The 56,732-nt window shown below is 31.8% G+C and carries 53 protein-coding genes, 34 tRNA genes, 1 rRNA gene and 1 riboswitch; of the genes, 18 read left to right on the top strand and 70 right to left on the bottom strand.

The features are described 5' to 3' along the window. Positions 1 to 104: 104 nt before the first annotated feature. Together sagB and KA883_RS07575 are read right to left on the bottom strand one after the other, a co-directional pair. Positions 105 to 959: a peptidoglycan release complex glucosaminidase SagB gene (gene sagB / locus KA883_RS07580; protein ID WP_046207596.1), complete on the bottom strand. Its 855-nt coding sequence runs from the start codon at positions 957 to 959 to the stop codon at positions 105 to 107. Between the two features lie 164 nt (positions 960 to 1,123). Beyond that, positions 1,124 to 1,348 (bottom strand): hypothetical protein, encoded by a 225-nt coding sequence (locus KA883_RS07575; RefSeq protein ID WP_019468074.1) that lies wholly within the window; start codon positions 1,346 to 1,348, stop codon positions 1,124 to 1,126. Between the two features lie 221 nt (positions 1,349 to 1,569). On the opposite strand from KA883_RS07575, the gene KA883_RS07570 reads away from it, so the two are divergent. Beyond that, positions 1,570 to 2,049 (top strand): sigma-70 family RNA polymerase sigma factor, encoded by a 480-nt coding sequence (locus KA883_RS07570; protein ID WP_046207597.1) that lies wholly within the window; start codon positions 1,570 to 1,572, stop codon positions 2,047 to 2,049. Between the two features lie 10 nt (positions 2,050 to 2,059). Beyond that, on the top strand, positions 2,060 to 2,482 hold the full coding sequence (locus KA883_RS07565; protein ID WP_210139935.1) for a competence protein ComK: 423 nt from the start codon (positions 2,060 to 2,062) through the stop codon (positions 2,480 to 2,482). 4 nt (positions 2,483 to 2,486) lie between these two features. Here the strand turns inward: KA883_RS07565 and KA883_RS07560 are convergent, their stop codons facing one another. Continuing rightward, entirely contained in the window at positions 2,487 to 2,936 is a 450-nt protein-coding gene (locus KA883_RS07560) for a hypothetical protein (protein WP_046207599.1), read from the bottom strand. A 499-nt stretch (positions 2,937 to 3,435) separates the two neighbouring features. After that, complete coding sequence (locus KA883_RS07555) at positions 3,436 to 4,149, bottom strand: transaldolase (RefSeq protein ID WP_046207600.1); 714 nt, start codon at positions 4,147 to 4,149, stop codon at positions 3,436 to 3,438. Positions 4,150 to 4,434: 285 nt separating this feature from the next. Between KA883_RS07555 and KA883_RS07550 the strand changes: the two genes are divergently transcribed. The 3 genes from KA883_RS07550 to KA883_RS07540 are packed head-to-tail and all read left to right on the top strand — an operon-like array spanning position 4,435 to position 5,519. Next, positions 4,435 to 4,740 (top strand): hypothetical protein, encoded by a 306-nt coding sequence (locus KA883_RS07550; RefSeq protein WP_046207601.1) that lies wholly within the window; start codon positions 4,435 to 4,437, stop codon positions 4,738 to 4,740. 60 nt (positions 4,741 to 4,800) lie between these two features. Next, positions 4,801 to 5,166: a fluoride efflux transporter CrcB gene (crcB, locus tag KA883_RS07545; RefSeq protein WP_046207602.1), complete on the top strand. Its 366-nt coding sequence runs from the start codon at positions 4,801 to 4,803 to the stop codon at positions 5,164 to 5,166. Next, positions 5,163 to 5,519: a fluoride efflux transporter FluC gene (locus KA883_RS07540; RefSeq protein WP_046207603.1), complete on the top strand. Its 357-nt coding sequence runs from the start codon at positions 5,163 to 5,165 to the stop codon at positions 5,517 to 5,519. The genes crcB and KA883_RS07540 overlap by 4 nt, the downstream gene beginning before the upstream one ends. 78 nt (positions 5,520 to 5,597) lie before the next feature. Here the strand turns inward: KA883_RS07540 and KA883_RS07535 are convergent, their stop codons facing one another. The 3 genes from KA883_RS07535 to metK all read right to left on the bottom strand — a co-directional run bounded on the left by KA883_RS07535 (position 5,598) and on the right by metK (position 9,087). Continuing rightward, a complete protein-coding gene (locus tag KA883_RS07535) occupies positions 5,598 to 6,434 on the bottom strand; it encodes an aldo/keto reductase (RefSeq protein WP_046207604.1) in 837 nt (278 codons plus the stop codon). A gap of 452 nt (positions 6,435 to 6,886) precedes the next feature. Next, entirely contained in the window at positions 6,887 to 7,795 is a 909-nt protein-coding gene (locus KA883_RS07530) for a nuclease-related domain-containing protein (RefSeq protein ID WP_046207605.1), read from the bottom strand. A gap of 95 nt (positions 7,796 to 7,890) precedes the next feature. Beyond that, positions 7,891 to 9,087, bottom strand: a complete 1,197-nt coding sequence (gene metK, locus KA883_RS07525; protein ID WP_046207606.1) for a methionine adenosyltransferase — start codon at positions 9,085 to 9,087, stop codon at positions 7,891 to 7,893. Between the two features lie 111 nt (positions 9,088 to 9,198). Further along, positions 9,199 to 9,311: riboswitch (SAM riboswitch) on the bottom strand. A gap of 156 nt (positions 9,312 to 9,467) precedes the next feature. Between metK and pckA the strand changes: the two genes are divergently transcribed. Next, positions 9,468 to 11,057, top strand: coding sequence for a phosphoenolpyruvate carboxykinase (ATP) (gene pckA, locus KA883_RS07520; RefSeq protein WP_070658751.1), 1,590 nt, complete (start codon positions 9,468 to 9,470; stop codon positions 11,055 to 11,057). 26 nt (positions 11,058 to 11,083) lie between these two features. Here the strand turns inward: pckA and KA883_RS07515 are convergent, their stop codons facing one another. Both KA883_RS07515 and ytkD read right to left on the bottom strand, forming a co-directional pair. Then, entirely contained in the window at positions 11,084 to 11,887 is an 804-nt protein-coding gene (locus KA883_RS07515; protein WP_196296354.1) for an alpha/beta hydrolase family protein, read from the bottom strand. After that, positions 11,844 to 12,353: an RNA deprotection pyrophosphohydrolase gene (gene ytkD, locus KA883_RS07510; protein ID WP_046207608.1), complete on the bottom strand. Its 510-nt coding sequence runs from the start codon at positions 12,351 to 12,353 to the stop codon at positions 11,844 to 11,846. The genes KA883_RS07515 and ytkD overlap by 44 nt, the downstream gene beginning before the upstream one ends. A 61-nt stretch (positions 12,354 to 12,414) precedes the next feature. Here ytkD and yidD point away from each other — a divergent pair, with 61 nt between their 5' ends. Next, positions 12,415 to 12,651 (top strand): membrane protein insertion efficiency factor YidD, encoded by a 237-nt coding sequence (yidD, locus tag KA883_RS07505; protein WP_064208800.1) that lies wholly within the window; start codon positions 12,415 to 12,417, stop codon positions 12,649 to 12,651. Here the strand turns inward: yidD and menC are convergent. Both menC and menE read right to left on the bottom strand, forming a co-directional pair. Continuing rightward, the gene (gene menC, locus KA883_RS07500) at positions 12,648 to 13,652 is read right to left on the bottom strand and encodes an o-succinylbenzoate synthase (RefSeq protein ID WP_046207610.1); all 1,005 of its coding nucleotides are present in this window, start codon (positions 13,650 to 13,652) and stop codon (positions 12,648 to 12,650) included. The genes yidD and menC overlap by 4 nt on opposite strands. A gap of 12 nt (positions 13,653 to 13,664) precedes the next feature. Then, positions 13,665 to 15,053: an o-succinylbenzoate--CoA ligase gene (gene menE, locus KA883_RS07495; protein ID WP_046207611.1), complete on the bottom strand. Its 1,389-nt coding sequence runs from the start codon at positions 15,051 to 15,053 to the stop codon at positions 13,665 to 13,667. 370 nt (positions 15,054 to 15,423) lie between these two features. Here menE and KA883_RS07490 point away from each other — a divergent pair, with 370 nt between their 5' ends. Beyond that, entirely contained in the window at positions 15,424 to 15,594 is a 171-nt protein-coding gene (locus KA883_RS07490) for a hypothetical protein (RefSeq protein ID WP_164987238.1), read from the top strand. 262 nt (positions 15,595 to 15,856) lie between these two features. On the opposite strand, the gene KA883_RS07485 is transcribed toward KA883_RS07490, so the two are convergent. The 12 genes from KA883_RS07485 to hemE all read right to left on the bottom strand — a co-directional run bounded on the left by KA883_RS07485 (position 15,857) and on the right by hemE (position 21,128). Next, a tRNA-Ser gene (locus tag KA883_RS07485) sits at positions 15,857 to 15,945 on the bottom strand. 46 nt (positions 15,946 to 15,991) lie between these two features. Then, positions 15,992 to 16,063, bottom strand: a tRNA-Glu gene (locus KA883_RS07480). 1 nt (position 16,064) lies between these two features. Next, a tRNA-Asn gene (locus tag KA883_RS07475) sits at positions 16,065 to 16,139 on the bottom strand. Between the two features lie 10 nt (positions 16,140 to 16,149). Next, positions 16,150 to 16,223 (bottom strand) — tRNA-Gly (locus KA883_RS07470). Positions 16,224 to 16,236: 13 nt separating this feature from the next. Continuing rightward, positions 16,237 to 16,312: transfer RNA gene (locus KA883_RS07465), tRNA-His, on the bottom strand. 11 nt (positions 16,313 to 16,323) lie between these two features. Further along, positions 16,324 to 16,396 (bottom strand) — tRNA-Phe (locus KA883_RS07460). 18 nt (positions 16,397 to 16,414) lie between these two features. Continuing rightward, positions 16,415 to 16,490, bottom strand: a tRNA-Asp gene (locus tag KA883_RS07455). Positions 16,491 to 16,501: 11 nt separating this feature from the next. Continuing rightward, positions 16,502 to 16,575 (bottom strand) — tRNA-Met (locus KA883_RS07450). 399 nt (positions 16,576 to 16,974) lie between these two features. Continuing rightward, on the bottom strand, positions 16,975 to 17,532 hold the full coding sequence (locus tag KA883_RS07445; RefSeq protein ID WP_046207612.1) for an alpha/beta hydrolase: 558 nt from the start codon (positions 17,530 to 17,532) through the stop codon (positions 16,975 to 16,977). Between the two features lie 142 nt (positions 17,533 to 17,674). After that, a complete protein-coding gene (gene hemY, locus KA883_RS07440; RefSeq protein ID WP_046207613.1) occupies positions 17,675 to 19,069 on the bottom strand; it encodes a protoporphyrinogen oxidase in 1,395 nt (464 codons plus the stop codon). A 17-nt stretch (positions 19,070 to 19,086) separates the two neighbouring features. Continuing rightward, positions 19,087 to 20,010 (bottom strand): ferrochelatase, encoded by a 924-nt coding sequence (hemH, locus tag KA883_RS07435; RefSeq protein ID WP_046207614.1) that lies wholly within the window; start codon positions 20,008 to 20,010, stop codon positions 19,087 to 19,089. Positions 20,011 to 20,093: 83 nt separating this feature from the next. Further along, positions 20,094 to 21,128 carry a uroporphyrinogen decarboxylase gene (hemE, locus tag KA883_RS07430; RefSeq protein WP_046207615.1) on the bottom strand — a complete coding sequence of 345 codons (1,035 nt, stop codon included), beginning with the start codon at positions 21,126 to 21,128 and terminating at the stop codon, positions 20,094 to 20,096. A gap of 260 nt (positions 21,129 to 21,388) precedes the next feature. Here hemE and KA883_RS07425 point away from each other — a divergent pair, with 260 nt between their 5' ends. After that, entirely contained in the window at positions 21,389 to 21,892 is a 504-nt protein-coding gene (locus KA883_RS07425; protein WP_046207616.1) for a hypothetical protein, read from the top strand. A 53-nt stretch (positions 21,893 to 21,945) separates the two neighbouring features. On the opposite strand, the gene ecsB is transcribed toward KA883_RS07425, so the two are convergent. Both ecsB and ecsA read right to left on the bottom strand, forming a co-directional pair. Then, complete coding sequence (ecsB, locus tag KA883_RS07420; RefSeq protein ID WP_046207617.1) at positions 21,946 to 23,169, bottom strand: ABC transporter permease EcsB; 1,224 nt, start codon at positions 23,167 to 23,169, stop codon at positions 21,946 to 21,948. Next, positions 23,166 to 23,903, bottom strand: a complete 738-nt coding sequence (gene ecsA, locus KA883_RS07415) for an ABC transporter ATP-binding protein EcsA (RefSeq protein WP_046207618.1) — start codon at positions 23,901 to 23,903, stop codon at positions 23,166 to 23,168. The genes ecsB and ecsA overlap by 4 nt, the downstream gene beginning before the upstream one ends. A gap of 127 nt (positions 23,904 to 24,030) precedes the next feature. On the opposite strand from ecsA, the gene KA883_RS07410 reads away from it, so the two are divergent. From KA883_RS07410 to prsA, 4 genes are all read left to right on the top strand, one after another. Then, complete coding sequence (locus KA883_RS07410; protein ID WP_046207619.1) at positions 24,031 to 24,456, top strand: HIT family protein; 426 nt, start codon at positions 24,031 to 24,033, stop codon at positions 24,454 to 24,456. Positions 24,457 to 24,533: 77 nt separating this feature from the next. After that, positions 24,534 to 24,905 (top strand): YtxH domain-containing protein, encoded by a 372-nt coding sequence (locus KA883_RS07405; protein WP_046207620.1) that lies wholly within the window; start codon positions 24,534 to 24,536, stop codon positions 24,903 to 24,905. A 283-nt stretch (positions 24,906 to 25,188) separates the two neighbouring features. Next, positions 25,189 to 25,755 carry a DUF3267 domain-containing protein gene (locus KA883_RS07400; RefSeq protein WP_046207621.1) on the top strand — a complete coding sequence of 189 codons (567 nt, stop codon included), beginning with the start codon at positions 25,189 to 25,191 and terminating at the stop codon, positions 25,753 to 25,755. Positions 25,756 to 25,901: 146 nt separating this feature from the next. Beyond that, positions 25,902 to 26,894 (top strand): peptidylprolyl isomerase PrsA, encoded by a 993-nt coding sequence (prsA, locus tag KA883_RS07395; protein WP_046207622.1) that lies wholly within the window; start codon positions 25,902 to 25,904, stop codon positions 26,892 to 26,894. Between the two features lie 453 nt (positions 26,895 to 27,347). On the opposite strand, the gene yhaM is transcribed toward prsA, so the two are convergent. The 6 genes from yhaM to xdrA form a co-directional block, all read right to left on the bottom strand. Beyond that, positions 27,348 to 28,289: a 3'-5' exoribonuclease YhaM gene (gene yhaM / locus KA883_RS07390; RefSeq protein ID WP_046207623.1), complete on the bottom strand. Its 942-nt coding sequence runs from the start codon at positions 28,287 to 28,289 to the stop codon at positions 27,348 to 27,350. Further along, complete coding sequence (locus KA883_RS07385; RefSeq protein ID WP_046207624.1) at positions 28,289 to 31,222, bottom strand: ATP-binding protein; 2,934 nt, start codon at positions 31,220 to 31,222, stop codon at positions 28,289 to 28,291. Before KA883_RS07385 ends, yhaM begins: the two co-directional genes overlap by 1 nt. A gap of 1 nt (position 31,223) precedes the next feature. Continuing rightward, positions 31,224 to 32,408 (bottom strand): metallophosphoesterase family protein, encoded by a 1,185-nt coding sequence (locus KA883_RS07380; RefSeq protein WP_046207625.1) that lies wholly within the window; start codon positions 32,406 to 32,408, stop codon positions 31,224 to 31,226. A 463-nt stretch (positions 32,409 to 32,871) separates the two neighbouring features. Beyond that, complete coding sequence (locus KA883_RS07375; RefSeq protein WP_019468127.1) at positions 32,872 to 33,216, bottom strand: YlbF/YmcA family competence regulator; 345 nt, start codon at positions 33,214 to 33,216, stop codon at positions 32,872 to 32,874. A gap of 69 nt (positions 33,217 to 33,285) precedes the next feature. Then, positions 33,286 to 34,416: a DUF445 domain-containing protein gene (locus tag KA883_RS07370; RefSeq protein WP_046207626.1), complete on the bottom strand. Its 1,131-nt coding sequence runs from the start codon at positions 34,414 to 34,416 to the stop codon at positions 33,286 to 33,288. A 413-nt stretch (positions 34,417 to 34,829) separates the two neighbouring features. Then, a complete protein-coding gene (gene xdrA, locus KA883_RS07365; RefSeq protein WP_019468125.1) occupies positions 34,830 to 35,294 on the bottom strand; it encodes an XRE family transcriptional regulator XdrA in 465 nt (154 codons plus the stop codon). Positions 35,295 to 35,708: 414 nt separating this feature from the next. On the opposite strand from xdrA, the gene purU reads away from it, so the two are divergent. The 4 genes from purU to KA883_RS07345 all read left to right on the top strand — a co-directional run bounded on the left by purU (position 35,709) and on the right by KA883_RS07345 (position 40,578). Next, the gene (purU, locus tag KA883_RS07360) at positions 35,709 to 36,560 is read left to right on the top strand and encodes a formyltetrahydrofolate deformylase (protein ID WP_046207627.1); all 852 of its coding nucleotides are present in this window, start codon (positions 35,709 to 35,711) and stop codon (positions 36,558 to 36,560) included. A gap of 498 nt (positions 36,561 to 37,058) precedes the next feature. Further along, a complete protein-coding gene (gene pflB, locus KA883_RS07355; RefSeq protein WP_210139934.1) occupies positions 37,059 to 39,308 on the top strand; it encodes a formate C-acetyltransferase in 2,250 nt (749 codons plus the stop codon). A 23-nt stretch (positions 39,309 to 39,331) separates the two neighbouring features. Continuing rightward, a complete protein-coding gene (pflA, locus tag KA883_RS07350) occupies positions 39,332 to 40,081 on the top strand; it encodes a pyruvate formate-lyase-activating protein (RefSeq protein WP_046207629.1) in 750 nt (249 codons plus the stop codon). A gap of 185 nt (positions 40,082 to 40,266) precedes the next feature. Beyond that, positions 40,267 to 40,578 (top strand): hypothetical protein, encoded by a 312-nt coding sequence (locus tag KA883_RS07345; protein WP_225309945.1) that lies wholly within the window; start codon positions 40,267 to 40,269, stop codon positions 40,576 to 40,578. 191 nt (positions 40,579 to 40,769) lie between these two features. On the opposite strand, the gene KA883_RS07340 is transcribed toward KA883_RS07345, so the two are convergent. The 3 genes from KA883_RS07340 to KA883_RS07330 all read right to left on the bottom strand — a co-directional run bounded on the left by KA883_RS07340 (position 40,770) and on the right by KA883_RS07330 (position 43,930). Beyond that, positions 40,770 to 42,053: a dicarboxylate/amino acid:cation symporter gene (locus KA883_RS07340; protein ID WP_046207630.1), complete on the bottom strand. Its 1,284-nt coding sequence runs from the start codon at positions 42,051 to 42,053 to the stop codon at positions 40,770 to 40,772. A gap of 122 nt (positions 42,054 to 42,175) precedes the next feature. Then, positions 42,176 to 42,799, bottom strand: coding sequence for a response regulator (locus tag KA883_RS07335; protein ID WP_046207631.1), 624 nt, complete (start codon positions 42,797 to 42,799; stop codon positions 42,176 to 42,178). 21 nt (positions 42,800 to 42,820) lie between these two features. Further along, positions 42,821 to 43,930, bottom strand: coding sequence for a GAF domain-containing sensor histidine kinase (locus KA883_RS07330; RefSeq protein ID WP_046207632.1), 1,110 nt, complete (start codon positions 43,928 to 43,930; stop codon positions 42,821 to 42,823). 191 nt (positions 43,931 to 44,121) lie between these two features. On the opposite strand from KA883_RS07330, the gene KA883_RS07325 reads away from it, so the two are divergent. Further along, a complete protein-coding gene (locus KA883_RS07325) occupies positions 44,122 to 44,949 on the top strand; it encodes an RluA family pseudouridine synthase (RefSeq protein ID WP_046207633.1) in 828 nt (275 codons plus the stop codon). A gap of 387 nt (positions 44,950 to 45,336) precedes the next feature. Here the strand turns inward: KA883_RS07325 and fumC are convergent, their stop codons facing one another. From fumC to rrf, 36 genes are all read right to left on the bottom strand, one after another. Then, a complete protein-coding gene (gene fumC, locus KA883_RS07320; RefSeq protein WP_046207634.1) occupies positions 45,337 to 46,722 on the bottom strand; it encodes a class II fumarate hydratase in 1,386 nt (461 codons plus the stop codon). 203 nt (positions 46,723 to 46,925) lie between these two features. Beyond that, positions 46,926 to 47,336, bottom strand: coding sequence for a hypothetical protein (locus KA883_RS07315; RefSeq protein ID WP_046207635.1), 411 nt, complete (start codon positions 47,334 to 47,336; stop codon positions 46,926 to 46,928). 291 nt (positions 47,337 to 47,627) lie between these two features. Next, positions 47,628 to 47,813 (bottom strand): SAS053 family DNA gyrase inhibitor, encoded by a 186-nt coding sequence (locus KA883_RS07310; protein ID WP_046207636.1) that lies wholly within the window; start codon positions 47,811 to 47,813, stop codon positions 47,628 to 47,630. A gap of 24 nt (positions 47,814 to 47,837) precedes the next feature. Next, a complete protein-coding gene (locus KA883_RS07305) occupies positions 47,838 to 48,437 on the bottom strand; it encodes a sugar phosphate isomerase family (protein WP_046207637.1) in 600 nt (199 codons plus the stop codon). 180 nt (positions 48,438 to 48,617) lie between these two features. Then, positions 48,618 to 49,088: a tRNA (uridine(34)/cytosine(34)/5-carboxymethylaminomethyluridine(34)-2'-O)-methyltransferase TrmL gene (gene trmL, locus KA883_RS07300; protein WP_046207638.1), complete on the bottom strand. Its 471-nt coding sequence runs from the start codon at positions 49,086 to 49,088 to the stop codon at positions 48,618 to 48,620. A 5-nt stretch (positions 49,089 to 49,093) separates the two neighbouring features. After that, positions 49,094 to 50,221: a tRNA epoxyqueuosine(34) reductase QueG gene (queG, locus tag KA883_RS07295; RefSeq protein ID WP_046207639.1), complete on the bottom strand. Its 1,128-nt coding sequence runs from the start codon at positions 50,219 to 50,221 to the stop codon at positions 49,094 to 49,096. A 155-nt stretch (positions 50,222 to 50,376) separates the two neighbouring features. Then, complete coding sequence (locus KA883_RS07290) at positions 50,377 to 51,099, bottom strand: amino acid ABC transporter ATP-binding protein (protein WP_046207640.1); 723 nt, start codon at positions 51,097 to 51,099, stop codon at positions 50,377 to 50,379. Then, positions 51,092 to 52,555, bottom strand: a complete 1,464-nt coding sequence (locus KA883_RS07285) for an ABC transporter substrate-binding protein/permease (protein WP_046207641.1) — start codon at positions 52,553 to 52,555, stop codon at positions 51,092 to 51,094. The genes KA883_RS07290 and KA883_RS07285 overlap by 8 nt, the downstream gene beginning before the upstream one ends. Positions 52,556 to 52,877: 322 nt before the next feature. Continuing rightward, entirely contained in the window at positions 52,878 to 53,945 is a 1,068-nt protein-coding gene (locus KA883_RS07280) for a PTS sugar transporter subunit IIC (RefSeq protein ID WP_046207642.1), read from the bottom strand. Positions 53,946 to 54,169: 224 nt separating this feature from the next. Continuing rightward, positions 54,170 to 54,252 (bottom strand) — tRNA-Leu (locus KA883_RS07275). A 41-nt stretch (positions 54,253 to 54,293) separates the two neighbouring features. After that, positions 54,294 to 54,368: transfer RNA gene (locus KA883_RS07270), tRNA-Gly, on the bottom strand. A 15-nt stretch (positions 54,369 to 54,383) separates the two neighbouring features. After that, positions 54,384 to 54,458, bottom strand: a tRNA-Gly gene (locus KA883_RS07265). Positions 54,459 to 54,474: 16 nt separating this feature from the next. Beyond that, a tRNA-Gly gene (locus tag KA883_RS07260) sits at positions 54,475 to 54,549 on the bottom strand. 8 nt (positions 54,550 to 54,557) lie between these two features. Then, a tRNA-Cys gene (locus tag KA883_RS07255) sits at positions 54,558 to 54,631 on the bottom strand. A gap of 7 nt (positions 54,632 to 54,638) precedes the next feature. After that, a tRNA-Gln gene (locus KA883_RS07250) sits at positions 54,639 to 54,710 on the bottom strand. 12 nt (positions 54,711 to 54,722) lie between these two features. Then, positions 54,723 to 54,795 (bottom strand) — tRNA-His (locus tag KA883_RS07245). Positions 54,796 to 54,797: 2 nt separating this feature from the next. Next, a tRNA-Trp gene (locus tag KA883_RS07240) sits at positions 54,798 to 54,871 on the bottom strand. 11 nt (positions 54,872 to 54,882) lie between these two features. Next, positions 54,883 to 54,966: transfer RNA gene (locus KA883_RS07235), tRNA-Tyr, on the bottom strand. 7 nt (positions 54,967 to 54,973) lie between these two features. After that, positions 54,974 to 55,049: transfer RNA gene (locus KA883_RS07230), tRNA-Thr, on the bottom strand. A 10-nt stretch (positions 55,050 to 55,059) separates the two neighbouring features. Continuing rightward, positions 55,060 to 55,132 (bottom strand) — tRNA-Phe (locus KA883_RS07225). 16 nt (positions 55,133 to 55,148) lie between these two features. After that, positions 55,149 to 55,224: transfer RNA gene (locus tag KA883_RS07220), tRNA-Asp, on the bottom strand. Positions 55,225 to 55,235: 11 nt separating this feature from the next. Continuing rightward, positions 55,236 to 55,309 (bottom strand) — tRNA-Met (locus KA883_RS07215). A gap of 13 nt (positions 55,310 to 55,322) precedes the next feature. Next, positions 55,323 to 55,415 (bottom strand) — tRNA-Ser (locus KA883_RS07210). A gap of 39 nt (positions 55,416 to 55,454) precedes the next feature. Then, a tRNA-Ser gene (locus tag KA883_RS07205) sits at positions 55,455 to 55,547 on the bottom strand. Positions 55,548 to 55,556: 9 nt separating this feature from the next. Further along, positions 55,557 to 55,630, bottom strand: a tRNA-Ile gene (locus KA883_RS07200). Positions 55,631 to 55,656: 26 nt separating this feature from the next. After that, a tRNA-Met gene (locus KA883_RS07195) sits at positions 55,657 to 55,730 on the bottom strand. A 28-nt stretch (positions 55,731 to 55,758) separates the two neighbouring features. Next, positions 55,759 to 55,834: transfer RNA gene (locus KA883_RS07190), tRNA-Ala, on the bottom strand. Positions 55,835 to 55,861: 27 nt separating this feature from the next. Further along, a tRNA-Pro gene (locus KA883_RS07185) sits at positions 55,862 to 55,935 on the bottom strand. 29 nt (positions 55,936 to 55,964) lie between these two features. Next, a tRNA-Arg gene (locus KA883_RS07180) sits at positions 55,965 to 56,038 on the bottom strand. 12 nt (positions 56,039 to 56,050) lie between these two features. Then, positions 56,051 to 56,139: transfer RNA gene (locus KA883_RS07175), tRNA-Leu, on the bottom strand. Between the two features lie 7 nt (positions 56,140 to 56,146). Beyond that, positions 56,147 to 56,221: transfer RNA gene (locus KA883_RS07170), tRNA-Gly, on the bottom strand. Between the two features lie 3 nt (positions 56,222 to 56,224). Continuing rightward, positions 56,225 to 56,306, bottom strand: a tRNA-Leu gene (locus tag KA883_RS07165). Positions 56,307 to 56,319: 13 nt separating this feature from the next. Continuing rightward, positions 56,320 to 56,395: transfer RNA gene (locus KA883_RS07160), tRNA-Lys, on the bottom strand. 6 nt (positions 56,396 to 56,401) lie between these two features. Further along, a tRNA-Thr gene (locus KA883_RS07155) sits at positions 56,402 to 56,477 on the bottom strand. A gap of 9 nt (positions 56,478 to 56,486) precedes the next feature. Continuing rightward, positions 56,487 to 56,562, bottom strand: a tRNA-Val gene (locus KA883_RS07150). Positions 56,563 to 56,572: 10 nt separating this feature from the next. Beyond that, positions 56,573 to 56,687: ribosomal RNA gene (gene rrf / locus KA883_RS07145) — 5S ribosomal RNA — on the bottom strand. Between the last annotated feature and the right edge of the window lie 45 nt (positions 56,688 to 56,732).

The raw sequence follows: 56,732 nt of genomic DNA, 5'->3' as shown, positions 1-56,732 counted from the left end.
TACTTGACAGGGTGCAGTTCACCTACGGATTAGTCCTTCTTTAATTCGTATAACAAACTCAATCATTTTCATTTGTTATAATTAATTATATTTAAAATCATAGATCATTCTTTTTTATGTTTATTATCATCTTTATATACAAAATATTTATAATATTTGCCTTCTGTTTTCATATCTTTATAAAAATTTGACATTAGGCTTGCGTTACTTTCAGCCCATTTAATATCTGTAGCATATTGATGTTCACCAGGGTTTTTAGGATTCCAGCGCATGCTATACAATGTGTTTTGATCTTTATTTGATAAAAAGTGTTCATGTATAAAATTAGCACCACCAGTAATTGCTTTTTCTGGTGTATCCCAACCGTGTTTTTTAGCATATTCAGCACCAGTTTTCACTGGATCTTCATCAAGTGCACCGACCCCAAAAAAGTTATAATATTTCTTGCCATCAATTTCAACACCACTCGATAATTCACTTTTAGCTGATCCTGTTTCAAGCAATGCATGTGATATTAAGTATACTTCATTTACATGTTTTTCTTTTGCTGCTTTTATGAAATCGTCTGAATGTTCTAATAGTACTGGATTATCGATTAACATTCTTTTTATTCTATTTTCATCAATTCCTTGATATTTATCTAATTCTAAAAATTGATATTTTTGAGTTTCACTTTCAATAAATTTATTACTATCCATTGCTGCTTTAATCTCAGTTGAAGACGCATCTCTCCATGAATCATTATTTTTATTTGAAATTTGTTGGCTAGTATAATTATCGATTTGTTTTTTTGATGCTTTATCTAAAGTAATATTGAGCTGTTCTACTTTTTCTTGTTGGTTAACCTTTTTAAAAAAGATTTGATCTGAAATCATTGAAAATACAACGACAACAGCTATCACTAACACTACCAATAAGCCAATAATTGATAGTATTGAGCCTTTCTTATGCTTCGTCATGTCCACACCTCATAGGTAATAATAAGAATATTAAGTCCTCTCTTTATAAAAATATACTTTAAGAGACTATCTAAATTTAAATTCTAACACTAAATAGTTGAACGTACAATTTAATATGTTTGTTGTTACATATTCATAAAAAAAGTAATGAAATTTTAATTTCATTACTCTTGACTTTTATTATATTCCATCATAACAAAGCTTACTGCTTGGGATCTGTTTTTATAATAATAACGATTTAAATCAATTGTTCCTTCAATTTCACCATCGCGGTACATCATTTCTTTTGTTAGATTATTTATCATAACAAAGTCTGATTTATCTTTAATCATATCTAAATCATCATGTCTCGCAAAAAAATGTTCTAAATTTAAATGTGCGTAATCCATATAAACCTCCTGATTTGTTGTCCGAAGATAATACTAAAACTCTAAAGTGTTATATCTTTAAGTTGAATACGCGTTGATGTTATAAAACTTAAATTTTATCTATCTTATTAACTCTATTTAACACCTATTATCATTATTTAGCAAATGAAAATTACTAAATTTTAAAATAAAATGATTGCATCCGGAAATAAAAGTTATATATATAACATTGGAGTTACAGCATGTCCTTCGAACAAATATATTTTCAATTCAAATTTATTATTTTTGTGTTATTAAACAAATACCGTATTAAGTATAATCGAGAAGAATATACTCAATTACTCACTATCAAAATGTGGGAACTAACACAGAAGTATTCTCCCCATCATTCTGTTTCATTACAACAATTTTTATATTTTCGTTTGAATTACTATTTGATTGATTTGTTTCGCAGTCAGAAACAATTAGAAATTACAATAAATTCTCCAGATTTAAAAGAACGAGAAAATATCCTGTTTGATCAAATGAATCATCAAATTATATACCAACAGTTTTTGCAACTATTAACTACTAATGAAAAAAATTGGCTTAACTTAAAATTGCTAGGCTATAAACAATTTGAGATTGCATCAATGTTGAACTGCTCTGTTTCTACAATAAAAAATTATCGGAAAAAGGTGCAAATAAAATACATTAAATATTACGGAATAAATCAAAAATAGGAGTTGGCAAATGACAAAGTTTACAAAATTATTATACCTCAAATCCGTTGTTGGAAATGAAATCATAACAGTCGGGCAATATACCACGCATCAATTTCACTATCCTACTTCAATCATGCCTACACTTACTTACCTTCTAGAAACCTATGGTTTATCACTATCTTATCAAACAAAACAAGCTAAACAAGTTTTAAAAATCAGAAAAATGGTCCCTATATTTATTAATCCAGATATTACTTTATTTCCGCTTAAAGCGAGACGCGCACCCTTGCAATATTATATCAATGCAAATGCGATTGTTGGGATTAAATCAAATAATGAACAAACAACAATTTATTTTGAAAATGCTACATTCATCATTGTAGATGCACCCTACACTTTTGTATATAAAAAATGCCAAGAAAGCATCACACTTTCTCACCTTTTAATTTAACGCATCATAGCGCTCTATTATGCTTATATTCTAATAGCTTCTTCGTAAAATAACCTGTTGCGACCTTAATTAAGTATAGACTAATCACCAATAATAGTAGCGCACCTATGAGTGTCAATACAACGATAATACTAGATAAATCAACTTCTGGTTTAATAAAAAATTGGACTGACGACAAACTTGTCAATAAAGCAAATAAGAATAATCCTAATAAAATAATATATGTAATTAAAATACCAATTAATAACATGAAGAAATAAGCTGATGAAACTACCTTTTCTTCAAAGATATAATTTTTCAAAAATTGATTGGAAAACGCAATCGGTCGATTGAGTTCTTCCTCATGGTTTTTATCCAAGACTTTCGATAACACTTGATCTAGTTGTTGTTTTTCTTTTTTATTTAAAAACCATAAATGCTTTTTAACTTTCTGTTTAAAAATATTTGCTTTCATTAAAGTTTCTCCTTAAAAGTATCACACTTATACTATCAATATACAGGATAAGTTATTTATCTTATGGTTTCAATAATATTATAAAAAATTTTGCAATCAAATTATATTTCCTTTGCTTATCCATGCTATTCTATAGTTTTTTATTTCAATCAAGTAACCACATAAATTCAATTTATTCAATCCTACTTTAATCAACGCCAACAATGAATTGAAATACAACTTTCCATCGCTTACCCAATAGTAAATGATTTCGCTTCTATAATCGCTCATTATTTAATCGTTTCATTCATTATTAATTCATAATATTATAACTTTAGTTAATTGCTTAATAATAAAATAACTTTTACTTCAGTAACTATACTTTAACTTTGAGTGTGTATAAGCAAGGTAGATGATAATAAAAACACTTTCATAAGAATTCATTTTATGATGAATTCAATGAAAGTGTTTTTTCCATCATTTGGGAGTAGCTACAGAAATGAACTAACTGCGTTTACGACTATAAAATAGACAGACCAGAACTTTGGATATCTTTTGCAAAGCCTTTAACTGTATCAACAGATAATTCGTTTATATCGCGTCCTAAATTATTATTCACTTTTTTAACTACATCTGCCGGACATGTAATAATATCCGCGCCAACTTCATCAGCTTGGATGACATTGATGACTTCGCGACAGCTTGCCCATAATAATTTCACACCTTTTTTACTGTGTGTAACATCAGCCGCTTCTTTCATCAATGGAATTGGATCTACTCCTGTATCTGCAATGCGTCCAGCAAATACAGATACATATGTTGGAACACCTTCTGTTACAGCATTAGTAATTTCTTTAACTTGATCTAAAGTATAAACAGCAGTAATGTTTAAACGAACATTGTTTGCTGATAATTTTTTAATTAGAGAAATAGTTGATTCACCTTTTGTGTTTACAATTGGAATCTTAACAAAAACATTATCGCCATATTGTTTTAAAATTTCCGCTTCTTTTTCCATAGTTTCTAAATCATCTGCGAATACTTCAAATGAAATAGAAGCGTCAGGAATTTCGCGCACAGCTTCTTCGGCAAATGCTTTATAATCTGTTACACCTGCTTTTGCCATTAAACTTGGGTTTGTGGTAAAACCATCTACTTGTTTATTTTTATAAGCTGCTTTCATTTCTTCAATATCTGCACCATCTGCAAACACTTCAACATTTAAATTTGCCATTACTAATTCCTCCTGACTAAAATAAATAATTCTATAAAGAATTATTTTTATAACGGTTTAAACCATACACTTTATTTATACCACCTTTATTTCATAAATTCTATTTTTCTGCTTATAAATGATTAATTTCTGAAAATAATAGTATCAGTAACAGATCTAATATCACTAAAAACAAGCTTTATAATCTATATTGTTATTAACTAAAAACTTTTCTTATTGTAAATTTAGTTAACTTTAAGTTAATTTATGGTATTATAACTTAATAAATTGCATTAGGAGGTTATTATGGCACGTTCAAAACTTTATTTTTATTTATCATGCATTTTAATTATAATTAGCTTTTATTTTAATACTAGAAACCCTCTATTAAATATGCACTTTAATTCAATGATTAAACTCATTTTTGTTTGTAGTATTATCAATGCTATTATTTTAATACTTGCTATTATCTTTTCTGATAAATCTATTAAAAATTTACATGAAGATTCAGATTGGATTCGTCCAGTTAGCAAAGTTTTACCTTATATAATATTAATTGTGATAGCAATTCATATCTTAGCTTCTCTCTCAACATTTGGTATTATTTTCTAAATCCTACTACAAAAGTTATACTACTTTTGTAGTTTATTTTTTTGAAAGGAAGATATCATAGTGCAATATTTGTATATTTTTGTTGGCGGTGCCATTGGCGCATTCATTCGCTATTTATTATCTGTTTTTAATAGTACTGAAGGATTTCCAACTGGCACATTTTTCGCGAATATCATAGGTGCATTTTTAATGGGCTTATTAGGGTCTTTAGCGATACAGTATTTTAGAAACAATCCACTACTCAAAAAAGGTATAACTACTGGATTACTTGGTGCACTGACTACTTTTTCAACGTTTCAATTCGAACTTGTTGGATTATTACAACAACAAGCATATGTCATGTTAGTAACCTATGCTTTACTCAGCTATATCATAGGTATATTGGTTTGTTATATTGGAGTTAGAATGGGGGCGCGTTTATCATGACTCAGTTTTTTTTAGTTATGTTAGGTGGCGGAATAGGCGCAGTTATTCGTGCATTTGTTACTAATTTCTTTAACAATAGAATTAATAGTACTTACCCGATTGCAACACTTGTCGTAAATATTTTAGGTAGTTTTTTGATTGGTCTATGCATGGGACTGACTTTAAACGTTACTTGGATTAACACATTTTTAATTGTTGGAATTCTTGGTGGACTAACTACTTTTTCAACTTTATCATCTGAATTAGTTCAAATGTTAACACCAAACAAACAGATATTTCATTTTATTATTTATTCAATTTTACAATATGTAGTAGCGTTCATTTCATGTTTATTAGGATATTTTATGATTTAACTTACATAAAAAGAAAAGACCGTAAATATAGTTTTAATCTACTATATTTACGGTCTTATTCAAAATGCAATTACTCTATTAGTGTCCACTATACTCTGATGGATTAGGACCAATTCTTTTATCTTCGTTTAAACTGTCTAAACGTTCAATGTGTTCTTTAGTTAATTCAAAATCAAATACATTTAAATTTTCTTCAATTCTAGATGGTGTGACAGATTTAGGTATCACTACAACTCCATGTTCAATATTCCATCTGATTATAACTTGTGCTGGTGTTTTATTTATTTCTGATGCTACTGACTTAACTATATCATCTTCCAAAATTTGTGCATTCATTAATGGTGACCAGGATTCTACGTGTATATTTTGAACTTCAAGATATCTTCTCAATTCTGACTGTGTGAGATAAGGATGAAATTCAACTTGGTTAATTACAGGTTTAATTGAAACTTGAGCAAGTAATGCTTCTAAATGTTCTGCATTAAAGTTACTAACCCCAATATTCTTAACTTTATCATTTTTATACAAATCTTCCATACCTTGCCAAGTATCTATCATCAATGCTTCATCTAAGCCTGGCCAATGCATTAAATATAAATCTAAATAGTCTAATCCTAGCTTACTTAAACTAGTCTCATAAGCTTCCGCCACATTGCTGCGACCATAATCATCAAGCCATAATTTGGATGTAACAAAAAGATCACTTCTATCTAATCCTGTGGATGCTAATCCTTCTGCAATGCCTTGTCCAACCATTTCCTCATTATCATATATCATTGCAGTATCAATATGTCTATACCCATTTTCAATTGCATGTTTTACTGCATCCTTACATTGATCATTATTTTCAACTCGGAAAGTACCTAAGCCTATGATTGGCATTTCATTACCATTATAAAATGTTACAAATTCCAAATTTAAACTCCCCTTTACTATTAAACTATCTATAATAATAATCAAATTTATCAAACAATTAAATTAAAATGCCTAAATTTTAAATAATTTGTCTAAATAAATTACTTATATACTTAGATATAGACTTTTAACAAATAGCTATAGTCATAACCTTCTAAAAAAAATTCGATTCTTTTCCTAAACCAAAAACACATTTGTTAAGTTATTTTAATCCTATTGTTTAATGACCTATACATATATTGGTATTATATAGAATTAGAATAACATTAATAAATAGCAATTTAGATACATATATTTTGATAGGCAAATCAAACCAGATAATTTATATTAAAGTTTGCTCGTAGAAAAGTAAGTTCACACTTATAAAATACAAGTAAAAAAGCCCATAAATAAATTTTTGAAAAAATTCATTTATGAGCTATTATAACAAGATTTATATTCTTGATACTTAATTAGTTAAATGTTTCAATTTCATCCATCACACGTTGTAAATCTTCAACATTGTACTGGATACGACCATGAAAAACAAACTTATTAAAGTATTCATCAAGTTGTTCTGGTCCAACTAGCACTTTAGAATTAGTACTTTGTGCATAATTTGAAATTGTCACAGCACCTTCATCTTTAGGATTAAAATAAAGAATTGATGTCGGTGTGAATTTCAAGTTTAATTCTGTTTGTAATTCACCAGCTAGTTTTTCAATTTCATTTAAATAATTCGTATAATTTACAAATGATAAAGAATCTTTGTCATCATTTTGGTCCATAACTAAGGTTTGTGCCGTTTGTTTGTCAAGGTTTAACGTTTCAAACACTTGCTCCATCATCGGTTGTTCTTTGAATTGGTTAGCATTAATGCCATTAAATACATGACCTTTTAACAACTGTGAATCTATGAGATAGAGTCCAGTACGTGTGAGTACTAAATGACTTATACGGCGTATATCACTAAAGTTATTTTTCGGTAAGAAAATATTTGCCATGATATGCATATCTTCTGGACGAATACGTTTTTCATTAACTAAGCGTTCACGAATACCAATTAATCTCATATCCGTTACATACTCACTTTTATTTTTAGAGAAAAGTTTTAATGCATCTATTTCTTGCTCTTTTGCATTTACTGTAGCTTCATAGTCCTCTTTTTGTTTAGTAACTTGTTTTTTATTTTCAATTCTTTCTTTTTCTAACTCTTCATCATGTTCATCGCTAAGTTTTTGTTCTCTTGTTTTATATTGCTCCTCAATGGTTTGCTGTGCTTTTTTCTTACTTTTCAAAGCAACTAAAAATAAGATCAAACAAATAACTGCTACGACAATTGCCACGATTAGTCCAATTTCCATCGGGCCAAATGAATTCATAACAACAACGCTCCTTTATGTGTTCAGTAACTTAATTATAATAGATATGAGTTCATCATTCGATAGTAAAGTTTAAAAAATTAATTACGTCACGCTTATATTTCTACGCTATCTTTTAATAAATTTACTTTATCTAATTTTTCCCAAGGTAACAGTATATCTGTTCTTCCAAAGTGACCATACGCTGCCGTTTGTTTATATATTGGATGTTTTAAATCTAACATTTTAATAATGCCTGCTGGTCTTAAATCAAAGTGAGTTCTAACTGCTTCTACTAGTTCTGTTTCACTTACTTTTCCTGTTCCAAAAGTATCTATTGCAATCGATACTGGTTCAGCCACTCCAATGGCATATGCGAGTTGAACTTCACATTTATCCGCTAAATCAGCTGCTACAATATTTTTGGCTACATAACGCGCAGCATAAGTAGCTGAACGATCTACTTTTGTAGGATCTTTACCGCTAAAGCAACCTCCTCCATGACGTGCATAACCACCGTATGTATCTACGATAATTTTACGACCAGTTAAACCAACATCACCCTGAGGCCCGCCAATTACAAATCGTCCAGTTGGATTAATATAAATTCTTGTATTATCGTCAATTAATCCTTCCGGTACTGTTGGGTATATGACATGTTCTTTGATGTCAGCTTGAATTTGTTCTAAAGTAATGTCTTCCGCATGTTGAGCTGAAACGACAATTGTATCTATACGATGTGGTTTATCTTGTTCATCATATTCCACCGTTACTTGAACTTTTCCATCTGGACGCAAGTATTTTAAAATACTATCTTTTCGCACATCTGATAATCGTTTAGCTAATTGATGAGATAAAAATATTGGTAACGGCATATAAGTATCCGTTTCGTTTGTCGCATAACCAAACATTAAACCTTGGTCACCTGCACCAGTTGCTTCAATTTCTTCTTCTGATAAATTATCACGATATTCTAATGCATTATCGACGCCTTGTGCAATATCAGGCGATTGCTCGTCAATAGCTGTTAATATTGCCATCGTTTGACTATCGTAACCATATTTAGCACGTGTATAGCCGATGTTTTTAATTGTTTCTCTTACAACTTTAGGGATATCTACATATGTAGCTGTAGAAATTTCTCCTGAAATTAATGCCATACCCGTAGTCACGGTAGTTTCACAAGCAACCCGCGCATGAGGATCATCTTTCAATATTTCGTCTAAAATTGCATCAGACACTTGGTCAGCGATTTTATCTGGGTGCCCTTCTGTAACCGATTCTGAAGTAAATAATCTTCTATTATAAGTCATAAATTAACTTGCTCCTTTGTCTTTGATTACGAAAATTCTCTTTTATTGAGCTCATTAAAAAAAGCCTTCTTCACTATATGAATAGAGAGAAGGCCCTTATACGTCCATTCGCTCTTATCGTTCAGACGCTATTTGTCCGCAAACGGTTTGGCACCTTTCTTCGTTGTAAGAAGAGGTTGCTGGGCTTCATTGGGTCCATGTCCCTCCGCCACTCAGGATAAGAGAATCCGTTAATCACTATAGTACCGAAACTAAGTACTAATGTCAATTTGATATTTATTTAAATTCCTTTAAAAATGGTGTGGACTAATCAATCATATGTGTTATACTCTGTAATTGTAAAGGCTTACATTAATTTAATAGCGTTGGAGGGATATAGTATGGCGGTAGATACATACACTTACACAAAAAAAGTTCAAAACATTTTGGACAAGAAGTCTTCATTATTTCAACAATCTACAACACAGTTGTATAAGAAAATTCTTAATAATAATGAAGGAGAACTAACCGAACTAGGTGCAATTAACGCTAAAACGGGTAAATACACTGGTCGTTCACCGAAAGATAAGTTTATTGTTAATGAACCATCATACAGAGATGATATTGATTGGGGAAATATCAATCAACCTATTGAAGAAGACACATTTTTAAAATTATATGATAAAGTATTAAATTATTTAAATGAAAAAGATGAATTATATGTATTTAAAGGCTATGCAGGTAGCGATAAAGATTCACAACTCAAACTAACGGTTGTCAACGAATTGGCTTGGCATAATCTCTTCGCACAAAATATGTTTATTCGTCCTGAAACAAAAGAAGAAGCAGAAGAAATCAAATCTGACTTTACGATTGTATCAGCACCCTATTTTAAAGCTGATCCAAATATAGATGGCACAAATTCAGAAACATTTATTATTACTTCATTTAAACATAAGGTCATTTTAATCGGCGGTACTGAATACGCTGGTGAGATGAAAAAAGGTATTTTCTCCGTAATGAACTACTTACTGCCTAAAGATAATATAATGAGTATGCACTGCTCCGCAAACGTTGGTGAAAAAGGTGATGTAGCTCTATTCTTTGGACTTTCTGGTACAGGAAAAACAACACTTTCAGCAGATTCAACTCGAAAATTAATCGGTGATGATGAACACGGTTGGAATGAAAATGGTATCTTTAATATCGAAGGTGGATGTTACGCAAAAGCAATCAACCTTTCTTACAAAAAGGAACCTCAAATATATGAAGCAATTAAATACGGTACAATTTTAGAAAATGTTGTTGTAGATGAAGAAGGCGATGTCGACTTTGATGACAACTATTACACTGAAAATACAAGAGCCGCTTATCCAATCAACCATATAGAAAATATCGTTACACCTTCCAAAGCAGCACATCCAAATACGATTATTTTCCTTACTGCTGATGCTTTTGGCGTTTTACCTCCTATCTCAAAACTTAGCAAAGATCAAGCGATGTATCACTTTTTAAGTGGATTCACAGCTAAACTTGCAGGAACAGAAAGAGGTATCACTGAACCAGAACCATCTTTCTCAACATGTTTCGGCTCACCTTTCTTACCTTTACATGCTAAAGTTTATGCAGATTTACTAGGCGACTTAATTGATAAACATGATGTGGATGTTTATTTAGTGAATACCGGTTGGACTGGTGGTAAATATGGTACAGGACGCCGTATTAGTTTAAGTTATACGAGACAAATGGTTAATCAAGCAATCACTGGACAACTAAGAGATACAGAATATATTCAAGATGATATGTTTGGATTAAATATACCAGTGGAAGTTGAAGACGTACCTCAAACACTACTAAATCCAATAAATGCTTGGAGTAAGCCAGAGGCATATAGAGAACAAGCTCAAGATTTAATCGACAGATTTAAACATAATTTCGAAAAATTTGGTGATGAAGTTTCAGATTTAGCACAAAATGGTGGCTTTAAATAAATACTTAATAAAGCACATGGACTACATTATAATTGTAGCCCATGTGCTTTATTAGTAATTCTTTTATTTTTTTCTACTTTATCCATCCATTGCTTAACTGTATATAACGCTGTTTTCATTGCAAATGGCCTTGGTACATGATCTTCATCCATTTGATAAAATGTTTGATAAGTCGAGCCAATATGTTTCAATTGTGTTTCCAAATAATAGGCTTGGTGGATCCCAACTTGTTTATCTTTACCACCATGTACAATAAGTATAGGTGGACTGTCGGCGTGTATATTAGCAATCGCATCCCTTTGCTTATATGCTGTTGCTTGTTTCTTTGGATGTCCGATCATCCTTCTCAACATACCTCTTAAATCTATTCTTTCTTCATACATGAGGTGAATATCAGACACACCACCCCAAATAATAAAACTTGTAACTGGTAAATCTTGAAATGTAAGCAGACCTTGTAATCCACCTCTGGAAAATCCTATCATATGAATATATGCATCAGGGTACATTGCATTTAATATTCGAACAGCCACGGTTACATCATTTAAATCCCTACCATAAAATTCATCTTTACCTTCACTACCATTGTTACCTCTATAATAAGGTCCAAATACAAGTGTTTGAGCATCTGAAAATTGCATTAAACGTCCTGCTCTTACTTTACCAACTTGTCCTTTACCACCTCTCAAATATATAACTATTCTTTTTACACTTTTATGTGGTTGCATTAATAAACCTCTAACATTAATCTCATCCACTTCATAAGTGACTTCATCAAAAATATGGTCAGGTACTTCTATCGGCATTCTTTTTCTGTGAATAAAATCCAAGCTCGATCACTCTCTCTAAACATTTTAAAATTGCAGCATCTTTCAATAAATAACTTTTATATGCTTCTGAAATATCTGAGATACTATTGAAAATTAATGGCCCATCAGTTTCTAAATAATCATTTTTCGTTTGTAATCGATCTACTTTAACCATGAAAACATCTTTTGTAAAAGGTATGCCATTTTGACGATTAACACAATATTGAGCAATATAATGTCTATCTTTAAAATTAATAAGCGCTCCTGTTTCTTCAAACAATTCCCTATCACACGCTTGTACACTTGATTCCCCTGCTTCTCTTTTGCCACCAGGAAATTCTATACCTCTTATTTTATGTTTGGTAAAAAGCAATTGTCCTTGATATATTGGAATAACTAAGACATGGTCTGCATCTGGTATATCATTTTCATCTTTAAACGATAAAAAAACATCATCATTTTCTTTATCTTTAAACTTCACAAACATCAATCTCCCTTTATATATGTTAAACTATCAATGCGATGTAAATTGTTGGAGGCAAAATTTTATGAAAAAAATCTTTCTAGGACTTATCTATATATATCAACATTTCATTTCTCCTATGACACCAGCTACATGTCGCTTTTACCCAACTTGTTCTGAATATACTAGAGAAGCAATAGAAGTTTTTGGCCCCTTTAAAGGTACTTGGTTAGGTGTTAAACGTATTTCAAAATGTCATCCACTCCACAAAGGTGGATTTGATCCAGTACCTTTAAAAAAAGATAAAAAGCATAAACATTAATCAATCTGCATTAAATTATCTTTGTTTACTAAAGGAGGTTCAAAATAAATTGAACCTCTTTTTAATATGCCTGAATGTGCTACAATATCATTTTCAAAATAATAACCTTGTGGTGTAATATCACTTGGATAAGTTGTATATCTTGCTAATAAAGCAGTAAAATAACGACTTAAACCATATTCATACATACCGCCAATGACAAATTTCACATCTTTTTGTTCTAATATTTCAATGATTTCCATGACTTTATCAATACCACCGAGTCTAAATGGTTTTAATATGACAACATCGATTTTATAATTTTCAATATAATATAAAATTGTTTTCAAAGATACTGCTTTCTCATCAATAGCTATAGGTGGTAATTCCGTATCTTTAAAATGATTTACTTTTTCTATATCTTTAAAAGGCTCTTCTAAATAAAGAATTTCACTGCTTGAAAGTAACATGATTTTCTCAACTTCGTTATCTCTAACAGATTCATTGGCATCAATGACAATTTGAGGTTTAAATAGCAATCTCTGCAATCGCTTAACATCTTCTAAAATCGTTTCCGACCATTTTATTTTTATGCGTTGTGGTTGTGTGACTTTTAAGTCCTTAATTTGTTTATCCGTTAGGCCGCTAACCGTGGCACCATAAGGCACATTAAACGTCTCTAATTGGAAAAAAATTTGATAACAGGCCATCACAATCATACTTCGTGTAGCTGGATATTTTTCCAAACATTGAAGCGCGTTTTGAACTTCCGAAAAGGATTCAAACTCAATATTCTTAAAAGATTCAAACCACTTTATTGTTTGGTCATAAACTACTTCTATCGTTTCATCATCATACCAGTCTGTTTCAAAAGCGTTACACTCTCCAAAATAATGTTTCTGCTTATCCGTAATAAATTCAATAATAAGTGCTTTACGCTTGTCCAATTTTACCTTAGGAGTAATAATTGAATGTTTAAAATCATTATTACAAATATAAAGTTTCATTTCGCTCAATTTCATAAATTTTCACGCCTAATTTTTTAAATGTTTTCGTTGTAGTTTACCAGTTGATGTATAAGGTAATTCTGTTACTTGTTTAAAATATTTTGGGATTTTATATTTCGCTATATGTGATTTAAAATGTTCGATTAATGTTTCATTGGATAATTTTGTTTTTGAAACATAATATAAATAAGGTACTTCCCCCCACGTGCTGTCATGCTCTCCGATACACATTGCATCAGTAATTGATTCGTGTAGTTTTGCTACAGATTCTAATTGATATGGATATATGTTTTCACCACCGCTAATGATCAAATCTTTACGTCTGTCATAAATCATTACATATCCATCGTCATCTATTTCAGCAATATCTCCCGTTTTAAAATAACCATTTTCAAACGTATCTATTAAATCTTCAGGATATAGGTATCCATTCATAACATTGTCACCTTTGATAAGTAGTTCACCATGTCCTTGGTTATTCGGTTCTTTTATTTTCACAAAAACATTTTCACTTGGTTTTCCGACGGTATCATAGCGCTCAGCTAACATACTTGGCGATGCTGTTAAAAATTGGGAACATGTTTCAGTCATTCCGAATGAATTGTAAATCGGCAATCCTAATTTCAAAGCATTTTCAATCAATGTACTAGAAAGCTTAGCCCCGCCTAATAATATCTTTTGAATATTATACGGATGAGTCAACCCTTCATCCATTAACCATTTTAAAGTTTGAGGAACCAATGATACATGCGTTGGTAATTCTTTTTCTATTATTTCAAGCATCCTATGTGAATTAAACTTCGCTGCAATACGTACTGTAAAACCTTGAATCAGCGCTCTTAATATGACACTTAATCCAGAAATATGATAAATAGGCAATACAGATAACCATTTTGTGTCTTGATTAAACCCTAGACTTTGTTTACAACCCAGTGCACTTGCATAATGGTTGCCAAATGTTTGAGGAACAGCTTTTTGTGGTCCTGTTGTTCCAGAAGTAAACATAATAGAAGCAATTTGGTCCATATTGAATATAGCTTCATAAGTATTATTAGAAACTTCACGTTTCAATACATCAAAATCAATTATGACTATATCTTGTAACGTTAAATTGGTAGTAGTAATTACTGTATCAGTTTCAATAGAATGTAACTGGTTTTGTATTTCTTCTTTGGTTAAACGCGTGTTTAACATCACGATTTCAACACCTGCTAGCCACAACGCATTAATCAAAGTAATAGATTCAATATGATTTTCTATATATATTCCTATACGCTTTTTCTTCAACTGTTTTATTTGATAAGCTAAACGGCTTGCTTCGTAATACATTGAAGCAAACGTGATTTTATTAAGACCATCATCAATAAATACTTTATTTCCATTTTGTTTTGCTTGCGTTTTCAACCAAAATTCCAATCTGTCATTCCTCCATCTCAAAGACTATTATAACGTTTTTACTTTGATTTAACAGTGTTGGTGCATTTTATTAGTTTCTTTTACCGTAAATACATATTTATACTATTTGTTTACATTTCTTTTGTAAAATAGTCAAAATTTAAGTTGTATGCGATGAATTTTGGTGATATGATAATAAAAATGACTTCGTTTCAACTAATTATAAACACATAAACAAAACATGATCTGTAGAAGGACTCTTCTTTATCATAATAGATTATTAAGGCATCAGAGGTTCGAATCCCACACTCTTCGTTTACTTACACCATATTAGATAAGAAGAAAGATAAACGTTTTTATTTATATATATGATGAAGGAGATCACAATAAAATGAAATTTATTAAATACGAAATTGAGCAAGGCTTGTACTACGACCTCATAACGATATATGCAAAAACTAACAAAAATACACCGTTCCATTTCACTTTTTCAGAAAGCCATACTCTAAAAGAAATAAGAGATAAATTAGAAGATATTGCAATTAAAATTGACAAACAATAATATTTGTTTAACGCAATCATCAAATAACGAAAAATCGTTACACTTATAATAAATAGAACGATGTCCTAAGATGGCTCATAATCCCTTAATCGCAAAATCAAATATTAGAAATTAAGACGCAGTTTGCTCCCTAAGTTATTGTATACAATAACTTAGAAAACATCAAAATTCATCTATAGTATCCAACAAAGTTATCGATAAATATAAAACCCGTTATACCAACGTTTTAAATAACGATGTATAACGGGTTTTATAGAATTAACGGAGAGTGAGGGATTCGAACCCTCGAGACGCTTGTGGCGCCTACACACTTTCCAGGCGTGCTCCTTCGGCCAACTCGGACAACTCTCCAATATAGAATTAAAAAAACAGAAGCGATATTTCACTTCTGTTTGTATGACCCCGACGGGACTCGAACCCGTGTTACCGCCGTGAAAGGGCGGTGTCTTAACCGCTTGACCACGGGGCCATGGCTCCACAGGTAGGACTCGAACCTACGACCGATCGGTTAACAGCCGATAGCTCTACCACTGAGCTACTGTGGATTAATTTGAATGGAGCGGGTGATGGGAATCGAACCCACAACATCAGCTTGGAAGGCTGAGGTTTTGCCATTAAACTACACCCGCTTGATAACGATTATGGGGCGGTTGATGGGAATCGAACCCACGAATGTCGGAACCACAATCCGATGCGTTAACCACTTCGCCACAACCGCCAAAAATAAAATGGTTCAGGACAGAGTCGAACTGCCGACACATGGAGCTTCAATCCATTGCTCTACCAACTGAGCTACTGAACCTTAATGGTAAATCAATAATGGCGGTCTCGACGGGAATCGAACCCGCGATCTCCTGCGTGACAGGCAGGCGTGTTAACCGCTACACTACGAGACCAAACTATGTAATTGCGGGAGGCGGATTCGAACCACCGACCTTCGGGTTATGAGCCCGACGAGCTACCGAACTGCTCCATCCCGCGTTAATATTATTAATGACGCCTACCTATTAAATATACCATAATGTCATTACAAAATCAACATTATTTTAAAATTAATTTACAAATAATTGATTTATAATTAAAAATTAAATGTCATAATGAGTGGTTAAGCTCCCCTCATTTCTGAATACTTATTTAGTATATTAACTTTTGTAGCTTTCGTCAATGCTTTCATTAAAGTATTTTGTGTAAAAAAGGAATATAACTATAATATTATAATTTTAGTTAAGAAATGACACATATTTGTTTATTTTTATAGCTTACCCATATTTACTTAAAATATAAGCAAGCTATAAAGACTGTTCATTTTATAATTGAAATATAAAACTTATTTCCCCGTATTGTGCTGTATAATTATAGACCGTCGTAGGTTTATTCAATCTATTTACTCATGATACCCATCATTTTACTTTGTAAATTTGTAAATGTCGTGAAACCATCATCTTCCATGAAGTGTCCTCCAAAATCAGTAATTTTACATTTGCCATTCAATTCATCCATTAAACGCTTTGTTTCTTTGTAAGAAACATGTTTATCGTCTTTTGCACACAAACCATAAAATTCATTCACTTTTTCTTTAACTTTATCATAGTTAATGATTTTATCATCTAATTTCAACGACTCATCAATCTCTTGTGCATCCTCTTTGAAACCTGAGATACTGAATAAACCTTCAATATTGTTTATGTTTTTATTTTGAATAAATTCAAGTGAAGCAATTGTACCAAAACCATGAGTTACAAAATAGGTATCCTGTTTACGTATATGGATCTGTTCATTCATAACATTGAGCCATTTACGTATATCACTATTTTGTTCTTTCGGAATGTTAAAAAGTGTAACTACGTAACCTTCTAATGTAAGGTTATTTGCTAACCATTCATACCAATGATTCGTTGAATCACCTAATTTTGAATGTACTATTACTATATCTGTCATAAATCAATCCCCCATTTACAAATATTACATTTAAAGTATCTCATATATTTCACCAGTATTGTAAGTTTCAACATAGTAAAAAAAGCCAATTCTACAATAATTAAAAATTAACAAAGTAGAAAATGACTTTTTTATTATTTATTTAGATTTCATCTAAAATCTCTTCAACCGCTTCTTTTCCTTGCTTTATGCAATCAGGTAACCCAACAGCCTCAAATGACGCACCAGTAATACGTAATCTAGGATAATTATGTCTTATATGCGATTGTATCAATTTAATTTGTTCAATATGTCCTACTTGATATTGAGGCATACTTTTAGGTAAACGATTTACAATACTAAAATCAGGCGAACCTTTAAAGCTCATCATTTTACTCAAATCATTTTTCACAATTTTCACGAGTTCTTCATCTGTATGATCGTCAACTACCGTATCACCTGGTTTACCAACATAAGCTCTAATTAACACTTTACCTTCAGGTGTTGTAAATGGCCATTTCTTACTTGTCCAAGTACAAGCCGTGATATTCGTATCGCTTGTACGAGCAATAACGAATCCTGTGCCATCATAATTGTTGATGATATTTGCCTCGTCAAATGCAAGTACGACTGTTGCTACTGTTGTAGAATCCATGTTTTTAAAATAATCAAAAGCAGGATCATTACCAAACCATTGTAAGAAATTTTGATGTGGCGTTGTAACTAAGACACTATCATAGATGCGCTTCTCATTGACTGTTTTAATTTCATATTTTTTCTGTGACGCTGTAATATCTTTAACAGCCGTTTGATATTTAATATTAACACCTTTTGCTACCAAATTGTCTCTTAAACATTCTATAAACGAACTCAATCCATGTCTAAACTGTTTAAATTGTCCCTTAGGTGCACCTGGATAAAGTTCACGTTGTTTTATTCTTTGCGCCTTCTCATATCGCATTCCTTTAATAAGGCTACCAAATTGTTCTTCTCTTTCTTTAAACTCAGGGAAAGTACTCATTAAACTAAGCTCGTCAATATTTGTGCCATAAATACCACCCATTAATGGTTCTATTAGATTTTCTAGCACTTCGTCACCTAACCGCGTTCTAAAAAATTCACCAACCGACATATCGTTATCCATATCTATAGTTTTTTTAAACAAATCCATTCCAGCTCTAAACTTACCCAATGGAGAAATTAATTTTGTTTTGAGAAATGGTTTGATGTCGGTCGGTATTCCTAAAATAGAACCGCCTGGAATCGGATAGAGTTTATTTTTAGCATATATATACGATTGCCCAGTTTTATTAGTAATGAGTTGATCTTCAAGCCCTATATCTTTGGCTATATCTGTCATAATTTGTTTTCGTCCTAAATAAGATTCTGGACCTAATTCAATGGTATAGCCCTCATTACGATATGTTTGTATTTTCCCGCCTGCTCTATTAGAAGATTCATAAATTGTGACATCGATGTCAGGTCTTTTTGATTTTATAAAATATGCACTGGATAAGCCTGTGATGCCTGCCCCAATAATTGCGATACTCTTAGTCAATGTGATTCACGCTTCCTTTAATAAACATTTTTAATTTCATCTACGATTGCACCAATAAATAGTGAATCTGTATTAGGCATTGCTGGACGGAAGTAATTAACGCCTAACTCATCACAAATTATTTTGCATTCATAATCATTATCATATAATACTTCCAAATGTTCACATACAAAGCCTACAGGCGTATAAATAAAGTTTTTATAATTATATTTTTCGAATAAGTTTCTAGTTAAATCTTGAACGTCAGGGCCTAACCAAGGTGTCCCAGTATTACCTTCTGATTGCCACCCTTCAGCAACGTGAGTAATGTTTGATTTAGCTTTTAATAATTCAGCAGTATCATGCAATTCATTCGGATATGGGTCATTATTTTTTTCTATAAGTCCTTTAGGTAAACTGTGTGCTGATACTACTAAGACTGTTTCATCATGTTCTTCTTTTGGTATTTGCTCTAAAGTTTCATTTACCTTTTCAGTCCAGTATTGGATGAATTTTGGTTGTTGGTAATAATGTTCAACATGGTTTAACGTAATACCATATTTATCCGCTTCTTCTTGTGCACGCTTATTATAGGAACCCACTGAAAAGCTTGAATAATGTGGTGCTAGTACCACAGTAACAGCTTCATCTATACCTTCTTTATTCATTGCCTTTACAGCATCTTCAATAAACGGATGGATGTGTTTCAAACCAATGTACAACTTGAACTCAACATCAGTATATTGATTATTCAACTCTGAACATAATGCCTCAGCTTGTCGATTCGTAGTTCCCGCAAGTGGTGATAAACCGCCAATAAATTTATATCTATCTTTTAAGTCTTGCAATTCTGCTTCTGTAGGTTTTTTCCCATGTCTAATATCTGTGTAATAAGCTTCTATGTCACTTTCTTTATAAGGTGTACCATAAGCCATTACTAGTAAGCCTACTGTTTTTGCCATTTTAAAATCATCCTTTTATTTAAATTTTTAAGATGTAGATGACATAATTAAATGTAAATCTTGTTCACCTTTTGTATGTCTAACTATCTTTGAGTATATTCGTGAACAAACGTAGTAATTCTTTTTAAAGTTTCGGGTTTAACTTGTGGAAAAACACCATGTCCTAAATTAAATATATGTTTACCATGTGCTAAGCCCTCATCTAAAATCGGTTTTAATCGCGCTTCTATAACTTCCCAAGGTGCTAATAGTAAAGATGGATCTAAATTCCCTTGTAATGTTTTAGTAATATTTAAATCATTAGCTTCTTTAATAGACAGTCTCCAATCTAGACCTAATACATCTATTGGTAAATCATTCCATTCATGTACTAAATGACTTGCACCCACACCAAATAAAATCACGGGTACATCGTATTTCGCCTTAATTCCATTAATTAACTTTTTCATTGCTGGTTTTATATAATATCTGTAATCTTGAACGTTTAATGCACCAACCCAAGAATCAAATACTTGTATGATTTCTGCACCAGCTTCTATTTGAGCTGTCGTATAAGTAATAGACATATCGACTAAATGATCCATAAGCGCAAACCAAGTTGCTTCGTCACTATACATCATTGCCTTTGTAAAATTATAATTCTTAGAAGGCCCACCTTCAATCATATAGCTTGCTAAGGTAAAAGGAGCGCCAGTAAAACCAATCAATGGCACCTTCAATTTTTCTTCAGTTAATAATTTAATCGTGTCTAATACATATGGAACATCTCGTTTCGGATCAATATTCCCTAATTTTTCAACATCTTGTATATTTTTAATCGTATTATGAATTACTGGTCCTATCCCGGACTTAATTTCTACGTCCACCCCTATCGGTTGCAATGGGGTCATGATATCTTTATATAAAACCGCAGCGTCCGTATTATAATTATCTACTGGTAAATGTGTTACGTATGCACATAATTCTGGCTGGTGTGTTATTTCAAATAAAGAGTATTGCTCTTTCAGTTTTCTATATTCAGGCTGTGATCTACCAGCTTGACGCATAAACCACACAGGTGTGTGCTTAACTTCTTTGCCCTTAATCATATCTAGGATTGTATTATTTTTATTATGCACCTTGTAATCCTCCTACATTATAATCATTCTTATTAATATTACCATATCCACTAATTTCCCGTATTCAATCAATAGAAATGTCATAAAAAAGACAAAGTGTGTCACTTTGTTATTCTTAATTATTTGACTATTGTTTTCTAACAGAAATCAATTATAATACTGTTAAAGTCTATTTTACATTTATTTGAAATATTAGAAGTATATATAGTAAATTATAATAGTTATGCAATGTTTCTTAAACAATTCAAGGGGGAAAACTTATGAAAATTTACGCATCTTACGGTACATTTGGTTATTTAAATCAAATTAGACTGAATAATCCGACACATCATCTACTACAATTTTCAGCTTCCGATTCTTCAGTTATTATAGAAGAAACAGAAGGTGAAACGGTTTTAAAACACCCGCTGGCTTATGACATCATTAAGTCTGAAGGGAATTTAGATGAAAATTACTTCTATTCTGTTATTTTTATACCAACATCAGAGGATCATGCATATCAATTAGAAAAGAAATTAGAAAATGTCACAACTGATTTCAAACAATTTGCAGGTTATAGAAGTTATCGCTTTTTAAAACCAAATCAAGGGTTAACATATAAAATTTATTTTGGCTTTAATAGTCGTACAGATTACGAAGATTTCAAAGCGTCTGCCGTTTTCCAAGAAAACTTTGATAAACTAGCACTAAGTCAATTCTTTGGTTCTAGTGGTCAACATTCAAGTTACTTCGAAAGATATTTATTCCCAATTGACGATTACTAATTAAAAATCGCTACTCAAATTTAGCTCTAAGCTAAAACCTGAGTAGCGATTTTTTAATCTGTTAGCAAACTTTCTTGATATTTCAATTTTTTAGTTATATTTCTAATCGTCAACCATCCTACAAGAAAGTAAATGAGACCAAACAAACTATATTGTGGAAAAACAATAGCAAAAGTAACGATAAAAATCACGCCTATAATACACATTAATCTATTTAAAAATTGTTCATATCCTTTAATGACCTTACTATCAGATACAGGCCAAACTTGAGGCCATAGACCATATGCTTGTTGTGTATAAAATTGAGCCATTTGTAACAATATAATATACATAAATAGACTACCAATTAATAAAACTACGATGACTTGATGTAACCATATCATCATAACTAAAGCTATAATAATCAAGCGTAATATAATATTAAATGCGTCTTTACCTCTAGCAAAACTTCTAATAAATAAATAAAGATACATATAGTTTTCATTAAATTTTTTAGGTTTCGGTTTCCACAATAACGGATCTAAATAACTTCTCCTTACTGCTTTCTCTTCTAATTGTTTTACATCCGTAAACATATTTACAAATTTATAATAATTCATATGATGTTGTTGTTCTGTATTAATCATATGCTCCCATGGGAACAAATAGTCTTTGTTTAAATATCTTATTAACAGAGTCAGAGCAACAAGTATAATAACTGAAAAAATACTTGAGATATTTTTAGGATCTAAGGCTACATAATAACCAGATGTAAATATCACAAACAAAATGCTAAATAAAGACCAACGTTCAAGACGAAATTTATACCACTGCCATTTTAATAATAAACCTAAGAGCGGAAATATAATTGCTAGTCCAGCAAAGATAATATAAAATCCAAACGTTTTGTTATTAAGCACATAAAATAATGGAAATAATATAATAATTAATAATATTTGTATAGGTAATCTAGTAACATAACTATAAATCAAACTTTTTTTCATATATTCAAACATATGTTTTTCAAATGGCAAGAGAAATAATTTATCTGCATCTTTCAATAAAGTCCTAATTGGGAACATGGAAGTAATGGCTGTGATTATACTAGCAATTAACGCATAATTAATATGTTTAGGCATTGATTTCAACCAATCTCCATAACCTAAAATAAATGCACCTAATAAAATCACAAGAAATACAGAAAAATGACCATTAAATATAAACTTATTATAATAACTTTTCTCTTTTGTGATTTGTTGTTTCCTTAGGTTAAATAATTGTTTAGCTTCTTGTTTCATGAATTTTGGCCACCTTGAGTAACATGTATATAGATTTCATCTAAAGTTTTACCACTTAGCCCTGTTTGTTCTCTTAATTCATCTATATTACCGAATGCTACGATTTGACCTTTGTCCATTATTAAAAATCTGTCACAGTATTTTTCGGCCGTTGCCAAAATATGTGTACTCATCAATACAGTTCTGTTCTCTTCTTTTTTCTCGACCATTAAATCAAGCATAGATTGTATACCTAAAGGATCTAATCCTAAAAATGGCTCGTCAATGATATATAATTCTGGATCTACAATGAATGCACAAATAATCATCACTTTTTGTTTCATACCTTTAGAAAAATGACTCGGAAATATATCTAATTCATTTTCTAACCTAAGTGTTTTTAATAATGGATTTGCCCTTTTCATCGCTTCCATTTTATCTATATTATACGCCATTGCTGTCATATTAATATGTTCTTGCAACGTTAATTCATCATATATGACTGGTGCTTCCGGAATATATGACAACTTACGTCTATAAGCTTCTACATCTTGTTTGATATCAATATCTGAAATTGTTAACTGCCCTTCCATCGGCGTTAATAAGCCTAACATATGTTTAATAGTGGTACTCTTCCCAGCACCATTCAAACCTATCAGTCCAACAATTTCTCCTTTTTTTAATTCAAAATTTATATCTTTTATCACAGGTCTTTTGCCATAACCGCCTGTTAAATGCTCTACTTTTACTGTCATAAGGCACCTCCACAAATAGTATTGTATCAAAAATCAAACATTGTTCATAAAGTTACTTCAAAAAATGACGGAAATTAATCAGTAATGCTATAATAGTTACTAAACATCTGACAAGGAGTGAAAATTTATGTCTGAAACAATCTTTAGTAAAATAATTAATGGTGAAATTCCTAGTTATAAAGTATATGAAGATGAATATGTTTATGCATTTTTAGACATCTCTCAAGTGACCAAAGGTCATACTTTATTAGTTCCTAAAAAAGTTTCTGCAAATATCTTTGAAACGGATAGTGAAACAATGAAACATATAGGCGTTGCTTTACCTAAAGTAGCAAACGCAATCAAAAAAGCATTTAACCCTGATGGTCTAAATATTATACAAAATAATGGTGAATTTGCCGATCAATCTGTCTTCCATTTACATTTTCATCTGTTACCAAGATATGAAAATGAAGTAGATGGTTTTGGTTATAAATGGGAAACACATGAAGAAAGCATAGGCGATGAACAAAAGAAAAAAATTGCACAAGAAATTGCAGCACAATTTAATTAATTATGCTTACCTGATATGATAAAGGGTATATTAAAAATATTAATGACTCAGAAATTTTAGAAATGAGGAGAATTTTTATGAAAACAGCTCAATTATTACTAGGTCTTGGTGCTGGTGTTGCAACTGGAATTGGTGTTGCATTAATGAATCGTGATAAGAAAAATTCAAACCAATTTGAGACAGAAGCGCGCAGACCTACGGGTGCTGAATCTGAATTTGATAAAGAAATCAACACTATAAAGCAAAACGTCAATGATATTGTAAATTACATTTCACAAATCAAATCAGAAAGTACTGAAATTGGCAGTACTATTGGTGATGAAGTGAAAACGATGATTGGTGATTTTAAATCTGATATCGATCCTAATATTGAAAATTTGCAATCCCATATTGAAAATTTACAAAATCGTGGCGAAGAAATTTCAAAAGCATTTGAAAAAGACAAATAATTAACTCAATTAACTAAGAGTTATAACTCACTTGAAAACCTGAGTTATAACTCTTTTCTTTATTACAATAAAAACATCTATGTCTTTAAAATGATGCTGAATTAAAAAATATATAGTACACTCATCTTTCTTTGATTAAAAACTATAATATCCTTACATTATAGTGTTTTGAGAACTTTTCAAACTCTAAAATTAACTTAAAGTTAAACTTGACGACTGTAAGAATACGTTAGATAATACGAAAGTATATTCAATAAATTTTAAAAAGGAGTATGATTGCGTAATGTATTTATGTACACGTCAAATAGATATTAACGCTCGTTTTGGCATACCTAGAATTGCTTTCCTTAGTTTTGTTACTACAATTATCACATTTTTAATTGCATACGAACTTTTATACTTCTTTTCAAATACCAAATTAACAGACGACCACTTTTTAATATTTTTAATTTTAGTAGTGCTTTTGTACCCTTTACATAAATTAATCCACTTATTGTTTTTCTATCCCTATCGTAAGTCATTTAAAAAATATAAATTAGTAAAACATAAGTCTGTGCCTTTTTATAATGTGTATGTAAATACACCTGTTAATAAATATTATTTTTGTTTTGATTTAATCACACCAGCTTTATTTATAACGATTGTTTGCACATTTATAAGTACTATCATCCCTCAATATGGTCATTATTTAATGTTTTTAATTGCTTTGAATTTAGGTTATTCGGTTATGGATTTTCTTTATTTAAAGATCATATTATTTTCAAATGAAGGTACTTATGTTGAAGAACATCAAACTGGTATTAATATTTTAAACAAAGTATCACCTTATACGAATCATGAACTTGATTAAGCAAACAGCAATGTTTGCTTTTTTTATTCGCTCTTTTTTATATAAAATGGTTACAACTATAGTCGTATATATTAGGTTTCTAATTGGTGAAAACGACTTTATATGTTATATTTACGTTGTTATTCTTACAAAAGGAGTTCCCAATCATGAAAACATTTAAAAAAGTTATAATTCCTGTTACTGCTAGTGCATTATTATTAGGTGCTTGTGGTAATAGCGCTACAGATTCTAAAGAAGATACAATTATTTCATCAAAAGCTGGCGATGTTAAAGTTGAAGATGTAATGGATAAAATGGGTGATGAGCAAGTTGCAAACACATCTTTTTCTATATTATTAAATAAATTGTTAGCAGATAAGTATAAAGATAAAATAGACACGAAAGATATTGATAAAGAAGTTGAAAAAGAACAAAAACAATACGGTGGCAAAGATCAATTTGAAAGTATGTTAAAACAACAAAAAATGTCACTTAGTGACTATAAAGAGCAAAAAAAATTACAATCATATCAAAAGGCACTACTGAACGATAAAGTGAATATTTCTGATAAAGAAATTAAAGAATCTACTAAAAAAGGTTCGCATATTTTAATTAAAGTTAAAGAGAATAAAGATGACAAAGAAGGTTTATCAGATAAAGATGCAAAAGCAAAAGCAGAAAAAATCCAAAAACAAGTATCAGAAAATCCTGACAAATTTGGAGAAATTGCCAAAAAAGAATCAATGGATAAATCTTCGGCTAAAAAAGATGGTAGCTTAGGATATGTTATCAAAGGACAAATGGAAAAAGATTTTGAAAAGGCGCTCTTCAAACTTAAAGAAGGCGACGTTTCAAAAGTAGTTAAAACAGATTATGGTTACCATATTATTAAAGCAGATAAAGAAAATGACTTTGATAAAGAAAAAGGTAAGCTAAAATCGCAATTAATCCAACAAAAAGTACAAAAAAGTCCTAAATTACTAACAGACGCTTATAAAGAACTGTTAGATGAATACAAAGTAGATTATAAAGATAGAGATATTAAAAAAGCTATTGAAGATTCTATTCTAGACCCAGATAAAATTAAACAGCAACAACAACAACAGCAACAACAGCAAGCGATGCAACAAGGTGGAGCTGGTATGACCTCTGGACAATAGAATCATAATTCACAAGTAAACAAGGCAAATGCTAATTTCTAGGGCATTTGCTTTGTTTTTTATTAATGAAACTAACTTATATTTACTTATTAATTATGCTTGTACACATATTTTTCGAGACGATTGTATTTTATCTCTTGCGCTGATATATAACACAGGATAAACACATATTCAATCTACTTATATCAAATCATACGATGCTCATGAATAGAAAACGATTATCTCACCCCCTAATTCTTACCTTCTAATACGACATATTAATTGTAAATAATCACGGTCAGAAACGAATGATTTTACATATAAAAAAGACTAATCCACGCTAATGAACTGCTCCCTTCAAAGTAGACACTTAAAAATGTAAACTTTGAAGGGAGCATATCAAAATTTGGATTAGTCCTTTACTTTCAAAATGTTTCAATTTTATTTTTTTTAAGCGTATATTTTCCGTATCGCTTAATCTAAAGATGTTGGATTGTAAAATTGTCTACCCTCAAGCCCAAAAATACGTTCAGTAAATTGACCTTTTGGCGTTTTCTTATATGCTTTTTCAAACATATTCATTTTTGCATCAATGTTATCGATGAAAAACAAAATTTCTGCCTCTTTCATATGTGGTAGTTTCGGAGAGCCAAATTCCATTTTTCCATGATGTGCTAAAATCATGTGACGCAGTAATAATACCTCTTCACCTTCTATATTTAATTCTCGTGCAGCATCTGCTACTTCATCACTGGCAATAGAGATGTGGCCCAGCAAATTACCTTCAACCGTATATGTTGTTGCAACAGGACCACTTAATTCTTTAACTTTACCTAGGTCATGTAAAATAATAGAACTATATAATAAACTGCGGTTTAAAAGTGGATATATATCACAAATAGATTTTGCGACCCGTAACATTGTTAATACATGATAACTTAACCCACTTGAAAAATTATGATGATGTGTACTTGCTGCAGGAAATGTAAAAAATTCTGTTTGATATTTACGCAATAAATGTCTTGTAATGCGTTGTAAATTTGCATTTTCAATCTCTAACATATAATGAGAGACTTCTTCTTTGATTTCTTCTGGTGTGAGTGGCGCGCCGTCTACGAAATCATGTATGTTTAAATCTGCTTCATCTGAAGCTAATTTAATTTTATTAATTTTCATCTGTTTACGACCACGATAATTAATAACATCACCAATAACGTGTACGATTTTTTCTGGTTCTAAAACACGCATATCTTCCTTTGTAGCAGTCCATAATTTGGCTTCGATGTCCCCACTTTTATCTTGAAGATATATCGTCATATAGTCTTTTCCTTGAGCAGTTACGCCTTGTGTCGCTTTATGAATCAAGAAATAGTGATCAACTGAATCTCCAGGATTTAATTTTTCTACATTTCTCATTATTTACCGCCTTCCTCAGGTTTATTCAAAGTAATAATTTGTTTTGAAGGCACACTTGTATCTTTGACACATGTAAAGTATAAAATTTGATAATCATTGGGCATTTGTCTTAGATAATTCATCATCGTTTCTTTTCTATGTTTATCAAAATGTACAAATGCATCATCAATAATTACAGGGAATGGATAGTAAGGTTTTAATGTTTTAATTAAACTTAAACGCAATGCGATATATAGTATTTCTTTAGTAGACTGGCTTAATTCAATTGGTTCGTACATTTGACCATTCACTTGTTTTACCATTAAATCTTCATTCGCATAAGTTACTTGTACATAATTTCCATTTGTTAAATGTGCAAAGATTTCTGTTGCTTCATTTATCACTTGTGGTAAACGCTTATCTTTAATTTGTTTAATATGTCCTTCCACTAAAGATTGTAAGTAACTAAGACTTGCCCAATCTTTTGCTTCATCATTCACTCTATTTTTCAAAATATGGAACTTATGACGTAAATCCGCTAACGTTTTGTCTGTTTCCATATCCGTGATTTTAGCTTTTAAATCACTGACTTCTGACTGCATTTCTAAATATTGATCATTATAATGATCAACTTGTCTTTCTAACACTTCATCTTCTTCAGATAGTTGAGCATATGTTTTTTGACTCAGCATAGAACTAGCTTCGTAATTATAATTTTGGTTTTCTAGATATTTCGTTAAATCATTAAAGCGGTTTAATTGTTGATGATAAGCCTGATATTGAGCATGCTGATGATAATACGATTCTTCATCATTTGCACTTACAAAGTTAAATAACTGTGATATCACATTATTATTCTCATGTAAGCGATGTTTAAGCTGTGATAATTCACTTTCTATTAATGTGATTTGTTCTTGATTCCTATTCCATTTATCTAAATTAGTTGTTTCTTCTTTTAACCATTGATTTACGTCATGAAATAAAGATAATGTGTTGAAAGAAGTAAATTGATTTTGGGTTACTGCTTTTGCATGTTCATAAAATGTATCTAATGCCTGTTGTAACTCAATTTTTTGCTCGTTCAATTCAACAGTATGATTGTCATAATCCTTAATTTTATTCATCGTCGCAATACTATCAATAATGAGTTCGTCTGAAATTTTATCAGATAAATGTAATTCATCTTTAATTTGGTTGATCTCATTCTCTGACTTTGAGTATTGTTGTTGTGCAGATTCTAAATTGGAAGATAAATAATTTGCTTTTTTATCTAATGCCTCTTTCGTTTTAATAGCATTATGGAATTGCTCGCGAATTCTATTTTGATCATCTAAATCAAAGTCCAAATTATAATTGGCTTCTAAATCATTAATTTGGTGTTGCAAATCTTCAATTTCATTAGAAAAGGTTTCACTATGTCCTATCTCTTTCGATTTAACTAAGAAGATACCCACGATAAATACAAGAGATAGTAATGCAAATACAATACCGAAGACCAAATTAGCTGAAATAAATGAAAAGATAGTTAATCCAACACCAACAACTGCTAATATAACGAATGCAAATCGAAAAATATTTTGTTTACGTTCATTTTCTTGTTGTTCTTTATCAAAAGCTTCTTTCATTTTTTGATATAAATTATTTTTCTCTTGTAGTTCGAATACACGATTGTTATATTGTTTTTTCTTTTCATAGTTTTCATCAGACACAATATCTTTTTCTAATGCATCCATCTCAGTTTGATTTGTTTCTTTATCAATTTTATTTTCTTCAATATTGCGTTCTAATTGTTGAATAAAAGCAGTCTGTTCTTGCTTATTTTTAATTTGATCGCTTACATGACTCTTCATTGCCTCTGAACTGTCGACTTCATGGTATACATCTTGCCATCCGATATTAGACTTCAAGCCTGATTTTTCACGTTCTTTATCTTGAATTTCTTTTTTAACTGATTTTAATTCGTATTCTTTTTGTTTAATTTCATTTTCTTGTTGTTGTATATGGTTAAAAGCATCAATATCAGATTGCTTAGGTACATTGATTTTTTCATTTTCACTTTTTAAATGCGTTAATCGTTCTTCTCTTAAGCCAATATCTCTTTTTAAATTTTGTGTTTGAATTTTTGCAGATTCATAGCGATCGATGCCTTGTTCAGGAAATGTGACAGGTTCTATATTTAATTGGGTTTCCAATGTTTTCCATTCTTGTGTTTGCTCATGTAAAGCTAATTCCTTTTGTTTACGATCATGCATTTTAGACAATTGGTTTAAATTCTGTTTCAAATTTTCTAAGCGTCGATCTGCTTTATCTTTATCGTCTACTAAACGTTTGTAAGATGACAATTTTTCTTCTTCTTCTCGAATTTGTCGCTCTAATGACTTCAACTCTTCAAGCTGTTGGTTAATAATTGGATTTCTGCCATTTTTCTTATATAGCGCTTCTTTTTTATCATTCAAAATCTCACGCATGCTAGTAAATTCTGTTGATCCTAATGCACCAGCCTGGAGTAAATAGTTTTGTAATTGTTTTTCATCCATATTTTTATGAATATTTTGTAGGCCTAAGACATCAAATGAAAATATACCTTGATATGTACGTTTTGAGATAAAATTAAGTTCTTTCTTTAACCAGCTTTCATCTTTAATGGCACCATTCGGTAGATAAACTTTAACGTCTCCAGTTGCTGCACCTTTGATACGTTCAATTTCTATCAAAGAACCATCATCTTGAATCAATGTAAGTTTTCCGCCGTATTGATTGCCTAAACGTGGCTCTAGTCGTGGTTCATTTTCTTTCTTAGTTGGAAACCCAAAAAGAATGGAATGTATAAATGCCTGTATCGTAGACTTACCTGACTCATTTTCCCCATAAATTTCTGTAAAATTTTCATCAAACTGAATGGATCTTTGAATGAATCTACCATAACCATATATATCTAATGATTTAATCTTCATTTTACTCCCCCCTCATATCTGACTTTAATAATAATTCAGCGCGTTTAATTAATTCTCGACGATCAAAATCATCATAATTTTCTAGGTATTTAGAAGCTTTTGGATTAAGATATAAATCATTCATAGCTAACTCATAAACTGAATTATCTTCTATCAAATCTGCTGAAAATTCTTTGACAAGGGTCGTTTTTTCATCATCTTTATTCTTTATATTCAGATCTTCTATAAACACAAAATTATGCTCATTTTCTTCATATTCACTAATCATTTCATGCACTTGCATTAAATCTTGATCAGAAATAATTTCATCTGAATTGACATTTACTACTAATTGATAAATTGCTTTACCTTCAGCTCTAACTTGTGATTTAAAATCTTGTATTGCGTCAAACAAACCTTGTTTTGAAGTCATGTTTGTATCTATTTCAGCCTTTTCAAAACGAATAAACTGTGTTGGCACAAATTTAGCATTTAGATGTAAATCATCGCCCTCTATTAATAGGCAACCTTTTTCTCCAGTTTCTTTGAAATGACGACCTTGAATATTACCTGGATAATGAATTTGAGGCATATCGCTTAGTTGTTGTCGCTCGTGTATATGACCAAGTGCCCAATAATGATAAAGTTTATTGTTTAAATCTTCTAATCTAAATTCAGTATATCGGTCTTTTGTGTTCGTTTTGCTATATGTACCATGCAAAATACCTATGTGAATACCTTTTTGACCTTGACTTGACGGATAGGCATCAAGTTTATTTTCATAGCTCGCTTCATTTTGATAACTGAAACCATGTAAATATATTTCTTCACCGTTTTTAGTAATTGTTTGATATGTTTCTACATTTTCAGAAAAAACCGAAACGTTATCTGGCCACTCAGTTCCTATAGATGAAGATAATGGATCATGATTACCATGACAAAGATAAACAAATATTTGTTCTTTTGCCAGTCTTTCAAATTGCTCTTTTAAGAACACTTCAGCACGGAGGGTTCTGTTATGACTATCAAATAAATCCCCTGCTATAATCATAAAATCTACTTCTTCATTTAACGCTAAATCCACGATTTTTTTGAAACTTTCATATGCGCTTTTTTGCATATCTTCAAATATCGATTGACTTAAGTAGCTTCTAGACTTAAATGGACTATCTAAATGTAAATCTGCACAATGAATAAATTTAACCATATATTTATAGTTCTCCTTTATTTAAAGGTTTTTATAAAAAGCATGAAAAACAGGCATTGATATTGAGACTTAAAAAATGGACTAACACCTATGTACACGCTAATACCTCGTATCTCTTTATTTTACCACACCGACTATTGTACAGTCGATAAAACAAAAAAGCTGAAACATAAATAAATGTCTCAGCTTTAAATTCAATATTAACCATGATTCATTGAATAAAACATGAACCATTATCCAGCAATTAAAGAATTCATTTATTGGCATCAATTCTTTTGTATTTCATTTCTCAATATATTGAGTTTATCATACATATGCTTGAATAAAAGTACATATATTCCTTCAAACTATGGTTGTTGCCATATATTAATTTTGAAAATCATTATATGGCAACATATTAAATATTTTTAACTTTTTATAAGAACTTTAGATTACTTTTAAAATAATCATTCTGATTAATTAATTAGTCAGCGTAAATTTCATCTAAAGGTTTAACAATGATTTGATTAATTTCTTGGAATACTTGGCTCATGTTTTGCTCAGCAGCCATTAATTCTGAAATGTTAGAATCATTTTCGATTTTTTGTGCTTGTTCTTGAGCTTTTTGTAATTCCTCTTCACCAATTTCTTCACCTTGCATTTGTTTTTGTTGGAAGTTTAATTGTGTTTCGCGGAATTCATCAAAAAGTGCTTTTGATTCATCATTTTCTTTTACTTTAGCATAAGCTTTTTGTATTGCTTGATATTCATCACTTTCTCTTAAAGCTTGTTCTAATTGATTTGCATGATCGTATAAATTTACTGCCACTGTGCTTCACTCCTTTATTTGTATATGTGTTATAACCACATCGATATTACAATAACATAATTTAATATGTTATACAAAAATTGCAATTATGCCTTGTAATAAACCTATGATGCCACCTAATAGAAAGCCTAAAAGCATAATTAATTTCAATTCTTTATTTGCGATATCTATGATTAAACGTTCAATATATGCTAAATCAAATGAATTTATTTGTTCTTCAACCATTTGTCTTAGGTTAACTTTTTTCATGATTGGAGAAATATGCTTAGATCCTTTATCAATAATTAATTCCGTAAGTTGTTTTGAAATTTTTGTTTCTAAGAATGTTATAAATTCTGGCATTAATTCTTTCAATGGTCGATTCGATATACTATCTATGTTTGCATAGTTTATTAGTAATTCGGTAACCGTTACCTTAAGCGAGTCGAATTGATCTTCATTGATGACATCTACTAACGCTTTTGTTTTAAATGTAGCGTATTCATTTTCAATAATCTGTTTTGCAATTGCTTTAGCTTTGGGGTGATTTGTTAATCTAATCAATTCATGTTGTATTCGATCTGCAATACTTTCTCTTGTCATAAACATCTGTAGCAAACCTACGATTTTACCTTTCTCATTAAAGAAAGTATCTAACATAGATGCTATATCAGCAGCACCTTTTTCCGATTTAAGATAAACACGTGCGCGTTCAAATAATAACTCAGGCACCCCATCTACCTTTGCATCAATATTTTCTTCAATATCTGAAGGAATCAGTTGATTTATAGGGGTTTCTTTATGTTCAGCATAATATTGTTCTAATTTATTATTGATAACTGAATACATTTTATCATTAGTAAACTGTACAACATCAACATCGAAATTTTTCGTCAACGATTGAATTGTCGTATGATCTGCTTTTAATTTTTGGATCTGTTTTAAGATTAGTGATTCGATTGCTTCTCTTGATTTAGGTGCATTTAATTTTGACTTAATTAACGTTTCAGTTAATAAGTGTTCTTCAATAACTTGTCCAATTTTATCTGCAATTTCTGTTCTTCTTTTTGGTATTAACCCGGGTGTAAAAGGAATTCGTCTATTAAAAATATAATAAGTTTTAAACGGATGAAATAACATTCTTACAGCAATTACATTTGTGACGCCACCTATTATTGCTCCAATAATCATCATCGCTATAATTATTAAAAAAGCGTGCATAGTTAATTCTCCTTCAAATAAAATTTGTTATAAACTGAAGGTACAATCATATCAGTCATTTTTACATTGTATAACATATAACATAAAAATGTGCATACTATTTGTTATTTTTCAAAATAAAATTGCTGGTAGCAATCATTATGAGTACATTCAATTTGTATTAGTAAAAATACAGAAATAAAAAAAAGAGCGATTTAGAAATCAATCAACATTTGATTTCCCGTGTTCGCTCTTAAAATGATGTATTCTTTTTATCATGGGTCAAAAACTATATCAACTTACTTATTAAGTTCAGTTCATTAGTTCATGACCGATTTCAATTAACTATAGTGACTAAACCATTCAATATATACGCCATAACTTTTTTAGTTAATGTTATAAATAATGATTCTTCTATCACACAGTACATTTATTTATACGTGCATTAATTCTTCTTTAGAAACTCTACCAAAATATGTTTCAGCTTCTCTTAATTTAGAAGTACCAAAAATAGGTTGTGTTTCCTGATTTAGTACACGGTAGATATCACTTACTTTGTTGCTTTGTAAAATATAGCCGTTACGCGTATCAACTGTGTTCCAATATATATCACTTGTTGTCGAATGATTTGGATACGCACAATGGTTACGTGAAATTGTTTGTACCATTTCTAATGGGTCGCATCCGAAAGTACTATTTAGAACATCAGAATCTCTAAATAATGCACAAATTGACACACATGTTGTCCAGTTTGGCAATACTCTCTCTTTTTCAATTTGTACTAGTGTCTTTTTTGAAAGACCAATTGTTTGTGCCATCGTATCTTGCGTATAACCCGCTTCGATGCGCACCATTTTAAATTTTGTTTGAATTAAATCTGTAAAACTCTGTCTATCCATTACTTTAATCTACCTTTCATAAAAGAATATTTTATCCGGACACAAGAAATTGCAATAATACACGTTTCTTGAAACACAAATTACATCTTAATACAATTTGCGATAAAATAAAAGAGCGAAATGATATTTTCGTTGTTTTTTGTTATTTGCGAAATTATCTAAATAATCAATCTTATATCTTATAATTAACTTAAACATTTTTAGTACTTTTATTGTAAGCGTATAACAAGTATGAAATGTGATTATATTTTTCACTTATTACTCTTTTGATATAAAAACACCATTTATTATTATATCTTAAATTTTACTTTTTGGCATACCATTTGCCTTAAATAATAGAAATTAATCATTTATTTACATTTTTCAGAATTTTCATTATAATCAGGGTTACTTTAATAATTGAGGTGTAAAAAAATGACAGAGAAATATATATTACTTGCAACTTGTACAGATAAAGTCGGTATTACTTCATTAATTACTAATAAAATTGCTCAATATGATTCTAATATTCTACATTTAGATCATTTTACAGAATATGACCATTCACCAAATGCTACAGGTCAATTATATTTGAGATTGGAATTTGAAAATGTACCATCATTGAAAGAAGATTTAGAAACAACGTTGCAAACACATCAAATAGATTTTAAACTCTTTGACAATCAACAACATACAAAAATAGCACTTTTTGTTTCTAAGGAAGATCATGCTTTCAACGAAATTTTATTACGTGTTAACAGAAATGAATTGCCTGCCGAAATTGTGTGTATCGTTAGCAATCACGAAAACAATAGACAATTCGCAGAAACGCTTCATATCCCTTTTTATTACATACCGAGCAACGAAGATAAAGCGATTGTGGAAAGAAAAATACTAGATGTTTGTTCTGAGCATCAAGTTGAACTCATTGTTTTAGCAAAATACATGCAAATACTATCCGACCATTTTGTCAGTCACTATCCAAACCAAATCATCAATATTCATCACTCATTCCTACCATCATTTATAGGTGCTAACCCTTATAAACAAGCATGGGAACGCGGTGTTAAATTGGTCGGAGCAACAAGTCATTATGTTACTTCTGATTTAGATGAGGGCCCTATCATAGATCAAGACGTTATAAGAATTAATCATCGGTACAATGTACAAGATTTACGTAAAATTGGTCGGCATGTTGAATCAAGTGTGTTAGCTCAAGCTGTCGAATATCATGTGCTGCATAAGGTAATTGTCACTGCGAGTAGTAAGACTATTGTTTTTAATTAAAAACTTTAAAAGACCTGAGACCGATATCTGCCTCAGGTCTTTTTATTCGAAGCGCAACGCAATCTCAACAACTTTAAAAAGAAACTTTGACATTTTTAAGCATCTTACTTACTTTCTTTAATTTTAACTTTTACAATATCCCTTCTTAAAAAATTAATAGTATATCAACGCGTCTTCGTTAAGCTGTGCAATTAAATAATTATAATTCCTCAACCAATCAACACTACTTAACTTTAATTTATGGTTGTTTTCACTTTTTACTAAACACCTTTGCCAATCTACTTTATATATTGTTTTGTGTATGACATATCATTATATACACATTAAAAACTGTTCTATAACAGAACTACAATTGATATTAAGTGTATTACTTTTTAATACAGATTCCAAAAGCTTTCACATTTTAGATTAAAATTATTCAAAAACTTTGTGATTTTTTTAACAAAACAAATGATATAATTATTGTGAAAAAAATAACATACTTTTGGAGGTAATGATATGTTAAAAGAAAATAATATGCAATCCACAGCATGGAATGATTTTAAAAAAGGTCGCTGGCAACATCATGTAGATGTAAGAGAATTTATTCAACTCAATTACACATTGTACGAAGGTGATGATCAATTTTTAGCAAGTCCTACAGAGGCAACAACTCAGCTTTGGGATCAAGTCATGCAATTGTCTAAAGAAGAGCGTGATCGCGGTGGAATGTGGGACATGGACACAAAAGTTCCTTCTACCATCACTTCTCACGAGGCAGGTTATCTAAATAAAGAATTAGAAAGCATTGTTGGGGTCCAAACCGATAAACCATTCAAACGTTCGATGCAACCTTTTGGTGGCATTCGTATGGCCAAAGCAGCTTGCGAAGCGTATGGTTATGACCTAGATAGTGAAACTGAAAAAATATTTACTGACTATCGTAAAACGCATAACCAAGGAGTATTCGATGCATACTCCAAAGAGATGTTAAATTGCAGAAAGGCTGGAATCATTACTGGACTTCCAGATGCGTACGGCCGTGGACGTATTATTGGAGATTATCGCAGAGTCGCTTTATATGGTGTAGACTTCCTAATGCAGAAAAAAATGGAAGATTTCAACAATATGTCTAAAGAAATGTCAGAAGATGTCATCCGATTACGCGAAGAATTGTCTGAACAATACCGAGCATTAAATGAATTAAAAACATTAGGTAATATTTATGGATTTGATTTAAGTCGCCCAGCCTATAACTTTAAAGAAGCAGTACAATGGTTATACTTAGCATATTTAGCTGCCATTAAAGAACAAAACGGTGCAGCTATGAGCTTAGGCCGTACTTCAACATTTTTAGATATCTATGCTGAAAGAGATTTAAACAATGGATTGATTACAGAACGTGAAGTACAAGAAATCATTGACCATTTTATTATGAAATTACGTATCGTTAAATTTGCTCGAACACCTGATTATAACGAATTATTTTCTGGTGACCCTACTTGGGTAACAGAATCAATTGGAGGTGTAGGTATTGATGGACGTGCATTGGTAACTAAAAACTCTTTCCGTTTCTTACATTCACTAGATAATTTAGGTCCAGCACCTGAACCAAACCTCACAGTATTATGGTCAGTTCGCCTACCTGACAATTTTAAAACATATTGTGCAAAAATGAGTATAAAAACAAGCGCAATTCAATATGAAAATGATGACTTAATGAGAGAATCTTATGATGATGATTATGGTATTGCATGCTGTGTATCTGCTATGACGATTGGAAAACAAATGCAATTTTTTGGTGCTCGTGCTAATTTAGCAAAAACTTTATTATATGCGATTAATGGTGGCATAGATGAAAAATCAGGTCAACAAGTCGGACCATCATATGAAAGTATAAAATCAGAAGTACTCAACTTCGATGAGGTATTTGAAAAATTTGATAAAATGATGGATTGGTTAGCTGGAGTATATATTAATTCACTTAATGTCATCCATTATATGCATGATAAATATAGTTATGAACGTATTGAGATGGCACTGCATGATACAAATATCATTAGAACAATGGCTACAGGTATAGCTGGTCTTTCTGTTGCTGCAGATTCATTATCTGCAATCAAATATGCAAAAGTAAAACCTATTCGAAATGAAAATGGCGTTGTAACAGATTTTGAAATCGAAGGTGATTTCCCAAAATATGGTAATAATGACGCACGTGTTGATGATTTAGCAATCGACCTTGTAGAACGCTTTATGACAAAATTACGTAGTCATAAAACTTATCGTAATTCAGAACATACGATGAGTGTGTTAACGATAACATCAAATGTAGTATATGGTAAAAAGACAGGAAATACACCAGATGGACGTAAAGCCGGAGAACCCTTTGCACCAGGTGCAAACCCAATGCATGGACGTGACCAAAAAGGTGCACTTTCTTCACTAAGTACCGTAGCAAAAATACCTTATGATTGTTGTAAAGATGGTATTTCTAACACATTTAGCATCGTTCCAAAATCACTTGGTAAGGAAAGTAATGATCAATGTAAAAATCTCACAAGTATGTTGGATGGCTATGCAATGCAACACGGACATCACTTAAACATTAATGTATTTAATAGGGAAACACTATTAGATGCAATGGAACACCCTGAAGCATATCCACAATTAACGATTCGTGTTTCTGGTTATGCCGTTAACTTTATTAAATTAACACGCGAACAACAATTAGATGTTATTTCACGCACTTTCCATGAAAAAATGTAATTTGAATTTAAGGCGGCTTATATATGTTAAAAGGACATTTACATTCTGTTGAAAGTTTGGGTACCGTTGATGGTCCAGGACTACGATATATATTATTTACTCAAGGGTGTTTATTAAGATGTTTATACTGTCATAATCCCGATACTTGGAAAATAAATGATTATACACGCGCAGTCACAGTTGAGGAAATGGTAAATGAAATAACTCCTTTCAAACCATATTTCGATGCATCAGGTGGGGGCGTGACAGTCAGTGGCGGTGAACCATTATTACAAATCAAATTTTTAACCGCCTTATTTCAATCATTAAAAGCACATGATATTCACACCTGCATTGACACTTCAGCTGGTACAGCGAAAAATACACATACTTTTGAAAAACAATTAGATGCTTTGCTAAAGTTTACAGACTTAATATTATTAGACATTAAACATATTGATAATATGAAACATAACAAATTAACTGGCCAACCTAATACACATATATTAAACTTTGCTAAAACACTTTCTCTTAAAAATCAACCCGTTTGGATAAGACATGTACTAGTGCCAGGTCTCACAGATGATAAAAAAGATTTGATACGGTTAGGCGAATTTATAAATTCACTCGACAACGTTGAGCGCTTTGAAATACTGCCATATCACCAATTAGGTGTGCATAAATGGCAATCACTAGGTTTAACTTATGCTTTAGATCAAATAACAGCACCTACCGAGGCTGAAGTAAAACAGGCCTATCAATATGTAAATTTTAAAGGTTACACCCCTATTTAACTTTATTACGACACGTTAAAATAATCGCGCTTATTAAAATGTAGTTCATCAAATAAGTAGTGAATTGATATCAGTTGAAATATAGATATCATTCACTACTTTTCTTTTTTGTTAATGAACACGAATTTGAATAACACTATACAAAATGATATATTAACTAAAACAAATTTTAAGGGGATGTTTCTTTGAATAATCATTCTTCAACAAAACTAATTTCTATCAGTGCTTCTATGAAATTTATTAATGCGCAAATGATTCCAGGCATATTGACGTTATATAATGATAAAATTACGTTTAAAGCAAAAGGAATAATTGAAAATCATGAAATCAAAAGTTTATTCCCTTTTAATGAACTTCAAAGTGTTAAATTTGGTCTATCTTTAACTCCTTTTAGAATAACGATTATGGAGTCTGATGGAGAGCCTTGGCTATTTGATCAGGTTCCTAGAAAAGATGGTAAAAAATTTGTAGAATTGTACAATGTACTTCATTCTTAATAAGTCATCTATCAGGTTAATCTAATACTAAACTATCATAATGATGGTTTATTTTTTAAGAAAAAAATTTTTATAAATCAACAACTCATTTGCAACACTTCTCACGTATCACAAAAAAGAGTGGCCAGCATATTTCAATGTTAGGGCCACTCTCAAATTTTAAATATCTTTAATTTATATCTCTTATTTAATTAACTTTCATTTTTAGCAGCTAATTTTTTATCTTCAGCTTTTGAAATGATTAGTGCACATGCAGCATCACCTGTAATATTGACAGATGTTCTCGTCATATCCAACAATCTATCAATACCTAAGATAATACCAATTGCTGCTGGATTCAATCCAACGGCATTTAAAACCATCGCTAACATTATCAGTCCAACCCCAGGGACACCTGCAGTACCAATGGATGCTATTACAGCGATGACTACAACAGTTATAATTTGCATAAATGAAAGCTCTACCCCAGATATTTGTGCAATAAATATCGTTGCAACACCTTGCATGATTGCCGTACCATCCATGTTGATTGTAGCGCCAAGAGGTTGTACAAAAGATGCTACTTCTGGTCTAACACCCATATTCTTAGTACATTTAAGCGACACTGGTAAAGTGGCAGTAGAACTCGAAGCACTGAAACCAAGTGTAATTGCCGGAAGAAAATCTTTAAAGAATTTCAGTGGACTTGATTTAGCTATAAATTTCACTGCTGAACCATATATAACAAAGAAATGGATAAATAGCGCAAGCAACACTATAAAGAAATACATACCAAGTTGTTGGATAGCTCCAAACCCTGCTCCTGTAAACGCATGTGCAACAAGACCAAAAGTACCAATAGGTGCAAACACGCTCATGATCATCGTTACAATATACATTAAAACTTCATTGGTTTGCTCAAATAGCCGGTAAACCCCTTCAGCTTTCGAACCAACCATAATCAAACCTATTCCAATGAAAATAGCAAATGTAATAATTTGCAACATATTTTCTTCACTCATAGCTTGTAACGGATTTTTAGGAAATAGATTAATCAATGTTTGATCAAATGATTGATTGGCTGCAGAACTTTGTGAATTATCCTCTTTATCTAATGTTTTTTGATAACTTGATACATCCTCACTTTTTAATAAATCTGATTTCCCCTCACCCGGCTGTAAAACTAAAGCTAAAGTAATCCCAATTATAATTGCTATTGCAGTAGTAGTTAAAAAGAAACTAATCGTTTTTAACCCAATACCACCTAATAATTTAGGATCACCCACCCCTACTACACCTAATACAATTGAAACAAACACAACAGGCACTACTAACATGAAAATTAAATTCAGAAAAATTTGCCCAATCACGTTAAAGACATATTTATCAACGTTGATCACAAAACTTGATTGAGCAAACATGTTAAATATAGACCCTATTGCTATACCGAGTATTAACGCTATAACAATTTTCAATGAAAGATTTTTAGTCTTCATAACAACATCCCCCTTTATGTTTATTAGCTACATTATATAGTAATATTATACATTTTGAAACAAAAGTATATACACGACAAAAAAATGCTATGTAAAATAATATTTACATAACATCTAATAATTTATATAAGATTATTCTGCATAGCATAAATCGCCGCTTGTGTGCGATCAGATACTTGCAATTTAGCGAATATGTGACTGACATGGGTTTTAACAGTTTTTTCTGAGACAAATAAAGTTTCCGCAATTTCTTTATTTGTTTTACCCTTTGCCATTTCTGTCAAGACTTCAGATTCACGTTTAGATAGTTTATTTGTATAGTGCGGTTTACTACTTACTGACTCCATAACGCTTTGAGCTTGTGGATGGATAACTTTTTCACCTGACAACACGTTTTTAATTGTTTTAATCAACTTCTCAGGTTCAACATCTTTCATTTCATAACCATCGGCGCCTTTATCAATTGCCGAAATCACATGTTCATCGTCTACATAACTGGTTAGCACTAATATTTTAACTTCTGGATATTTTTGCTTCATAATTTCAGTGATTTCTATTCCATTCATATTGGGCATCACTAAATCTAATAATACGATATCAGGTAATTCATGCGCTTCTAAATATTTTAAAAATGATTTGCCATCTGAAAAACCTTTAACAACCTCTATATCATCAACTGTTGATAATAGAAATTCTAAACCTTGCCTAACGATATGGTGATCATCTACCAAAATGATTTGATTCATCTTGACCTTCCTTTCGACACTTTATAACGGTATTGAGATATGAATTTTTGTACCTTTGTTTGGTTCACCTTCAATTGTCAAATTACCACTTATCTGTTTAGTCCGTTGTTTCATATTATTTAAACCATGTGAGTGATAAAGGTTTGATTTATGTTTATCAAAACCTTTGCCAAAATCAGCAATCGTAACTAATAAATAATTATCATCTTGAACTAAATCTAATCGAACTTGAGTGGTTTCACTATGCTTTTTTGTGTTATTCATCGCTTCTTGAACAATTCTATAAACATTTTCCTCGATTTGACTTGGTAGTTTAATCAAACCATCTACTTTAACGACTAACTCTAACTGTAGTAACTTACTATACTGTTTTAACGCATTAACCAATCCTTGCTCTAATCCAACGGGTTTTAATTGCCATATCAAAGCTCTCATTTCATTAACTGCTTGTTGACTCGTATCTTCAATCACTTGAAACGCTTTACGAGAAACATTTTCTTGTGTCATCCCTAATGCTGCATGTGCTGTCAACTTAACAGAAAAAAGCATTTGGTTTACAGAATCATGTAAATCTCTTGCTAATCTATTGCGTTCACTAATACGCGCAGCTTCTTTTTCTTGATCTGTTAACAAAATCCTTTTAATCGCTGATCCAATTTGTAATGCAACAGATTCTAACAACTCTAAGTTTTCTGCGCTATATCTCCTCGTATAAGGCGTTGCAACATTGAGTAATCCAAATTGCTCTTCACCAGATCTTAATGGAACTGTAGCATGGTGTGTAATACCATCAGTTTCTTCATGATAAGCTCGATTCGCTAAATTAATTCTCGAACAATTTATAATATTTGAAGCCTTCGTTAATTTCTTATTTTGATATGCTTGAACACACCAACACGTTCCTTTTCGCATATACTGACAATGGTTATTTTCCAATGCGCCTGGCAAACCATTATATGATACGAGTTCATGCTGCCCCACATCATCAATGAAAAAAATCCATCCCGTTGTAAATTCACTTCCATCAATTAATGATTTCAATGCGCCTTGTAGCATACTATATGTTTCTGTTTCTTCATTTAAAAATTCAGCAATTTCTTTTAATAATGCTAATCTAGTCGGTTTTTCCATTTAACCAGTCCATTCTTTAACAACACTATTTACATACATTATACAAGTTTGTTAAGCATTTAAAAATAGATAAATAATTACTTTTTAATTGGACTTAAATAATATGAAAAATTATTAAATCAATCGCAAGGTCTAATATTTTTAACAGCGTGTTTATGGTATGATAATAATTGGTCAAAGAGGAGGATATTATGAAATTTCAAATCCCAGAAAATTATAATGCATTAACACTAAGAGAAATTTTCCAGCAATTACAATTGCCAAAAAAAGATTTACACAATTTAAATATGTCAAAAGAGATTAAAGTCAATGATAAAAATGCAAAACTTACGTCACAAGTACATACCGGCGACCATGTTTATATTCCTACACCAGATGAAAAGAGTAATTATTTACCAAGCTATCGATTTGCACAAATTTATTATGAAGACAATGATCTAGCCATCGTTATGAAGCCTAAAGGGGTTAAAACGCATCCCAATGATTTAAAAGAAAGTAATACATTAATGAATCATGTGATATATACCATTAAAAGCGATTATGTAGAACCAATACATCGCTTAGATCAAGAGACAGTTGGTCTTTTAATAGTTGCCAAAAATCCTTTAATGAAAAAAATCCTCGACCGTATGTTAGAGGAAAATAAAATTGATCGTATCTATAAGGCAAACGTACATAGCTTATTACCAATAAAACCACAAACCATCGATGCACCTATAGGTAAAGATAAATTTCACTCGAATAAGCGCCGAGTGTCTACTACAGGTCAATCTGCCATTACACATATTTTAACTTCTCGCATGGTTAAAGAAAATGTATGTGAAGTCGATTTGAAATTAGATACGGGTAGAACACACCAAATACGTGTACATTTAGCAGAAATTGGACATCCAGTTATCGGTGACCCATTATATGGAGATTCGACGTTAAGACAACTTCAATTAAATAGTTACAAAATAGAATTTATTCATCCTTTAACACAAGAAAAAATTTCAGTTAGTTTAGATGATGAAATCTAAATATGTAAAGTTACATTTCTAATTCTTTTTATAGATTTTATCGTACACACACCATTGTTGTTAATAAAAGTCACAATAAATGTAGACACTTACGCATTCATTCAACAAGAAGACCGATATCATATTAGCTGAAGACTTAAACAGAATTGGTAAACTTTAAACTATTAATCAGTTTTTGATTATATTTAGGAAATGATAACTTAAACCCTAATATTATTAACTCTAACTTAGAAGTAAACAAAAAATGTAATTCTATAATGGTGCTAATAAATATAAAAAATAGTTTAGCGTAATTGAAAACTTTTATAAATGAAGAAACGTCAATTTCTATTGAAATTGACGTTTCTTCGTTAATCAAAGATATTGATATTCCTTTATTTTTTAAAATTACTTAGGTTCAACCATATCTTCAGGTTTAATCCACTCATTAAACTGTTCCTCAGTTAAATATCCAGATTGAACAGCCGACTCTTTTAATGTTAAACCTTCACGGTGGGCTTTTTTAGCTATGCTAGCAGCTTTTTCATAACCAATATGAGGATTTAAAGCTGTTACTAACATTAGTGATTGATTTAAATAATTATCAATGTTTTCTTCAATTGGTTCTATGCCTACTGCACAATTATCATTAAATGTTTGCATGCCATCTGCTAATAAGTATATAGACTGCAATGTATTATGCAAAATAACAGGTTTATAGACATTTAATTCAAAATTCCCTTGTGAACTACCTATGCCAACCACTGTGTCATTTCCCATAACTTGAACTGCAACCATCGTCAACATTTCACATTGTGTTGGGTTGACTTTACCAGGCATGATAGATGAACCAGGTTCGTTTTCTGGTATAGAAATTTCAGCAAGTCCAGCACGTGGTCCAGACGCTAACCATCTCACATCATTTGCAATTTTCATTAAGTCAGTAGCTAATGCTTTGAGTGAACCATGTAATTGAACGACTTCATCATGTGCAGTTAATGCGTGAAATTTATTTTCAGATAATACAAATGGATACCCTGTATTTTTTGAAATAAATTTAGCAACTTTATCACCAAATTCTGGGTGCGCATTGATACCGGTACCTACTGCAGTACCACCGATTGCTAAATTTAAAATATGGGCTTTTGATTCACTAAGTAATGTTTCACATTTATCTAACATATAACGCCATCCACTTATTTCTTGGCCTAAACGAATAGGTGTAGCATCCTGTAAATGAGTACGCCCTATTTTAATAATTTCATTAAACTTTTCTTCTTTTTCTTTAAAAGTATCACGTAATGATTTTAATGCCGGTTCAAGTTTTACCTCAATTTCATTATATAGTGCAACATGCATCGCAGTTGGGAAAGTATCATTTGAACTTTGAGATTTATTCACATCATCATTTGGATGTATTGATTCATCGCTACCTTGCTCTTTGAGATACATGTTCGCAACATAACTCACTACTTCGTTGACGTTCATATTACTTTGTGTACCGCTTCCAGTTTGCCAAACGACTAATGGGAAGTGTTCATCTAATTCTTTGTTTAAGATACGATCACATGCATGCACAATAGCATCTTTTTTTGCGTCACTTAGTTTTCCTAATTCATGATTGGCTAATGCTGCCCCTCTTTTTAATTGAGCAAATCCATAAACAACTTCAATTGGCATTTGTTCTTTGCCAACAGGAAAGTTTCGTTTACTTCTTTCTGTTTGTGCACCCCAGTATTTATCTGCAGGTACTTCAATTTCACCAAATGTATCATGTTCAATTCTAACTGACATTTAAAAATCTCCCCTTCAATATGTATTTAACTTTAGTATAGCATTAATTAATTTAACTGGGCAATCTCTTTAATATAGCGTTTTCATTCCATTGAAAAATGTCTGATTATTAACTTTGATTTGTACATTCAAACAATTAATTACTAACTATTAATAAAACAAGAAACTAATTTTAGTCTCTGGTTTTTAAACATCATTCATTATTATTTTGTAATTGTTACATCATTAAATTTCATCTTTGCTGCTTGTATTATACCTATTGCAGTTAAAATTAAAAGTATTGCACCAATAATCATTGTTACAGGACTAACTGTGATAAGAAGTCCTAAAAACCCAGTTAAACTATTATAAAAATCACCAAGCGGTTTAAATAATAATACTGTTATAACAATACAACACAATACACTAATAATGATTCCAGTTTGATTACTTTTTACAAATGTAGAAGCATTGACTTTATCTACGAGACCATGTGACAAGTTGATTTGTAATTGAATAATTTTAAATAAGATTGGTAAATATATTGCACCAATGGCCATAGGAAATCCTTTTATAGAAATTAAATTTACAATTACCGCACATATCATGAGATATTTCCAATAGTTACTTAACATATTAATGATAACTCCTTAAATTCAAATAATGACTTAATAATAACATAATCAAATTTATGTTGGCATTGTTTTTTTAATATTCATATAACCACATACTAATAACGTGGCAAATTGATTACATTTATAAAAAAAATAGAAGCGAGTAAGACATCAAATATTAATATTTGATCAACACTTACACGCTTCCATGTATTTATAAACGAATTAATAATTTTTAATGTAAATCACACGTATTGACTAACAATTTAAACTTTATTTCAATTTTTTCACTTACTAAATAAACTCACTAACTTAATTATCTAAATCTGAACGTACGTTAGAATCATGTGATTTATCTAATTTATCTTCATCATTTTCTTCTGAAATTTGTTCCATTTCTTTGCCCAATTCTACAATATCTTCAAAATCATCAACCATTTCATTTTGTGGTTCTGCATCATGGTTGGTAGACTTTTTATTTACATTATCATTAGTCATTGGTTACACCTCACATTTTGAATTTTATGCGAAACGTGCAGTGAAATAGTGACGAACATCTTCAGGAAGACCCTCAGCAGCAGCCTCATCTAAAATAACATTCACCATGCGATGTGCTTTTAAATCAGATGGTTCAAAAGAAGTTTTACCATTTTCTTCATATAATTTATGCACAACATCTTTTTTCTCACTACCAGTAATCACTAAAATTACTTCTCTTGCAGAAAATAGACCATGATTAATACTTACATTAAGTCTACCATTTGTATCAATTGAAAGTATTTGTGTAATCAATTTACCTTTATTTTCTTTAGTTTTGATTTTATCACTTATAAATGACTCCGTATCTTGACCATATGAAACACCATATATTTGGCCTTCTGGTACGCCTAACGCTTCATAATATGATTTATTGCTATCATAATCTAATATATTAATTTGACTGAAATCTACTGCATGATCATCTACATTTTTCTTTAATTCATCTAATACTGGTGCATTATCATTAGATAAATGGATACCTGCTATCGTAGTTGGATTATTGTTAAACTGTTTTCTTAAAATATCTGCAGCATATTCTGCTACACTTTTTTCGTTTTCTAAAACTTTAAAGTTCATTGCCATAGTTATTACACTCCTCTTAATCTTTTAAGACGCGTTCTAGCATTATTTATAATAATACCCTTGAAGCTATCTTCATAAACTACTTAATTTTAATAATCAACTAAATTTTCAAATACTCACTTTTAGCTTTAACTATATTATACAAATGTCAAAGTCGTTTTTCATTGATTAATATAGATTTTAATGTAAATTTGGGAAATTTTGTTGTCTCAATGCTTCATAAATAAGTAAAGAAGCAGTATTGGATAAATTTAATGATCTTATATTATCATTCATGGGAATTCTTAAAGCTGTATCTTTATATTTGTCCTTTACCCAATCAGGTAAGCCCGTCGTTTCTCTACCAAAAATAAAATAATGATTTTCATCTTCATTAGTAAAATCAAAATCAGAATAAGTTTTTTCTCCAAACTTAGTTAATAAATAATATTTACCTTCCGTAGTTTCAAAAAACGATTCTATATTTTCATAATAATTGATATTTACTGCATCCCAATAATCTAATCCTGCTCTTTTCAGCATTTTGTCATCTGTACTAAATCCTAATGGTTTTATAAGATGTAAATGTGTGTAAGTGCCAGCACAAGTTCTAGCGATACTGCCAGTATTTCCAGGTATCTGTGGTTGAAATAATACAATGTGGTTGGTCATGCTTTTTATTCTCTCCTCATATTTAGTCCTTTTATCATCTCATGTTGGACTTCCTCTAATTCACTCTCGTAGTGTGATTCAATAAATGATCTTGCTTGCTCTCCTTGAATTTGTCCAATTGCCCAAAAAGCAGTAGCTCTAATCATCGGTCTTGGATCATTCAATGCGACTTCTTGTAATTCAGGTATCGCAGTTTCTTCTTTGAAATGTGCTAATGCTAGAATTGCGTTTCTTTGAATTGGTTTTTTACCTCTCCATGCGCCCGCTAAATGACCATAAGTATTTTTAAATTCCTTATTGCTCATTTGTAATAGTGGTACTAACCTTGGTTTTAATATTTCTGGCTCTAATACAATATCATCATGCTGTGTATTGATACCACGATTTCTTGGGCAGACTTGTTGACATGTATCACAGCCATAGAGACGATTACCTATTTTATATCGATATTCATCTTGTAGATAACCTTTTGTTTGTGTTAAAAAGCTAATACATTTTTGACTATTTAGTTGGCCATCTCCTACTAGGGCCCCTGTTGGACATCGATCAACACATATTGTACAATCTCCGCAACTATCAATGATTGGATCATCAGGAGGAAAAGGAACACTTACTAACATTTCACCTAGATAAGTCCATGTTCCGAGATCTGGATTTATAACAAATCCATTTCTACCTACATAACCTAATCCTGCACGTTCTGCTACAGCTCGGTCTGACAACACACCTGTATCAACCATTGATTTAATTTCTACATCTGGTACTCTAGTCTCTAAATACTCAGCTAATTTATCTAAACGTTTTCTCATGATTGAATGATAATCTTGACCCCAAGATGCCCTAGCAAACATACCTCTTCTGTCTCCACGCACACTTCTAGGTGCACCCTTCAATTTATTAGGATAACCAACAGCAATGGCAATGATAGATCTTGCAGTAGGTAATGTTAATTTGGGTTCAGTACGTAATCCAATGTCTGGTTCTTCAAATCCTGAAGCATAGCCCTTTTCATGATAATCAACTAATTTTTGTTTTAATTCATCAAATGGGTCAGCAGTAGTAAAACCAATACTATCAATACCAATTGAATGTGCATAGTCTATAACATCTTGTTTCAATTGATTTATATTCATTTTTTACACCCCACCTTAAAAACATACATTCTTTAGTTTAACACATTCATTATTAATAAGAGAATTCGAGAATTCAAATTTTTATATAAAAAAACCAAGATGCTATGAATGAATAACTATAATCCATTTTCATAACATCTTGGTCCATTTTGTAACTATAAAACACGTGCTAAAAAGTTTTTAGTTCTATCATGTTGCGGCTGTTCAAAAATATTTTGTGGTGTCCCTGATTCTACAATGACACCATCTGCCATAAACACAACCTTATCACTCACATCTTTAGCGAAATTCATTTCGTGTGTTACAACTACCATAGTCATACCCTCTTTAGCTAAAGCTTTCATTACTTCTAAAACATCTCCAACCACTTCAGGATCTAATGCTGAAGTAGGTTCATCAAATAGAAGTACTTCTGGATTCATTGCTAAAGCCCTAGCAATAGCAACTCTTTGTTTTTGTCCACCGGATAATTGAGATGGATATGCATTAGCTTTATCTTCCAATCCAACCTTTTTCAACAAATCCATTGCTTCTTTTTTCAATTCATTTTGACTTCCCTTTTTTAATAAACTCGGCGCCAATATAATATTATCTATAACTTTTTTATGTGGAAACAAATTAAAATTTTGGAAAACCATACCCATCTGTTGTCTTAATGCTTCTAATTTAGTTTTTTCATTTGTTAAACTTTGCTCTTTAAATACTACTTCCCCACTTGTAGGTGTTTCGAGCAGGTTCATACAGCGTAAAAGCGTACTTTTACCACTACCTGAAGGACCTATTATAGCAACAACATCACCTTTATCCACAGTTAGATTAATTCCCTTTAAAACTTCATTTTTTCCAAACGATTTATATAAATTTTTAATATTAATCACTAACTTTCAATCTCCCTTCGAAGAAATACATCACTCTCGATAAAGTAAATGTAAGTATAAAGTATAAAATTGCTGCTACAATAAGCGGTGTGAATGGATCAAATGATGCTCCCTGTACAACTTGTGCGTTAAACATTATTTCACTAACGCCTATGACAGATACAATTGACGATTCTTTTATCACAGTGACAAATTCATTACCTAAAGCCGGTAATATGTTTTTTACTGCTTGTGGCAAAATAACCGATTTCATTGTCTGACCATAAGTAAGACCTAAACTTCTTGCGGCTTCAGTTTGCCCTTTATCAACTGCATTTATACCAGCTCTTATTATTTCAGCAATATATGCTGAACAATTTATAACAAGTGCTATCATACCACATATTAAAGCTGAGATATCTAGACCTAATACTGCTGTAGTACCAAAATAAACTAAGAAAACCTGTACTAATAAAGGAGTGCCTCTTAAAAATTCGATATAAGCTGAAGAAATCCATCTCAATATTTTAATTTGACTTAGTTTTAATAATGCAATCAATGCACCAAATACAGCTCCTAAAACAACACCAACTATAGAAATTAAAATTGTGTTTTTAATTCCTTTTAGGAAAAAATTACCATATTTTGTAAAGAAATTACCGTCATCTTTTTGCATTGCATCAGCAGCTGACGCTTTATAATCTTCTAGCAAATTTTTATTTTTAACATCTTTGATTGAAGTATTTAATTTCTCCATGAGTATTGGAGAATTTTTAGGTAAGGCAATTGCCGTTTCCTTTCTACCTTCATTGAATTTAACATCATTAGCAAAAGTTAAATCTTTATTTTGTTTTAAATATGCTTCTGCAACAGGACCTTCAATCACCATTCCATTAACTTTTCCGCTTTTTAACGACATTATAACTTCAGGTACACGCGTTAAAGATTGAATTTGTGCATTATCTATTTCAGTTTGTGCTATTTTTTCTTGCTGTGTTTGTTTTTGTACACCGATTTTTTTATTCGCAAAATCTTCTATTGTTTTAAAACGATCAGTTTCTGACTTTTTAATAATCATTTTTTGGTCGACTGTCATATAAGGTTTTGAAAAATCTACTTCTTTTAAACGTTCAGGTGTCGGTGTCATTCCTGAGATAATGATATCAATCTTACCAGTTTGAATCGCTCCTAATAAACTATCAAATTGCATATTTACAATTTTCAGTTTTAAATGATTATCTTTCGCAATCTTTTTTGCGATATCAATATCAATACCTGCATACTTTGATTTACCATTAACATTATGTTCAAACTCATAAGGTGCATAATCAGCTGATAAACCAACACGCAATTCACCACGTTCTTTAATTTTTTGCCATTGGTCTTTTTCATTAGCATTTACTTCTGGATTTATGTAAATAATTAAAGTACTTATAAGGAATGAAAAAACGGTAATTACTTTCAATATTTGTTTCATCTATTTATCCCCTTTCCATAATATTCATTATTATACATAATAACGCAAAAATATTCAATATGAGATATGTGTCATTTTTCTTAATTTTAAAAATTCTAGTTAATGTGATTACATAAAATGGTATTTGGGATATGGTGAGATGACAGTAATATTCACTGCATATTAAAAAAACACCTCCATTTAAAATGAAGGTGCTTGAGTATTGTCTTGATTTCAACTATTTATATCAGTTTAAAGTTAAATACCTGTTGTAATCATACATAATGATACTAAAAAACAAATAAATCCAAAAACTTATGATCTATTAAATTTTGTTATTTCATTATTGTTTAGGGATCTCAAACTTATAAATATCATCTGTATATTTACGCATCATTTTTTTACAAATTTCATGCACAAAGAATGCAGAAACAAATGGTATTATAAAATATCCAAATACTAATAAAATAATATTCATGTTAGGATCTCCATCCATTCGATTAAATGCATTAATCGGCCCAACTAATCCTGTATAACCAAAACCAGCAGACATTGGTGTACCTTTAATGCCAATAAAGTAAGCGATTAAACCGCCAATCACTCCATTAATTATTAACGGTATTGCAATAATTAAATGCTTAAAATAAACAGGTATCATCATCTTAGCAGCACCAATTATCAATACTAAATTGACTCCGGCCCCATTAACTCTAATTGAACCAAATAAAAATGTCACACAAGCTGCAACAATACCCATATTAGCTGCACCGCTACCTAAACCTGATAAACTGATTGCCGTTGCTATAGCAACTACAGATATTGGTGTAACCATTAACAACGCATAGGTAACACAAATCAATATTGACATCATTAATGGATTTAATTCTGTAAAGGCATTTACTATATGACCGATTCCTTTAGTGACATTTGTCACATAACCTAATGTAAACAAGCCTATAACACCACTTAAAACTGGAATAATAACAGGTAATAGAATCATTTCCAGTGATCCTAACTTATTTTGTAATAACAAATACAAAGTACAAGCTATCACTACAACTAAAATAGTATTTATGATATCACCAGTACCATTAAGTAAAAATCCACCTTCAGTCATTTTAACAGCACCACTACCTATCATAGCGGAAACACCTATCATAGTGGCGCCAGCCCCATTAAATTTAAACTGATGTGCTGCTAAAACACCAATAATAAATGCCATAAATGATTGGATTAAAACTACTAACTGATAAACAGTCTCTAATAATTGGTTACCTTCTTTAAAAAATTTTAATAATTCACCTAATAATGCATTAGGTATTAATGCAATGACTACACCTGCTCCAACAGCTTGTAAAATATTACCAAAAAATGATTTCCCTGTAATTTTAGCTGTGCCTGATTTTACCATTCTTGTATCCTCCAAATATAACATTAGACTAATAATATTATATTTTCGACTAAAGTACAATATTAAGTTTAAAGTTATAAACTAAGATATAATAATTAAATTTCTGCATATACACCTAGCTACCAGAATTCAAAATAAATCATATACATTTTAAATCATAAAAAAAAGAAACCCCATAAATATGGGATTTCTGAGATATTTTCTCTCTATTTAAACACTAATTATACCAGCGGTCGGGATCGAACCGACACTCCAAAAAGGAACGGGATTTTGAGTCCCGCGCGTCTGCCAATTCCGCCACGCTGGCTCAATATTATAAACAAAAAACTTCCAACCTGGAAGTGATAATGGAGCGGAAGATAGGACTTACACCTATATCTCATTCCGGGAAGGAATGTGTTCTAAGAGTTAAACTACTCCCGCATAATATAAATTAAATGGAGCGGAAGATAGGACTTACACCTATATCTCATTCCGGGAAGGAATGTGTTCTAAGAGTTAAACTACTCCCGCATAATATTAAATTAAATGGAGCGGAAGATAGGACTTGCACCTATATCTCATTCCGGGAAGGAATGTGTTCTAGAAATTGAACTACTCCCGCATAATTGATGGAGGCGGCAACCGGATTTGAACCGGTGATAAAGGTTTTGCAGACCTCTGCCTTACCACTTGGCTATGCCGCCAATAAAACTGGGCTAGCTGGATTCGAACCAGCGCGTGACGGAGTCAAAGTCCGTTGCCTTACCGCTTGGCTATAGCCCATTAATCAATAAGGGCGGTTGATGGGAATCGAACCCACGCGTGTCGGAACCACAATCCGATGCGTTAACCACTTCGCCACAACCGCCATGGCAGGGGCAGTAGGAATCGAACCCACATCGAAGGTTTTGGAGACCTTTATTCTACCGTTGAACTATGCCCCTATTAAATTGAATGGTGGAGGGGGGCAGATTCGAACTGCCGAACCCGAAGGAGCGGATTTACAGTCCGCCGCGTTTAGCCACTTCGCTACCCCTCCATGAAAATGGTGCCGGCCAGAGGACTTGAACCCCCAACCTACTGATTACAAGTCAGTTGCTCTACCAGTTGAGCTAGGCCGGCTTGTATAAAATGGTTCAAGACAGAGTCGAACTGCCGACACATGGAGCTTCAATCCATTGCTCTACCAACTGAGCTATTGAACCATAATGTTAAAAATAATGGCGGTCTCGACGGGAATCGAACCCGCGATCTCCTGCGTGACAGGCAGGCGTGTTAACCGCTACACTACGAGACCAAACTATGTAATTGCGGGAGGCGGATTCGAACCACCGACCTTCGGGTTATGAGCCCGACGAGCTACCGAACTGCTCCATCCCGCGTTAATGATATTAATGGCGGAGGAAGAGGGATTCGAACCCCCGCGAGCCGTTAAGCTCCTGTCGGTTTTCAAGACCGATCCCTTCAGCCAGACTTGGGTATTCCTCCAAAAATATACGATAATTATACTATTAAATTGTTTTAAAATGGCGGAGGAAGAGGGATTCGAACCCCCGCGGGCCGTTAAGCCCCTGTCGGTTTTCAAGACCGATCCCTTCAGCCGGACTTGGGTATTCCTCCAAAATTATATGGACCTTGCAGGATTCGAACCTGCGACCGAACGGTTATGAGCCGTTAGCTCTGACCAACTGAGCTAAAGGTCCAGAGTATAATTTACAACTAACAATAGTGGCGGTGGAGGGAATCGAACCCACGACCTCACGGGTATGAACCGTACGCTCTAGCCAGCTGAGCTACACCGCCGTTGTAATTTAGTTTGTATCAATAAATATGGTGGAGACTAGCGGGATCGAACCGCTGACCTCCTGCGTGCAAAGCAGGCGCTCTCCCAGCTGAGCTAAGCCCCCATTTAGTTAAATGAATTTTAGTAGATATCGGGAAGACAGGATTCGAACCTACGACCCCTTGGTCCCAAACCAAGTGCTCTACCAAGCTGAGCTACTTCCCGTTTTTCATAGGATGAAGCAATCTAAATTACGCGCCCGATAGGAGTCGAACCCATAACCTCTTGATCCGTAGTCAAGCACTCTATCCAGTTGAGCTACGGGCGCTTAATTCAAAGATGGTGCCGAGGACCGGAATCGAACCGGTACGATGATCTCTCATCGCAGGATTTTAAGTCCTGTGCGTCTGCCAGTTCCGCCACCCCGGCAAAATAATGGAGCAGAAGACGGGATTCGAACCCGCGACCCCGACCTTGGCAAGGTCGTATTCTACCGCTGAACTACTTCTGCAAATGCGGGTGAAGGGAGTCGAACCCCCACGCCGTAAGGCGCTAGATCCTAAGTCTAGTGCGTCTGCCAATTCCGCCACACCCGCGTTATTTGATTAATGGTGAGCCATAGAGGATTCGAACCTCTGACCCTCTGATTAAAAGTCAGATGCTCTACCAACTGAGCTAATGGCTCTAAAGATGGTGCCGGCCAGAGGACTTGAACCCCCAACCTACTGATTACAAGTCAGTTGCTCTACCAGTTGAGCTAGGCCGGCAAATTAAAATGGTGGAGGATGACGGGTTCGAACCGCCGACCCTCTGCTTGTAAGGCAGATGCTCTCCCAGCTGAGCTAATCCTCCGTTTATATTTGCCTGGCAACGTCCTACTCTTGCGGAACGTAAGTCCGACTACCATCGGCGCTAAGGAGCTTAACTTCTGTGTTCGGCATGGGAACAGGTGTGACCTCCTTGCTATAGTCACCAGACAATGTCATGTATAAAATTTATAAACTCAAAACTAGATTGTAAGT

It is taken from the genome of Staphylococcus sp. GDY8P54P, assembly GCF_017892645.1.
Lineage (GTDB): Bacteria > Bacillota > Bacilli > Staphylococcales > Staphylococcaceae > Staphylococcus > Staphylococcus ureilyticus.
The sequence above is the reverse complement of the archived record's forward strand: the minus strand, read 5'-3'. Positions and strand labels throughout refer to the sequence as shown.

Coding starts and splice junctions, on each gene's coding strand:
- sagB (WP_046207596.1), bottom strand. CDS start 959: ATGACGAAGCATAAGAAAGGCTCAATACTATCAATTATTGGCTTATTG.
- KA883_RS07575 (WP_019468074.1), bottom strand. CDS start 1,348: ATGGATTACGCACATTTAAATTTAGAACATTTTTTTGCGAGACATGAT.
- KA883_RS07570 (WP_046207597.1), top strand. CDS start 1,570: ATGTCCTTCGAACAAATATATTTTCAATTCAAATTTATTATTTTTGTG.
- KA883_RS07565 (WP_210139935.1), top strand. CDS start 2,060: ATGACAAAGTTTACAAAATTATTATACCTCAAATCCGTTGTTGGAAAT.
- KA883_RS07560 (WP_046207599.1), bottom strand. CDS start 2,936: ATGAAAGCAAATATTTTTAAACAGAAAGTTAAAAAGCATTTATGGTTT.
- KA883_RS07555 (WP_046207600.1), bottom strand. CDS start 4,149: ATGGCAAATTTAAATGTTGAAGTGTTTGCAGATGGTGCAGATATTGAA.
- KA883_RS07550 (WP_046207601.1), top strand. CDS start 4,435: ATGGCACGTTCAAAACTTTATTTTTATTTATCATGCATTTTAATTATA.
- KA883_RS07540 (WP_046207603.1), top strand. CDS start 5,163: ATGACTCAGTTTTTTTTAGTTATGTTAGGTGGCGGAATAGGCGCAGTT.
- KA883_RS07530 (WP_046207605.1), bottom strand. CDS start 7,795: ATGAATTCATTTGGCCCGATGGAAATTGGACTAATCGTGGCAATTGTC.
- metK (WP_046207606.1), bottom strand. CDS start 9,087: ATGACTTATAATAGAAGATTATTTACTTCAGAATCGGTTACAGAAGGG.
- pckA (WP_070658751.1), top strand. CDS start 9,468: ATGGCGGTAGATACATACACTTACACAAAAAAAGTTCAAAACATTTTG.
- ytkD (WP_046207608.1), bottom strand. CDS start 12,353: ATGTTTGTGAAGTTTAAAGATAAAGAAAATGATGATGTTTTTTTATCG.
- yidD (WP_064208800.1), top strand. CDS start 12,415: ATGAAAAAAATCTTTCTAGGACTTATCTATATATATCAACATTTCATT.
- menC (WP_046207610.1), bottom strand. CDS start 13,652: ATGAAATTGAGCGAAATGAAACTTTATATTTGTAATAATGATTTTAAA.
- KA883_RS07490 (WP_164987238.1), top strand. CDS start 15,424: ATGAAATTTATTAAATACGAAATTGAGCAAGGCTTGTACTACGACCTC.
- KA883_RS07445 (WP_046207612.1), bottom strand. CDS start 17,532: ATGACAGATATAGTAATAGTACATTCAAAATTAGGTGATTCAACGAAT.
- hemH (WP_046207614.1), bottom strand. CDS start 20,010: ATGGCAAAAACAGTAGGCTTACTAGTAATGGCTTATGGTACACCTTAT.
- KA883_RS07425 (WP_046207616.1), top strand. CDS start 21,389: ATGAAAATTTACGCATCTTACGGTACATTTGGTTATTTAAATCAAATT.
- ecsB (WP_046207617.1), bottom strand. CDS start 23,169: ATGAAACAAGAAGCTAAACAATTATTTAACCTAAGGAAACAACAAATC.
- ecsA (WP_046207618.1), bottom strand. CDS start 23,903: ATGACAGTAAAAGTAGAGCATTTAACAGGCGGTTATGGCAAAAGACCT.
- KA883_RS07410 (WP_046207619.1), top strand. CDS start 24,031: ATGTCTGAAACAATCTTTAGTAAAATAATTAATGGTGAAATTCCTAGT.
- KA883_RS07405 (WP_046207620.1), top strand. CDS start 24,534: ATGAAAACAGCTCAATTATTACTAGGTCTTGGTGCTGGTGTTGCAACT.
- KA883_RS07400 (WP_046207621.1), top strand. CDS start 25,189: ATGTATTTATGTACACGTCAAATAGATATTAACGCTCGTTTTGGCATA.
- prsA (WP_046207622.1), top strand. CDS start 25,902: ATGAAAACATTTAAAAAAGTTATAATTCCTGTTACTGCTAGTGCATTA.
- yhaM (WP_046207623.1), bottom strand. CDS start 28,289: ATGAGAAATGTAGAAAAATTAAATCCTGGAGATTCAGTTGATCACTAT.
- KA883_RS07385 (WP_046207624.1), bottom strand. CDS start 31,222: ATGAAGATTAAATCATTAGATATATATGGTTATGGTAGATTCATTCAA.
- KA883_RS07380 (WP_046207625.1), bottom strand. CDS start 32,408: ATGGTTAAATTTATTCATTGTGCAGATTTACATTTAGATAGTCCATTT.
- KA883_RS07370 (WP_046207626.1), bottom strand. CDS start 34,416: ATGCACGCTTTTTTAATAATTATAGCGATGATGATTATTGGAGCAATA.
- xdrA (WP_019468125.1), bottom strand. CDS start 35,294: ATGGATAGACAGAGTTTTACAGATTTAATTCAAACAAAATTTAAAATG.
- purU (WP_046207627.1), top strand. CDS start 35,709: ATGACAGAGAAATATATATTACTTGCAACTTGTACAGATAAAGTCGGT.
- pflB (WP_210139934.1), top strand. CDS start 37,059: ATGTTAAAAGAAAATAATATGCAATCCACAGCATGGAATGATTTTAAA.
- pflA (WP_046207629.1), top strand. CDS start 39,332: ATGTTAAAAGGACATTTACATTCTGTTGAAAGTTTGGGTACCGTTGAT.
- KA883_RS07340 (WP_046207630.1), bottom strand. CDS start 42,053: ATGAAGACTAAAAATCTTTCATTGAAAATTGTTATAGCGTTAATACTC.
- KA883_RS07335 (WP_046207631.1), bottom strand. CDS start 42,799: ATGAATCAAATCATTTTGGTAGATGATCACCATATCGTTAGGCAAGGT.
- KA883_RS07330 (WP_046207632.1), bottom strand. CDS start 43,930: ATGGAAAAACCGACTAGATTAGCATTATTAAAAGAAATTGCTGAATTT.
- KA883_RS07325 (WP_046207633.1), top strand. CDS start 44,122: ATGAAATTTCAAATCCCAGAAAATTATAATGCATTAACACTAAGAGAA.
- fumC (WP_046207634.1), bottom strand. CDS start 46,722: ATGTCAGTTAGAATTGAACATGATACATTTGGTGAAATTGAAGTACCT.
- KA883_RS07315 (WP_046207635.1), bottom strand. CDS start 47,336: ATGTTAAGTAACTATTGGAAATATCTCATGATATGTGCGGTAATTGTA.
- KA883_RS07310 (WP_046207636.1), bottom strand. CDS start 47,813: ATGACTAATGATAATGTAAATAAAAAGTCTACCAACCATGATGCAGAA.
- KA883_RS07305 (WP_046207637.1), bottom strand. CDS start 48,437: ATGGCAATGAACTTTAAAGTTTTAGAAAACGAAAAAAGTGTAGCAGAA.
- trmL (WP_046207638.1), bottom strand. CDS start 49,088: ATGACCAACCACATTGTATTATTTCAACCACAGATACCTGGAAATACT.
- queG (WP_046207639.1), bottom strand. CDS start 50,221: ATGAATATAAATCAATTGAAACAAGATGTTATAGACTATGCACATTCA.
- KA883_RS07285 (WP_046207641.1), bottom strand. CDS start 52,555: ATGAAACAAATATTGAAAGTAATTACCGTTTTTTCATTCCTTATAAGT.
- KA883_RS07280 (WP_046207642.1), bottom strand. CDS start 53,945: ATGGTAAAATCAGGCACAGCTAAAATTACAGGGAAATCATTTTTTGGT.